The following is a 57,671-nucleotide window of genomic DNA, read 5'->3' on the forward strand; positions in this document are numbered from 1 at the left end:
TCATCACTGTGGTTCCCAGTTTTAAATGCTCACCTTCTATAATACCAAGTTCTACAAGACGGGCAGAGTCCACAGCCGAAATGGTTGCCACTTCATTTTCTTCTGAACCTGTGAAAGTTAATTCAATACCCAGGAAAGCAAATGTTTTGCGGATAAATTCACGAACGCGGGTAGTGACACCCGTAGCAATTACAAAATCTTCTGAAACTTCCTGCTGCAAAATCAGATACATTGCCTCCACGTAATCTTTTGCATGACCCCAGTCGCGCTGCGAATCAATGTTACCCATGTATAGACAATCCTGTAAACCCAGAATGATTTTGGCAGCAGCGCGTGTGATTTTACGGGTTACAAAAGTCTCACCTCGAAGTGGTGATTCATGGTTGAAAAGAATACCGTTTGAAGCAAACATACCATAAGCTTCACGATAATTCACCGTGATCCAGTATGCATACATTTTGGCAACGGCATAAGGAGAACGTGGGTAAAATGGCGTTGTTTCTGATTGAGGAACCTGCTGTACCAAACCGTACAATTCGGATGTAGAGGCCTGATAAATTTTGGTCTTTTTAGTCAATCCAAGTAAACGAACCGCTTCCAATATACGAAGTGTTCCAATTCCGTCCGCATTCGCTGTATATTCCGGCATTTCAAAACTTACCTGCACATGGCTCATGGCAGCCAGATTGTATATTTCGTCCGGTTGCACTTCCTGGATGATACGGGTAAGGTTCATCGAATCGGTAAGGTCACCATAGTGCAAAATGAATTTCGCATTATCTACGTGAGGATCCTGATACAAATGATCGATACGATCGGTATTGAATAAAGAGCTTCTGCGTTTCAGACCGTGTACGGTGTATCCTTTGCTTAAAAGAAGTTCGCTAAGATAGGCGCCATCTTGTCCTGTTACGCCGGTGATCAATGCTACTTTTGACATATTATTTAGATTTTGCTGTCGGCTTTCGGCGATCGGCTGTCGGCTTTTGGCGGGTTAAAATATATTTTAGACTAGACTGTGTAAATTTCCTGGTTTTTTAGAAAGTCCTGGTAGGCGAGGGCTACACCTTCCGGAAGTTCTATGGTGTGTTTCCAGCCTAAATTATGAAGTTTGGATACATCCATGAGTTTTCTTGGGGTTCCGTCTGGTTTGGTGGTATCCCATTTGATTTCGCCTTCGAAACCTGTTGTTTTGGCAACAAGTTCTGTCAGTTCTTTGATAGCCAGATCTACTCCGGTACCAATGTTGACTAGTTCGCGGCCATTGTAAGTTTCCATCAAAAAGAGACAGGCTTCGGCCAGATCATCTGCAAAAAGGAATTCTCTTTTGGGTGATCCCGTTCCCCAGGCTTCTACAAAAGGTTTGTTTTCTTCTTTTGCCTCATGAAACTTGCGGATTAACGCAGGTAATACATGAGAGTTATTCAGATCATAATTATCTCCGTATCCATACAAATTGGTCGGCATCACACTGATGAAATTGCTGCCATACTGGTCGTGATAGGCTTCACAAAGTTTGATACCTGCAATTTTTGCAATGGCATAAGGTTCATTGGTTTCTTCCAACAGGCCTGTAAGCAAATAATCCTCACGCAAAGGCTGCGGAGCCAGTTTTGGGTAAATACAGGAAGAGCCCAGAAACATCAGTTTCGTCACGCCATTAAGATGTGCCTGATGAATGATGTTGGATTCGATCATCAGGTTTTCATAAATGAAATCTGCACGATAAGTATTGTTGGCTACAATACCGCCCACCTTCGCGGCTGCAAGAAAAACATATTCCGGTTTTTCTTGCACAAAAAAGTCGGCAACAGCCTGCTGATTCCGAAGATCCAGCTCGGAAGAAGTCCGTGTAACAATATTTTCAAATCCTTTTTTCGCCAATCCTCTGGCAATAGCCGACCCCACCATCCCGCGGTGCCCGGCAATATATATTTTTGAGTCTTTTTGCATTTAAACTTCGGCTTTCGGCAATCGGCTTTCGGCTTTTTGCACGTAGTAAAATTTATAGATAATAAGGTGAATGATTTGGGATATGACTGACGATGTCATTTTACCAATTCAGGCAGCTCTCTTTCCAATCGCTCATAGATTTTTTTAACGTCCTGCGAATTACTCTTATCCAAGACAAGGATGGCATCCGGCGTTTCCACAAGCATCAGATTACTGACACCTAAAAATTCCACATGTTTTGTCGAGCCCACGACGCAGTTATTTTGTTTGAAATGGTGGACTTCACCCTGATTTTCCCAGTGTTCCCAGATGGATTCAAATGAACCCAGATCTGACCAGCCAAAGGTGGCTTCAACGACTTTTATTTTTTCAGAGCGTTCCATAACGGCGTAGTCAATACTGACCGATGGAATCAATATCGTTTCTGTTTCCGGTAGAAATGCGTTGGAACGGGCTTCCCAGGTTTTTAATGAAGTTTCATAAATCTCTGGTTCAAAGTTTTTTAGCTCATCCAGATAGATACCGGCCTGGAAGCAAAACATACCACTGTTCCAAAGGAAATTACCTTGTTCAAGAAATAATTCCGCGGTACTTTGATCCGGTTTTTCACGGAATGCAATTACTTCATTTCCCTGGTGTTCGATATAACCATAACCTGTTTCTGGTTTGGATGGTTTGATGCCAAAAGTAACCAGGTAACCCTGTTTTGCAAGTCGGATAGATTCGGCTATGGCATCAGCATATGCCTCTTCATTGGTAATGATGTGATCCGACGGTGTTACAAGAATGACATCATCACTTTTCAGATCAAAGGCTGCGAAAGCAATGGCCGCTGCAGTATTACGTGGCGCAGCTTCTATCACTTCTGTGTATTGATGCACACCCGCGCGGATTAGGTCTGCCTGTGAAAGAAGATAATTGTCTTTGTTTCCGACAACCAGCACATGGTCAGCTAAATGTGCATTTCTTTCTGCGGTCAGCTGAAACAGTGACTTATCCCCAAACATGGGAATATACTGTTTAGGCATTGATTTTCTGGAAACCGGCCATAACCGGCTGCCGACGCCACCAGATAGAATTACATGTACAACTGCCATAGGTTATTATTTAAATCCGTTGAGTATATGTCTTGTTCTATTTCATGCAAAGAAGTAAAGGCAAGGGTAAAGCACGCAAAGTTCTAAATGGCACCATTAACCTTTAAAAATTGACCATTAACAATTAATCTTCCGATGCTGTGGTATATGAATCCTTGTTCCTGCATGGTATTAGGTTCGTATAAATTACGACCGTCAAAAATTACTTTCTCTTTCATGAGTTTAGCCATTTTATCAAAATCCGGTGTGCGGAATTGTGGCCATTCAGTAAAGATCATCAGGGCATCAGCATCATCAAGGGCTGCATAGGCTGTGTGGCAATAGGTCAGATCAGGTAGCAGGCGTTTTACATTGTCCATCGCTTCCGGATCGTAAACGGTCACATTGGCACCTGCGGCCAATAAGGTTTTAATATTTTCCAGAGCCGGAGCTTCACGTATATCATCGGTATAAGGTTTGAATGCCAGTCCCCATACTGCAATGGTTTTTCCTGTTAAATCGCCATCGAAATGTTCGGTAACCAACGGAATAAGGCGTTTTTTCTGATCATCATTGACGGCCATAACGGATTTCAGTGTACGAAAGCCATAGCCATAATCATCAGAAGTTTTAGCCAGTGCCCGTACATCTTTTGGGAAACAGCTTCCACCATAACCGATACCGGCGAAAAGAAAACGTTTACCAATTCTGCTGTCTGTTCCGATACCTCTGCGAATATCATCCACATTGGCACCTACCTTCTCACACAGATTGGCTATCTCATTCATGAAGGTGATCTTCAGGGCAAGGAAAGAGTTGGCTGCATATTTGGTCATTTCAGCAGAACGCTCATCCATAAAAATGACCGGATTACCCTGACGTACCAGTGGCGCATAAAGTTTTTCCATGACCTTTTTTGCTCTTTCGGAAGTAGTTCCCACAACAACACGGTCCGGCTTCATGAAATCTTCAACCGCAACACCTTCCCGAAGAAATTCGGGATTGGATACAACGTCAAAATCTACTTTTGCATTCAACCCTATTGCGGCACTTACTTTTTCAGCAGTTCCAACCGGGACAGTACTTTTATCGATGATGACAGCGTAACTTTCAAGAATTGGCCCAAGGTCATTCGCAACACCTAAAATATATTTTAAGTCAGCCGACCCATCTTCACCCGGAGGCGTAGGGAGAGCCAGAAATATTACTTCTGCATCCCTGATACCTTCTTTCAAATCTGTTGTGAATGCCAGGCGACCTTCAGCGATATTTCTGTCAAACAGTACATCAAGACCAGGTTCGTAAATAGGAATCTCACCTTTTTGCAAACGTGCCACTTTGTTTACATCGATATCAACACAGGTAACCTGATTACCGGTTTCTGCAAAACAAGTACCTGTGACAAGGCCAACATAGCCTGTACCAACAACTGCGATTTTCATATCATTATCAGCTATTAAAATGAATAGAAAGGGAAGATTTTGATCTGTTATTTAAATCACTAAATAACAGATCAAAATGCCAACATTTACGTTGACTTAAAGAGGATTTTAAATTTTTCATATAACGTTGAGTAAAACCTGTTAAAGCATTCTGATAATCGGATTTAATCTTTAAATCAAGATCCGACTACTGAATTTAGTGCAAATTATTTTGAGTAACAAGCACCTTAATAAATTCAGGATTAAGTACAAAAAAACCTTGTTTCAATATATTTAGACTAATTTTTAGGTTGTTTCGTTCTTTTAAGCGCATTGGTTCAAATTTTATGTATATAAGTATTGTACCAATTCATAGGGCTGCTGATTTGCAAATGTTTATCCAAAGCATATTTATTGATGGAGAGTATTTCTGATACACATTGCTGAAATACTCTCCATTTTTTGTCTATGCTTTACCAACCAGTTTCTTTAAACGATATCCAATTCCCTGAACTTTATTTTCTTTATCGTCTCCGTAATAACCATATCCATATCCACCATAACCGTAACCATACCCATAACCCGCGCCATAATTAACCCCGTTAAATATCACGGAAAGATTAGAGAATCTTTTAGCCTTTTGTAGTTCACCAATTCTTCTTAAATGATCAACCAAAGTGTAATTGAACCGAACAAGATATAACGTGGCATCTACGTGTTCTCCGATAAGAGAGGAATCCGTAACCAAACCATAGGGCGGGGAATCAATCAGAATATAATCATATTCGTTACGAAGCTCCTTGATCAATAATGGTAAGCGGCCATTACTTAAAAGTTCTGATGGGTTGGGAGGGATAGGTCCACTCGTTAAAACATCAAATTTTGGATGCACGATGGTGGTCTGTATAAAATCAGAAGGTTTACCCTGACCGATCAGACAGTTGGAAGCACCGTATTGATTCGGAACCTGAAGTCTTTCGTGTAAGGTTGGTTTACGTAAATCAAGACCAATCAACAAAACACGCTTATCTGAATAAGCCAAACTGGCTGCTAGGTTTATACTTACAAAACTTTTTCCTTCACCACCTATGGAAGAAGTGAACATGAGTACCCGGCAACTTCCATCCCCTAAATACTGCAGGTTTGTTCGAAGTGCCCGAAATTGCTCAGCCACTGCGCTTCGGCTGGTCATCTTAATAATAGCATCTTCGCCTGGTTCACCTTTGGCCGTTTTCATTTGCCCAATTTCACCCAAAACAGAAGCATGGGTCGATTTCTCAATATCTTCACGGCTTTGAACTGTATTGTTTAAAAGGAAAATCAGATTAATGAGCAATAATGGAATGGCAATACCCGCAGCACCTGCACCAGCCCATATCAGTGACCTTTTAGGCTTGATAGGCATGTAAGTTGAAATAGGAGCATCAATTAACCGGCTATCTGTTACGGTCGATGCATACATCAAAGCAGTTTCTTCTCTTTTTTGAAGCAAGTATAGATATAACCCTTCCTTAATACTTTGTTGTCTTTTGATCCCAACAAATTCTCTTTCTTTTTGCGGAATGCTTCTCAGGCCTGCTGAAAAACGGGAGTTAATTCCTTGTAAATTTTGCTTGGTTACGTCCATCCCGCGGCGTAAGTTCTGCACGTTTTCCCGTATCGCCTGGCGTGTTCCATCAAGCTGGGTATTGATCGTTTGCAGCAGGGGGTTATTGGCAGTTGTGGTACGGGCGTAGCGCTCACGTTGTAATTCCAGTTCGTTGAACTTGGTCAGAAGCGATACCAGAACCGGGTCATTGATCATGTATGTTGCAGGGGCAACGGCTCCATCACCAGCATTTTTAATGTAGGAGTCTACACTTTCCAGAATACTGATCTGTGTATTGACTTCATTCAGTTTAGCATCATTTTCTTTGATATTTTCAAGGAAAAGCTGAGATTCCGCGCTGATGTCGGTGATGCCTTTGGTTGTTTTATAAGATTCAACATCTTTTTCAACATCGCCTAATTCTCCGGTGATAAGACCAAGACGGGTTTCTATGAACTTTAGTGTATTACTTGCTTCGCTATTTTTATCACTTAACGATGACTGAACATAAACATCCAAAAGGTTATTTAAGACATCTTTTCCTCTCTGAACAGAGACATCTTCATAGGTCAGCTCAATAACGGTACTTTTAATATTTGGTTGCTGAACCGTAAGTCTGCTGAGCATACCCTCAGCCATACCTTTAACATCGCCAAAAGATACTTTTACATCCTTGGCTTCTGAAGTTTTACCTTTTGTTATCACAAAGGCGCCCCAGGCATTGTTAAAACGCTGACCAAAAGTGTGAACCTTATCCTCGTCATTAAAGGTAAAATGATTATTATCTGTAATATGGATAATCATTGGCTCTTCCAGTCCCTGCTCGGTAATGACCTCCGGTTTTACAATCACAGGAGATATACTATAAAGATCAATGGTTTTCAACCCGTTTTTAGTGGAATAGGCAACGTCAAGATTTAAATTCTTGACAACTTGTTCCATAAGCGTTTGTGATTTAAGTATTTCCAACTCATTTTCGACAAGCTTGTTTCCGCCAAATTGGTTACTTAATTCAGATAGAATATCTCCCTGTGATCCCCCAAGACCTTTTTTCTCATCTTTTATAAGAATACTTGTTTTTGCACTGTAAACAGGCTGCGTAATCTGCAGATAAAAGAATGCAGCGGTTAAGGCCAATACAATAAAAATTGGGAATAAATACCAATAGCGCAAATAGCGACGGATGTAATCCTGAAGGCTAAAATCCTGCTCGTCGTTTTCTAAAAAATCTTGTGACATTCTATTTTGATTCAGTCGTTTAATATTTTGAGCCCATTGTAATTACCAGCATGTCAGTAACGCTATTTGGTAATATTGATGATTAAAATTCCCAGTGTACTGATACCTCCTACAATCGTAGCAATAAGAGGAACCGTTCTGATACGGCTGTCAGTGTCCAACATTTTTGATTTAACAGGTTCTACATAAATGACGTCGTTTTTATGCAGATAATAGTAAGGGGAATTAAAAATATCTCTTGCTGTTAGATCTATCTTGGCATATTCTCTCTTGCCATTTTCTTCTCTGATAATCATTACGTTACTTCTGTTACCATAAATTGTTAAATCCCCAGCCATGCTTAATACTTCGGGCAGCGTTATCTTCTCGTCAGGAATTACGTACACTGACGGAGTCTTTACTTCACCAAGAACTGATACCTTAAAATTTAGATTACGGACCATTACGGATGGTTCTTTAAGGAAATTAAGGAGGCGTAAGCGGATCGAATCGGCAGCAACAGAAGTAGTTAGACCTTTAATTTTTATCTTGCCAATCATTGGCATCTCAATATAACCTTCCAAGTTTACAAGATACCCTAATGGTTGCAATCTTGCTCCACTGCTAACAGAAGAATAATTTGTGCTTGCAGTCATAGCTGTATTTGCCGTATTAAACATTTCATTCGCTTCTGAGTTTAAACTTCCTACCACGATGGATAAAAGATCGTTACTTTGTATCGTAGGAATATAATTCTGTGTGACATCCTGAGAATGTAATCTCGAACTATCCCCTTGAAAATACACAATCGTCTTAGGTGAAACGCAAGATGTCGCTCCTCCCCATATCACAAGATATAATAAAGCGATAAAAGCACTGTAACCGGATATTTTGGAAAAGGTGTTCTTCATAAGTCGTTGAAAAATGTCGGTTTGAAAAAATTAAATTGTTGATGGTAAGTAGCTTAAACAGGTTTGTCAGAAAACAGGATTTGTGGTGTCTAATATTTTCTGTTTCAATTAAAATTATCAGCGTTTTTGACCAATTCTTAGCAAAGTTATATAAACTTCTTTTCAATACTACTAAAATTGTCATAAATTTCTATTTGAAATGTAGAATAAATTCTAGCATTTCAAATCAGGCACTCAATAATTTTTCGTTTTGAAAGTCGTACTTTGTAAGCCAGGATGCTTTGTCACCTTTGGAGATTAAATCCAAATGCTGCATCCGGTGTGCGTCAGTGCCCAAAAAGGTGATCAGTTTGTTACGTAAAAGCCAGTCTGCCATTTTATGGACATTCTCGCCGTAGTAACCGCCAAGGGATAATATGTTGACCTGCAACTCGCAGCCCTGGTCAGATAATTTTTTGAAAACAGAGGGGTCAGAATAGAAGTATGTGTAACGCTCCGGATGTGCCAAAACCGGTTGGAATCCTTTTTCAATGATTTTGAAAAGAGTCTCGGAGGTATTCATTAAAGGGGTGGAGTAGGGAAGTTCCACCAAAAGCCTGTTTCCCGGTAAAGTTAAAAGTCCTTGTCCGGTATTCAGGGTTTGTACAAAGTGTTCGTCGATAAAATATTCAGCGGCCGCGTTGATCTCAACGGTAAGCCCTGCGATCCGGCAGGCGCTGCGCACATCTTCCAGTCCGGATTGTATGGCTTCGGGGGTGTTGCGGTAGCAGTCCCACATCACATGGGGTGTGGTGTAGATTTTGGAAAAGCCAAGATCCTGCATTTTTTGAACCATTGCTACGGACTCTTCGACGGTTTCAACACCGTCGTCAATTCCGGGGATCAGATGAGAATGGATATCCATCCCAATCCTTTCAAGGTTCACTTCTTTTATCTTCTTATCGAATAACCAGTTGAGCATAATGTTTTTTTTGCCCTGATAAAGACCTTCTCCGGATATGCGCGGATGGGGCTGTTACTTATTTCAGGAATATCGTGTATTAAAGGGTACAGCAAATTTAATGTAAAAAACGGCACACTTCACAGAATATTGCTTGGAATATTTCAATTTTAATACAAAATTCACAATTGTTTGATTTGTTTATCAACATTCCTTTTTTTTAATGGACTATACTTTTTTCTATCCTAGCCCACAGATAAATTCTATCAGCCGGTAGAGAAAGTTTGATAAACCTTCGAGCCGGAATTTTGTGAAATTTAATTTTTACGGGTAACAAGGATGCTGCTTACAAAATAATGCAGTGAAAAACGGCTGATACGAAAGGATTTTCTGCAACAGCGCAGAGCGATATTACGTAAGGTTAAGTATAAACTTTTCAGGTTTTTGATCCTTTGCTGATGTTATGGGAAAAATTCTATTTTTGACCGGATTTATTTTCTGTTTGACGCTAAAACTGCAGGCGCAAAAAGTGGACTGCGGTAACATCGGTTTTGAACAGGGCACCGCCAGTGGCTGGATCCTTACAAACGGGACCGTCGAAAACGTTGGAAGCACAGTGGTTTACACCAACGAAACTGCCGGTATATACGCAAATGGTCATTTGGTGACAAAAACCTCTGACGGCAATGATCCAAAGATAACATCAGAAGCAATCCCGATGGTTGCACCGGGAAGCAATTATTCGCTCAGGATCGGAAATACGATGATGGGAAGCCGTTTTGACCGGGCGAAAACTACCTTTGTGGTCGGGCCTGATAACACGCTTTTTCAATACAAGTTTGCCATATTGTTAGAAAACCCCAGAAATGATCACCAGCCTTATCAAAAGCCTGGCTTTAATATCCGGATCTATGATGCGAGCGGAAATGATATTGCTTGCAGTAATTATGATATTCAGCTCGAGGCCTCAAACACGGTCGATGGTTTTAAAACCCAGGGCGATATTCAGTACCGCAACTGGACGACAGGCGCGATGGATCTGAGAGATCACATCGGTGAGACGATCACCGTGGAGGTGACAGCGCACGGCTGCACAAAAAAGAAACATTTTGGTTATGCCTATTTTGACGCGCAGTGCACCAAATCAGAAGTAAGACAAGCGGCAAACTGTCCGGATGAAAACGGCTATTTGACCCTGATGGCACCGGCCGGTTTTGGCAAGTACACATGGAGCAACGGGGCCACAAGCGAACAGATCAAAGTGAGGGCGAATCTAGGAGATCAATACTGGGTCAAACTGGTGCCGGTAGGAAGCCTGGATGAATCATGCGCGCTGCAAATGGATTACACCATTGCGTTCAAACAAATTGATTCAACGCTGGTCAGAACGATCTGTGAGGGGGAAAGTGTGGCAGTTGGTGATACCACTTACCGGACAAGCGGGAGTTTCAGTAGGCATGTGATCCAAAGCAGCGTATGTGACAGCACCGTTCATCTTGATCTCACAGTGAATCCTGCGGCCAGATATAGTCAAACGATTACGATATGTCAGGGAGACAGTCTGGCTGTTGGAGGTTCTGTTTACCGTACTTCCGGGACTTACGAGAATGTGCTGAGCACCAGCCTTGGCTGTGATAGTACGGTGATTACAGAATTGAAAGTAGATGAGCTGAATCTGGCTGCGATGCAGAATCTTTATATCACCCAGGGAGACAGTGTGCAGCTTCACGCGGTTGTTGAGCCTGCCGGCAGTTACAGCTACATCTGGCAGCCGCCAGCCTCGCTGAGCTGCCCAAGCTGCCCGGACACCTGGGCTCATCCGGGTTCAACGACAGAGTATAGTCTGGTGGTTTCGGATCTAAATAAGGTCTGTACCAGGGATACAAAACTAACAGTGCAGGTAAGACCCTGCGGCATATACCCGCCGACTGCTTTTTCTCCAAACCATGACGGGGACAATGATGTTTTTTTTGTTTATGGTAACAGCTGCGTAAGTATCGTCAAAAAAATGGTGATCTACAACCGGTGGGGACAGGTGGTTTATATGAAAGAAAATTTCGCAGCGTCTGAACCCTCAAACGGCTGGGATGGTAATTACAAAGGCCAGCCCACAGAACCCGGCGTTTATCCCTACAAGATCAAAGTGGAGTTTAAAAGTGGGGAGCTGGCAGATTACAAAGGGATTGTGACGCTCTTGAAGTAAGTATCAACCCGTCCTGAGGATAGCTCACTTCAATATCTGGTGTTTTTCATATGGTCTTAGATTCAGCCAACTGATTCGTGCTGGTCTTTTCCCATCAGATCAGAAAAGATCTGACTGTTTGCCCTTAGCTCAGCGTATGTTCCTTCATCAATCAGACGCCCGTCTTTTAGGATGTAGATATAATCAAACTTTGGCAGCAGATGTAGCCTGTGAAGCGCTGAGAGCACGGCCTTATCTTTAAATGCTTCAAACATATGATCATAGATCAAAGCTTCTGTTTTCGGATCGACGCTGCTGGTGGGCTCATCCAAAAGAATGATATCACTGGATTTGGCAGCCAGAACACCGCGGGCCAGCGCAAGCCGCTGTTTTTGTCCGCCTGAAAGGTTCACGCCTTTTTCCTGTATGTTCGACTGCAGGCCATTGGGAAGCTTTTCAAGCACGGAGCTGAACTGGGCTGTATCACAAACATGGCTGATCTCAGCGTCTGAGAAAGGAAGTCCGAGCGTAATATTGTATTCGATTGTATTTTCAAAGATCTCAGGGTCCTGCGGAAACAAGGTGACAGTACCAGCCAGCATTTCAAGCGGAACGACTTCTTTTTCATCCACCTGCACGGTTGCATCTTTTTCAGCATTGTATAGACCCCTCAAAAGCGCCAGAAGCGTACTTTTACCGCTACCACTTTCTCCAATGAAAGCAACGCGCCCTCCTTTTTGAATGCGGATATTCAGACTGTGTAGGCTATGCGCCTTTTTTTCCTGATGATAGATTGCAGCATGTGAAAAGTTAAGATTTTTGATCTGTATCTGCTTCCAGTTTTCTGGCAAAGAGCCCTGCTCGTCTGTATTATGGTGTGCCGCGTAAGCCTCACTGATACTGCGGGCTGTTTGCACTTCTGTATTATAGCGGATGATTTCAGTATACTGCCAGGCGACATCTTGAAAAACGCTGGTAAACTGATTGACGTAGCCTAGCAGCGTTACCAGTCCGCCGACAAGAAAAATGGTACCCGGAACATAGTTTTGATATACATAACCCACCGTGACCACCACGTAAATCAGCCCTATGAAAAGACTGGCGACAAACCATTTCCATTCATTGATAACGACTGTTTTTAAAAAAGAAGGAAAAACCTGGGCTACTTTGGTTTGAAGCGCTTCTTGCATGCGCTTTTCAAGCCGAAGGGTGATCACGGTGATAATATTGGAAAGACTGTCAAAAAGTGTCGAGGAAACAATGTGCTCTTTTTCGTTGGTCTCATCCAGTGCTTTGACCAGGGGCTTATCAAACCTGAATATGACAAGCACGTTGATGATCCCGATCAAAACGCCGATACTTCCATACAACGGAGAGAAGTAGACAATGGCGGCAAAAGAGAAAACAAATTTTGAAAAGGCATGAAGAAACATAAACCCGTTTTGAAAGAATTCTTTCAAGGCTTCATAAGCTTTTCTGATCCGGTTGATCGTTGCTCCACTGTGATGATCCTGATGCCAGCGGATGGGCAGATGCAGCGACTGATGATAAAGCTCATCAAGAAAATTGCGGCTCAGATCAAAGGCCAGCTTTCTTTCCATCACGCGCGCCGGCCCGTGAAAGGCCCATTCCAGAAGACTCAGGCCGATGTAGGCGCCGGCATACCACCAGACATTTTTGAGAACTTCGGTCCCTTTGGTTTGCAGCGACTGCACAAACCAGCCATACAGTATCGGTTGCATGGCAAGGACCAGATTGGCCATGATAAACATGCCATATATTAAAAGGTAGCGTTTTTTCTGCTGGCGGGCATAACGCCAGGAAATGGCAAGAAGGGCAATGTAAGGGTTACGCATTCAGATGGTTATTTCAATGGCAAAGATAAAGCGAATGTTTCTTCTGTTAAAATGCTTGTGGCAGTTTGGTAGTAAGAAATATTATTTCCTTCCGGCAGACAGTAGTTTATGATGAATTTTCTTCTTTTTATAAATGAAAGATAACATCAAATCCAAAACCTTGTTAAGACCAAAACTTATGAAGAAGACAATAAATTTATTTTCAGCGCTTTTAGCCCTTACGGTTTTAATCAGTGCGGTCTGTGCCCCTAAACAGGACGGGTGGATCTCGATCTTTGATGGCAAATCATTAAAAGGCTGGAAAGTGGGCAACAACGCAAACTCATTTTCAATTGAAGATGGCGCTATAAAAGTCAACGGCCCGGTGGGCCATTTGTTTTATGAAGGGCCTGTTAAAAATCACATGTTTAAAAACTTTGAATTCAAAGCCCAGGTGATGACTAAACCAGGCGCGAATTCCGGGATTTATATTCATACCACTTACCAGGAAACCGGCTGGCCATCCAAGGGATACGAGGTGCAGGTAAACAACTCGCACACAGACTGGAAACGTACAGGCAGTCTTTATAACATCCAGGACGTAAAGGAAACCTACGTAAAAGACAACGAGTGGTATACCGAATATATCAAAGTGGAAGGAAAACACATTACCATTAAAATAAATGACAAGACCGTTGTGGACTACGAGGAAAACGATACAGATAAAAGATCAGCCGGCGAAAAAGACAGAATCCTAAGCAGCGGCACCTTCGCTTTGCAAGCCCATGATCCAAACAGCACCGTTTACTTTAAAGATATCATGGTTAAACCATTAACCGAGTAGCAGATTTTAAACAACTAAAAACCAAAAAGGGAGTTTTGCATCAGAGATTAAAACCTGACCTGCAAAACTCCCGTTTTTTTTAGGATCAAAACTGCCGCGTTTAGCATCAACCGATAGCTTCTTGAATTTCTGCGGCGAGCTGCTCTATTGAATTTTGTTTTGTTAAAACCTTTTGAATCATAAGACCCACCTTGTCCTGTATCTCAAAGCTTGGCTTTGAGCCCGAAAGTATATAAATGGGAGTGTTATCAATGCCTGGGATTTTTCTGAGCGCCTGAATTGAATCAATCGCTTCCATATAAGGCATGTTCCAGTCCATAAATATGTAATCAGGAATGTTGATCACCTGTTTATTTAAAAAGTCAATGGCATCCGGGCAATTGAAAGCATAATCGCAGGTTGCATCAGGGTCTGCGATGCTTAAAGCGTCGGCAAAAATGATATGATCGTCCTGATCATCATCAATAAGAAGAAATGCGCGATTTTTCATATCCCGGAAGTGTTACTTGTAGTTTTTCTAAATAATGAAAATATCATTCCACAAAAAATAATTTTGTACTTTTGTGCATGGCTTTTATTAATGAAGAAGAAATTTTAATTATGGATAACAAGACTGTTCATCTGGCAGATGACGATGAGGACGACAGAATGTTATTTAAAGAAGCGCTGCAGGAGACTGATCCGGATGTCAATGTCATCGAAGCCCAGAATGGTAAAGAGCTTATCGAAAACTTAAAAAACGAAAATGATCTGGATGACACGGTCATTGTCGTCGATATGAACATGCCCAAAATGAACGGAATTGAAGCGATCAAAGCGATCAGAGACGATTTTAAGCTATCTGATGTGCCAGCGGTCATGCTTTCAACATCGAGTAGTCCGGAGCTAAAAAAGAAAGCGATCGAAGCAGGCGCCACAGAGTATTTTACCAAGCCAAACTCTTTTATCGCCTTGATTGCTATTGCCAAAAAAATATTTTTCAGGTTCTTCAAGTAACAAACTGCGATTATTATCCGCAATTTCGCCGGCAGTGTGGAAATCCGGTACTCAAAATTTTAGCTGATACTTCCCTGAAAACGCTGTGCCCGGAGTCTTTAAATCAAAAAATGATTCGCGCCCAGCGCGGCAGGCATCTGCCCAACACTGCATTTAAATTTTATTTTCCTGATAGCCGTTAGCAACATGACGGTACTGAGAAGGAGAAATCCCCTCTGATTTTTTAAACTGCCGTCCAAAATAATTAAGATCTGAAAATCCAAGCTGATAACAAACATCTGAAATGCTTGCTTTCGAATCACTGAGCAAAGACTTTGCTTTCTTGATCTTTTCCTTCAAAATAAATTCCACCGGACTAATGCTGAATTCCCTTTTAAAGGCGCGGTAAAACGATGCGCGGCTCATGCAGGCTTTTTCGCTAAGCTGCTCAACCTGAATCTTCTCACCAATATTGGCTTTAATATAATGCAGCACATAAGCCAGCGGACTGTCCTGCTGCGGATACTGGTCTTGCTGCGCTGAGTAAAGATGCTGGGTTTGTATGATATGAACGATCAGCTCCTGTAAAGTAAGATCTGCCAAAATATCTTTTCCAAGCGCATTGCCAGAGCAGATATGGATCAGTTTATTGATGCTTTGGGCCAGATCGATATTGTTAAGAAAATGATACTGGTTATGCTCAAGTTGCCAGTACTGATCCTTGCCACAGCGCGGATACTGCTCATTGAGCCGGTCAACGATCTGCTGTATTTTGGTCTGATCCAGCGCGAGCGCAATGCACTGGGTGGGGTTGCTCTCAGATGCTTCGGGGAAATCTATTTTCATCTTCACATGGGCAGGTACCAGCACAGTCTCACCAGGAAGATAATCAAAACCGGGTTGGTCAAACAAATGCATCACCTTTTTACCGCGCAGCATACTGGTCACGACAAAATCAGTAAAACTTAGCGGCACGAGTGCACAAGGCTTTTGTGTTTCAAACAAATTCAGCTCACAGTTTTCAAGGGTGAAAGCGCGCCTGTTTTCAACCAGGGTCTTCATTGATTTTTGAGAGGAAACAGCAATTTGGTTTAACTTGAATCCGGATGACATAACAGTGACAGGAATGAAGTATGAACTGGGTTACCGGCAATCAGTTTTAAGTGAATTACCAATAGGCTAACGCCAAAAAGCTACATAAAGGTACTGGATATTTTATTTTTTTTGAGAATATTATCCTATTATCTGAATCAATAGTGCCAGTATAAATACTGGCCCTGCGCTAAGTTTGTGATCATTAATCACAAGACAAAAACCTTTAAGTATATGGAAACGCTGGAAGCAGAAAATAAATCACAGCTAAGTGCAACCCTTGCCAAAAGACCTGAGTTTAAAGCTCAGTATGAAAACTTTATCGGTGGCAGATTTGTAGCGCCTGTTAAAGGGGAATATTTTGATAACATCTCGCCGGTCGATGGTAAGGTATTCACCAAAGCAGCCCGCTCAGGAAAAGAAGATATTGAGCTGGCTCTGGATGCAGCCCATGAAGCATTTAAAACCTGGAGTAAAACCTCTGCGACATACAGAAGTAATCTGATGCTTAAAATTGCGCAGGTGATCGAGGAAAATCTTGAATACCTGGCAGTCGTCGAAGCGATTGATAACGGAAAAGCAATTCGTGAGACCAGAGCAGCGGATCTGCCGCTTTGCATTGACCACTTCCGGTATTTTGCAGGTGTGATCCGCGCAGAAGAAGGCGGTATTTCAGAGCATGATGAAAATACGGTGTCCATTGTTTTGCATGAGCCGCTTGGCGTGGTGGCACAGATCATCCCGTGGAATTTTCCGCTTCTGATGGCAACCTGGAAAATTGCCCCTGCTTTGGCTTCGGGCTGCTGCGTGGTCGTAAAACCAGCCGAGCAGACGCCAACCTCTATTATGTGTCTGATGGAGCTGATCGGTGATATTCTGCCCGCCGGCGTTTTAAATATTGTAACAGGCTTTGGCACAGAAGCAGGAAAACCGCTTGCATCCTCACCAAGAGTAGCCAAGGTCTCATTTACAGGCGAGACGACCACCGGCCGGCTGATCATGCAGTATGCCTCTGAGAATCTGATTCCGGTAACCATGGAGCTGGGCGGTAAATCACCCAATATTTTCTTCTCTTCGGTGGCAGACCAGGATGATGCTTTTTTTGATAAGGCCATCGAAGGCGCTGTCATGTTTGCTTTAAATCAGGGAGAAGTTTGCACCTGCCCGTCCAGGATCCTGGTTCAGGAAGATATCTATGATAAATTTATGAGCCGCGTCATTGAGCGCACCAAAGCAATCCGGATGGGCCATCCGCTGGATAGCGGTACGATGATGGGCGCTCAGGCTTCAAATGATCAGTACGAAAAAATACTTTCGTATCTGAAAATCGGTAAAGAGGAAGGGGCCGAAGTATTGTGTGGGGGAGAGGCCCAGCGGTTTGAAAACGGGATTTCGGGCGGCTATTACATCCAGCCGACACTTTTTAAGGGCCATAACAAAATGCGCATTTTTCAGGAGGAAATCTTTGGACCTGTGGCGTGCGTGACCACTTTTAAAACAGTTGAAGAAGCTATCCAGATTGCCAATGATACCATGTATGGTCTGGGCGCCGGGGTCTGGACGCGCGATGCACACCAGATTTACCAGGTGCCGCGCGCAATTCAGGCCGGCCGTCTCTGGGTCAACAATTACCATGCTTACCCGGCGCATGCACCCTTTGGCGGTTATAAAAAATCCGGTTTTGGCCGTGAGAACCATAAAATGATGCTCGGCTACTACCGCCAGACAAAAAATATGCTCATTTCTTATGACCGCAACGCGCTAGGATTTTTCTGATCCTAAAAACAGGCTGCGGCTTGCGGATGGCAAAAAATAGTTTGCCGCGCGCACAAGCCGCAGCATTTTTTGCGTTCAAAAATTAGATCCATTTAAAACCTGTAAAGATGAAAACGCCCCGCGTGCTAATTACTGCCGAAGCCATAAAAGTTGTAGACCAGTTAAAAGAGCGGTTTGGTGAGCTGATGTTTCATCAAAGCGGCGGGTGCTGTGACGGCTCTCAGCCAATGTGCTTTGAGAAAGGAGAGTTTAAAACAGGTGAAAGTGATGTGCTGCTGGGTCAGATCGCAGGCTGCGATTTTTTTATGAGCCGCGATCAGTTTGAATACTGGCAGCATACCCAGCTTACGATCGGGGTGACGCCCGGAAGAGGATCGAGTTTTTCGCTGGAAATCCCGATGGGCATACGCTTTATTACCCATTCGCGCATGTATACAGCTCAGGAAGAAGAAAATCTGTCTGAAATAAAAAGCGGAGCACAGGCATCATCGTAAAAAGAGAATTTAAAGTGGTTTAGATCCGTGGTATCCCGCGCCTTTCGAAGCTAGCTAAGCTCTGAAAGGCGCTTTTTTTTCTACCGCTTTTTCTTGTTGACAAGAAGGTGCGAAAGTGAGGGATCATTTAAAATCTGGCTCATTTTATAATCATAGATGTTTTGCACATCCTCTTTGATATTGTGGTAATTTTGAAGAACAATTGAGGTGTCGATTTGGCGGACCTTGGGAAGCGGCACATACTGATCAGTTTCCTGTTTTAAAGCTTTATGATCGTTTTGAATCTGGCTGTGAAAGGCTTTAAGCTCAATTTTAGTAAGCGGGTCATCGGCTACCATGCCGACAAACTCGCCCGAACTGAGCGTTGAGATCTTTGAAGATGGAATCGCCAGTTCGAGCTGTTTGGATCTGCTCACCGAAGTATCGCTTCTGTTGATCGACAGGCTGGTGCGGTCCTGCATGATTTTACCAAAACGCTCAGAGAGCTGCTTGGCCGTATCACCCGACACCTGCCCGCTGATGATATTTCCCGCTAAGTTCATAATCACATCGGCCTGCTCTCTTCCGTAGTCTTTTTTTAGCTGGCTAAAATCCTGTACGGCAAGCGTTGTTGCCACAAGGCTGGAGCGCGCTGTGGCCATCAGCGTATCAATGTTGCTTAGATAGATCGTTGGAAACTCGTCAAAAACCAGGCTGCTTTTTAGTTTTCCTTTTTGATTTACTATTTTAATCAGCCGGTTTACATACAGTGAAAGTACTGCGCCGTAAGTCATTATCTTCTGAGGATTGTTGCCCATACAAATGATTTTGGGATCTTTGGGATTGTTCATATCCAGTTTGAAATCATTACCCGAAAGCACATAATAAAGGTTTGGAGAAGACAGTCTGGCAAGGGCAATCTTGGCAGACCCGATCTGACCCTCAAGCTGCTCCATTGCATCGTTTAAATAGGCGGTCATAAAAGGGTTGATCAGCACATCGATTTCTTTCTCTGTCATCAGAATCGAGAACAGACTATCATAATCCAGCTGCATCAGCTCGAGCACATGCGGAAGTGTACAGAAAGCACCATCCTGGAATTTTCTTAAAAACCAGATTACTGCCGTCATAAAGTTTATGGGAGATTCAACAAAAAAATCACCCTGCTTTTTAATCCACTCCCGGTTCAGACCCATCAGAATCGTGCGCGCTGATTCAGCCGCGTCAGTAATATCAAGCATCGCTTCGGGGTCCAGCGGGTTACAGCGGTGCGAGTAGCTCAGCTCATCAAAGTTGATATAATAAAACTTCGGCGCAGTACTGTAATTTGCTTTTTGTTTAAGCCAGTGGTTGTAGGCGATCAAAGTCAGATCAGGGTATTTGAAATCGTAAATAAAAAGTGTGAAATTCTTGGCAATATGCTGGCTGATCACGTGTCGGATGACAAAATAAGATTTTCCTGAGCCTGGTGATCCCAAGACCAAAAGGCCCCGGAACGGATTGATGATGTTAATCCATCCGGGGTAAAATTTTCTTTTAAGCTGAAACAGGGTAGGCAGATTGATTGAAAATTCGTTTTCGATCAGCTTCTGCTGCTGGGGAAATGTCTCGTTTTCGCTATTGAAAATATCATTGCTAAGCTTCTCTGAGATTACCCTTGAAATCAAAGTGCCCCCGCTCAGTGTAAGAATATAGCCACTGACAGTAACGCTGATATAAATCAGGGTAAGACCAATGACAGAGGCGCCCAGGTGCAGACTTAGGCGGCTGCCAAAAAACAAAACAAGCCCGGCAGCAATCAGCATCAGACCATTTTTTGTCCGCAGATTTTCGCTTTTTTTTCCTCTTACACCCAGAAGCGATATGAAAAGGAAAGCAAGTGCAAAAAACTTTGCTTTGTTAAATCCTGTAAAAAGCTCAGTTTTTACGATATTATCCAGAATCCTGTTGGTAAAAGGACTTGTCAGCTTCCACAGCTGAAAGGCCCCGTAGCACTGGTAGTAAAAATGAAGGCCTAAAAGAAGAATGCTGATGAGTCTGCTCATATCAAGTATTCTTCCCAGCGCCTGTTGGTTTTCAGAGCTTTGCATAAGGTTTTGGCTTTTGGGTTAACGGGCCGTGGATCTTTTTCTTCTTTTTTTCATAGCGTTTCTAAGCGCAAAGGGAACAGGGCTGTGATCAGTGGCCGCCAGAAGCAGATCGTGCAGCAGTACATCTATTTTAAAATCTTGATCAGCGCTTGCAAAAAGACCTTTATGGCCAAAGAGTTCCCAATCATTGTTTTCACGATCTGAAACAGCAGAATCAGATTGTCTTATAGCGGCGCCTGGCGTGGTCTTAGGCGCGCACCTTTTGGCAAGGCTATAAAGATCATAATCTGGCCCCAGACGGCTGGCATCAAAGGCGCATTTGGTGCGGTTGTCTACATAGGTTAAATGCATATTTTTTTGATCTGCCTGTGTTGTCAGATGCATTTTTATGCCCTGCTTTTCAAGTAATTCTGCCAGCTTGGCCAGCGGCAGCTCACCGCTGTTGACAATGGCCAGATCCACTGTATTTTTTAGCCTGGATATATAAAGTTTCTGCTGTGCAGCGTTTTGTTTAAATTGCAGATCAAGCGCTTTAAGTGTGGCCCGCGGGTCGAGTCTACTGGCTTTGATAGCCATAGAGTTGCCTGAACCTTTATGGTCAATGGTTTTGTAGAGCAGCCCCTGGTGCTTGAAAAGCCTCGAGTGCACACTGCCACTTAGGGCCTGCACATTAAACTGTCTTAAAACCGCGTTGTACTCTGAAAACGAGCTGAATTTGTAGCTGCTTAAAACTTGGTCTATGACAGATCTGAGTTTGGACCTGAGCCCCTGGGTCTGATCCTGAGCTGCCTTCTGCTGCGCTGTTAAATCTGGGTTGATAAAGACCGTAGATTTTAATCCGAAAAGTGCCTGGGTGTGCTTCTGGGCTTCTATTATCTTGCTTCGAGTTGTAACCGAATCCCTGATGCGGCTGCCGTCCGGGCGGATCAGCGTTGAGACAATATGTACATGCTGGCGCGCCGAATCGTGATGCTCGTAAAGAAGATAAGGCTGAGAGGCAAAACCTAATTTTTTTAGAAAACACAAGCTGATCTGTTTTAGCTGGCCGGCTGTCAGCTTTTTCGGCTCGTCAAAGCTTATTGAACAGCTCATCACATTTACCTTTGAGCGCATATTTAATGCGTTGCGGCTTTTAAGTCTTTCGAATTTTTCTTTAACAGAAAGAAGCTCGGGCTTTTGAAGGTAATAACCAGCATCAATGAAAGTGGCCGTTTTTTTCTGCACCTTTTTTTCATTATACATAACTGCGTATCTTAAATTTCTGGATCTATTGATTATGCCAATCATAAGCGCTGAATTTTTGCAGATAGTTACTGATGTTCTCTACATGTCTTAAAAGATTCCGGCGGTCAAGATCGTAACTGATCAGCCAATGCTCGATGTCCTTGACAGATGACAAATTCCTTAGTTTTTGCATTGCGCTATCAAAGTCATAGGCGGCCGTTTTAAGATGTTCTTTAAGCTCTGTAAGCTGCTCAGTGCATTCATCCAGTGAGGCGTTGCGGTATTTCAAGGTCAGTGTTTTGCCAAAGATCTTTCTTCGCAAGTATTCACTGCGGCTTCTGCTGGTAGACTTTTGTAGCTGGTTATGCAACGCTTCCCATTCTGCATCATCGAGTTCAACTCTGATCTCGCGTCTTTTAATCCGTGGTTTCATGATCTTGTGATTATTTGCCGGTAATTCATTTGGGTAAATGCCCTTGGAAGCTAGTCTGCTTCGGCCGAAAGGCCGTTTGTATTATTTTCTTGGGCCATCTGCCGGTATTTTGCTGCGCTTACATGCAGGGGCCTTTTCTTCTACGGTCTTTTTGCAACCTGTGCGCCTGGTTGGTATTTTCCTTATTTTGGATGTGAACATTTTTTTCAGACTGCTGCTGGCTAAGATGCTGCGGGCTCTGCTTGGCCAACTGGCGCAGCCTTTGATGATTACTATCGTAGATGATAATCGCCTTAAACTGCGGGTTGGCTTCAATAAATACCTTCTGGCCAGCTGCGGGGCCAGATAGCGTGACCTGAACAGCGTTGCCTTTTTTTAAAGAATCCAAGATCCTGACACGCTGGGCCTGCACTCTGATTTCATCGATGGGAAGCTTTTTTAAAGATTCGAAAAGATCATATCCGTAGTTTTTACCGTATTGCAGCATTTTGAAATTACCGTTAGGCAGCGTCTGCTTAAAGTCCAGCTGCAGCCAGGCCTGATAAAGATTACCCTGCCGGGTTGTCATATCCTTATGAACCGAGCGGCCCGAAAGCAGATTAAATGCTTCTTTTAAAGTGATGTTGGACCCCTGTTTTCCAATGTAGAAGACCTGTGAGGGCCCGCATTGATCAGCTTTATGAAGCGTGGCTTTGTAGCTGTTAAAAAAATAAAGCTCACTTTGCATGGACCTGGTAAATCGAAGTGATGCGGTCAGCTGGTCGTTTCCATAACGGGCCTGGTGAACCAGTACAAATTGATTTTTTTGGCTGGCCATATTTTCTTTAAGCTCATCAGCCAGGTTTTCGCCAAACCCGGTGTATTTGAGCTGGTTTTTAAGATATTCTAAATTTTGTTGGTCCATAGCGCTGGCAGTGTAGCTCAGAAAATTTCAGTAGGATTTGTTTTAAAGCCGGCAGGCTGGCCAAGTGGGTTTGGGCTTGTATCGGGAAAGCCCTTTAAAAAATCACCCCGCCGGTGCTGGCCGCTAAAAATCAGCACGCGCGCAAGGAAGCCTTCGCGAAGGCAGCTGCAGGGATTTTTAGCAGCAGGCAACAGCGGTGCAGTACGCTTTTTTTTGGTGCGGCAAGCCAGCGTCAGATACTGACCCCGTTCTTTTTTGATTTAACATAGTCAAGCTGCTGTTTGGGAGCCAGCTGCCGGATCTGTTCTTTGATGGATTTTTCGCCAACAGCTTCATTAATCGATATCTTTTTTGAATGCTCATCAAAAATGTTAACGGTCTTTAACTGAGGATTGGCTTCAATAAAAAGGTTTACAGCTGTATTGCCGCGCATAATCGTAAGGGGCTGTTTTTCACCTCTTTTAAGCGCTTCAAACAGATTTTGTTTGTTGTCAGGTGAGATATTCTGCTTTTGAAAAAGTTTTTCGACCGCTTTATCAAGATCATAACCGTAGTTATGTAGGAACGATTTGATCTTATGATTCCCAGATGGATCCTTGTCTGTAAAATCAAGCTGGATCCATTTGCTTTTAGAAGCCCCTGTCATATCAAAGCTTTCTTTCATCACTGCCCTTCCTGCCAAAAGATTCTGGGCCTGATCAGCACTGATCATGTCTTTGGCATCTGTTTTAAAAACCTGCGAGACGCTTTGAGCGGGACTTTTCGCATTTTGAAGCGATGCCCGGTAGGAATCAAAACGGTAAGTGCCATCCTGCTGTTTTTGAAAGGAAAGATTATAGCTGATCTTTTCACTTTCGTTTACATAGTGAGACATGCCAATAGTGAAATTTTTTTGCCCCTGACTGATCTTGGCCGCGAGTTTGTCTGCCGCAGGCTCAAAGCCGTGCTTTTTGACCAAATCGCTGATCTCTTTTAAATTAGTATCCTGTTTTTGGGTTGCCTTTTGCAGGATCTTTCTGTCCTCAAATGGCTGCATAATAAAATGATACAATTTTCGAAGCAAACTCGGATACAGCTGATCACGCAGCTCGGTGCGCTGGCGGGCCAGAATACGCAGGGTGATTTTTTCTTCATCATTTGCGCTTTTGCCATATTTGGCCTGCACATGATTGTAAAAGCTTAATTTCTCTTTTAAAAAGGCCGGGTCTTTCAAAATAGAAGCAGAGAATATTTTCTCAAAACGTTCTTCACGGGCTTTCCAGTCATTAAGCTCAATGGCAACTCTATTTATGTTCGGATCCATGACACTGCTGGTTTAAGATTTTTATTTATGCTCAGATGCGTTTTCCGGTCTTGTTTTTTCGCGCAGGCTCCTGGGTATGCTCGCTGGTTGCTTTCTGTTTTTGTTCGCCGTTCTGATTTTTTACTGACTGCTGATTTGACTCGGACTGATTTTGCGTTTGTTTCGGCCGGTCAAGGGTAAGTCGTCTGTGGCTCTGATCATAAACGATTATGGCCTTAAACTGCGGGTTTGCTTCCACAAATACCTTTTGCTCATTTCCCGCTCCTGATAATGTTACAGCTTGGCGGTTTCCTTTTTGCAGCGATTCGATCAGACGCTCTTTGCCTGTCTGATCCGCCAGCTCCTGAATCGGAAGCTTCGCCAGTGATTTTTCAAGATCAAAACCATACTTTTGAGAAAACTGCTTTAATTTGAAATTTCCATTCATAGCTGTTTCCTTAAAATTAATCTGCACCCAGGCATTATACAGATTTCCTTCTTTGTTGACCATATCTTTATTTACAGCCCTTCCATCCAGCAAATTGAAAGCTTCCTTTTGGGTGATGTTGCCAGCCCCTTTATTGATATAAAAGGTTTGTTTGACCGGTTGGGAATTATTTTCCTTATTAAGGGTGGCCGTATAGCTATTAAAAAAATACAGATCACTCTGGCTGGCTTTTTTAAAATGAAGCGATGAGCTCATTTGGTCTTTTCCGTACTGGGTCGTATGCTGCAAGCGGAATTCGGTCTGGGCCTTGGCAAGGTTTTCTTTTAACGCTGCTTCAAGGTCCTGACCAAAACCAGTAAACTTGATTTGGTCTTTTAGAAAATCAAAATTTTTCTCGTTCATGATCTGATTAATTAAGGTTTTAAAAATTAGGCAGCCGCTTTTACTGGAGCTGTTTTGCCCGGATGATGTTTTTATTTTGAACCAGCAGCCGAAGTTGACGGCCCCCGTTTTTTTCCATCAATTCAATATGCAACTGCTCAGCATCAGGTAAAGTGAATTTTGGAAGGGCAAAGACAATTTCACCAGTCCCGTTAGCCTGGATCAGGCCGGTATTTTCATGCGCATATAAAGGAATGATTTCGGCCTGCTGAGCGGCTGTTCTTTTCACCCGTTTTTTATCGCTTATAAAAAAGCGGATGCTCTCGATTTGGTAGGAAATATTAGAGCGGTTCTCAATTTTCAGCCGGAAGAAAATTACATCACTATTAACGTACAGTCCGCTGAGTGTCAGCCTGGTTTTATATGCGGTGTCTTTCACTTTACGCAGAACACTTCTATCAGAAAGTGCCCGTTGTGAGATTTCTTTCAAAAAAGCTTCATTTGGCTCTTTCTCAAGTAAGGCCTCCGCTGACCTGGATGCATTAGGGCTTTTAATCAGTTCGATATTGAGCTGGGACGGCTCCGCACTATAATCGACGACGAACGAATAAAGCTTGCCATCAGCGGTAATCACAGTCAGATTTGTCTGCTGAAAGCCAGCTTCTGCCGCCTTTACCTGCAAAATATTTTCAACGCCCTTTGCCTTTTGGGCCAGAATAGAACGGCTGCCTTTATCGACGCTTTTAATCTGGAAGGGAAAAATCAGATTAACGGTTTTATTGTAGGTAATTTCTAGTGGAAACGGCTCGATGATAAAAAGCTGCGCGTTTTGGGCAGATGCTTCTGTTATGATGGCAAAAAACAGGATTGCAATGATTCTTTTTAATTTTGTGTATTTCATAATGCTATTGTTTTGATTGTTTCCGATGATGTTTATATCAGATGGACTTCAGGTTCCCATCTTTCAAAAGGATCTGATAACCGGCCTTGACCGATACCTGCACAAGCCTGGCTTTTTTGCCTAGCAAAGTTTTAGCGGCCTGAATTCCGGCACTAGCAGCCTGGGCGCCGATTGAAGTATCGAGTGATCCCACAGATAGACCCTGTATGTCCTGACTTACTGACTGTTTGGCAACATTTCTTGATATAGCACCCGGGATGTAGATTCCTGTTTGTCCGTCCAGATCATAGACAGAAAGTTTGACAGGGAATAGTGAGCTGTTAAGCCGGATTGAAGAGATATCGACCAGTAGCCTGTCGCCGTTCACAGACACAGTTCCATAAATAAAATTATTCTTTGGGATCAGTGTTCCGGCCACATAAATATCTGCGGTAAGTCTGAGTTTGATGCTCGAGCCGGTGACAAGGGTCTGCTGCTCATGCACCACCGCTTTAATGGCATTATCATTAGCTGCGCTTACAGATTCATCAAGTGAAAAGAAGCCGTTGGATTGAAAACTGATCATTGAGACCGGGTTGTCTGCGGTTGAATCAGCGGTCGCTGTGCCAAAGCTGGCAATAGGCGTTTTTTGCGGGGAGCTGCTTACCGGGTAGGCAGCGTTTTGCTGATCATTATTTTGCGCGCGCCTTTTATCTGCAAGGCGTTCAGGATGCTGGATATCCAGGATTTTTTCAAGCATACTGTTAAGCTCAGCCAGCTCCGGATCCTGGTTGCCGGTGTTTTGACTGCTTTCAAGTCCATTCATGATGGATTCAAATTTCTGAATCTCAGCTGCTTTTAGGGAGCTTGCCGCTTCTTTTGGCTTTTGCTCTGTGATCGCACGCTTTTCAAATCCGGGCTCTGCGCTGCTGGCCAGCACAGAATCAAGTGTTTTAAGCTTGCGCATAATCAGCTTCTGCTGGCTGCCTGTGTAGGTTTTGCCTTTATAAAATACTGTTTTCTGCTTTTTTAGCCCGCCTGCCGGAGCGCCGAGTCCCTGCATGGCAAGCTGCGCCGGCGCTTTATCAGGATCTGACAATTCGCCGTTTCGGTATGGGTCTTTTTTTAGCTGCTCACGGTATTTAGCTGAATCTTCTGCGGATTTTTTGTAGTAGCTAAGCTTGCTGAATTCGGTTTCATCTTTCAGCTTGGGATCCGGCAAACGGGTGTTGAGTCCCTGCGGCTGCGTTTTTGAAGCGTGGTGCTTGTAGATCATTTTAATCCCAACGGCCCAGTAGATAAGGGTCAGAAACGGCAGAATCAGAACGGGCAGAAAGGTATATAACTTTCTGTTTTGCATAAATGCGGGCGAATGTGTTTTTGGCTGCATGATCAGTGTTGTTTAGGATTTATTTGTAGTAAGCTATCACGTGTAACGGCATGATCCAGACTGTCCAGATAGCGCTGAAAATCAGACACCTGCCGCAGGTTTTGTTTGCTGCCATAAGGGTCAAAAGGCCAAAGTCTGTCCATTGATAAAGGTGCTTTTGGTCCTTTCCCTGAGCTCAGTCCGTCCCAGATCAGATAAGCGCTGTACGTTCCGCTGCTGGCAAGCACTGTCAAACACAGCGCTTTAAGCCAGTTTTTTGAAAGCCTTTCGCTGTGAAACTGCATAAAGCCCGCCCAGCGGCGCTGTAAAGCGGTCAATTTTTGAAAAATCTGTCTGGCTAGCCCCTGGTCTTGTTTGGGCGCAGGTTTTCTGGCGCGGTGCGCATTAAAGTTGTAAAACATGACCGTTAAATTTTAGATTTATAAATGCTGTGGCGCGGCTCTTAGCGGTACTGCACGCCGATGTCTTTGTTTTCAAGGGTAATCCATTTTTCAATCAGAAAGCCGTGCGGGTTGTTGTCTGATCTTGAAACCGTGCGCAGAGAGCCTTCTGTGATCAGTCGCCGGCTGACAATACTGGTTGGTCTGATGATGCGCTGCACCGCGGTGCACTGAAAGCTGTAAGGGTAGGTGTGCGTATTTACTTTTATGCTGTCAATGATCAGCTGCTGGCTGATGTTTCCAGAGATGATCCCTGTGTAATAACCAGATTCACGAAGATCATCATACTGCTTTTTGGCTGAGCCATCAGCCAGATATAAGGCCTTGGCAAGACCCGAGGTGATGGCTTTGTCATCTGGATCAAGGGTGAAAAACAGCCGGTGAAAACTTGCGATATGATCCCTTGCTTCAACCGGTATGTTCTCGCTTCTGGCAGATGCATAGGCTTCAAGAATCTTTCCTGATTCAAGAATGTAGACCCTGGACTGTGCAGCCTCGATGCTTTGGTAGCTTTTATAGAGCGTAAAGCAGCAAAGAACCGATGCGCTGATGACAGTGATAAAAGTAAAAGTGCGGATGTGACCAAAGGCCGCATCAATATTTTTTGCTTTTTGAAACATGACTTTTATAATTAATAGACAAGAAGTCTGTTTGAATACCAAGTATTATTTCCCCTGTGATTTTTCAGCCGGACGCGGCAATCTTCCAAAGCCTCCGCCAGCGGGAAAAGCATAGTTGCCAACGCTCATAGCCGTATTGGCAAAAAGGGTGGTGACCTTTTGAAGCAGCGTGTTCTGCCCGCCTGCCTGTATGATATAACCAGCGACCGAAGGGACGGAAAAGTAGCCTACAATGCCGATGATCAGAAAAATCAGGTAGGCCATATCGTGCGCGTTAAAAAAAGTATCGCCGTTTTGCTCCACCTGCCGGATGTCGAGCGCGATCATTTTCTCCTGGATCTTGCCAATGATTGCCCCGAATATGTTAGCGACCGGAAGCCACAGATAAATATTGATATAGCGGGCAATCCAGGCAGTCAGCGTATGCTGAAAACCATCAAAGACTGCGATGCCAAAGGCGATCGGCCCGATTACGGCCAGCACAATCAGATGAAAGGTCCGGACCGTATTGATGCAAAGCGCTGCTGATTCAAATACAACCCGCAGCACTTCACTAAGAGCGGCCTTGATCGAGTTTCTGAAATTATAGCTCTGTTTGGCCATATAAAATTTAATATCGTTCGAGATCCCATCTGTGAAGCCTTCCGAGTAGCCATCGCCGTAGGTATATTTTAGCCACTTTTCCCGGCTTCCTTTCTGATCATCACCCACATACATCTCCCAGAACTTAGAGGATTTGACTGCATCTTCCTTCTTTTTTAAAAGAAGCGCGATCGCTTTATCCGAGTCGCGCACCATGCCCGCAGTGCCTTTGACGGTAGGGGAGAGCACCCCGTTAAGAAGCGAGATCACTGATGGGAAAATAAAGATGGCAAAGCCCAGAACAAAAGGGCGGAAAAGCGGATAAAAATCGATAGGCTCTGCATTGGCAAGATGCCGCCATACGCGTGAGGCGATATACCAGATCGCTGCAAAGCCTGCAATGCCGCGCCCGACACTGATTAGCTGGGCGCACATCGGAATCATCTCACTGTATAAGCTTTCAAGCACCCCGTTAAGCCCGCGCGTGGTCTGGGCAAAACCCTGCGCTTTGGAAAGATTTGGCAAAAGCGCTGCCAGCAGCACTGTCCGTGCGCTTTTTAGATAGCTACTTATTTTCATCTTACATCAGGGTTGGATTTGGTAGAGCTCTTCAAGCATTTTTGCATCAGAAATCTCGTTTTCTTTTTGGGCACCCAGCACCGAGGCGTTGCTGTTAAAATGCCTTACAAAAGATAGCTTTCCGCTCATATCTTCATAAATCTTATCGATCGTCCCAAGCCTTTCATCATCCGAGGCGCGCAGCTTCTTGGCAGTCAGAACCATGGTGAGTGCATCCAGGTTTTTAAGGCTCGAAGCGGCCATATTTTCATAAACCTTTTCTATATACGCAAGCTCTGTTGCATTGAAGTTTCCGGTATTTGAAAACCGCGCCCGCGCCTGGTTGATCTCTTTAATGATCGATAGCTGCATCCGAATGATATCATTGACCCGGGCGTAATTTTTAACGGCCGGGCTTACCTGTAATAGCCCGTCCAAAAAAGCCTCATGCAGCTTAAAGTTACCTTCGGACAACTCCTTGATGGTAGTGTAACCTTTAAAAAGGATCTGATAGCCTTCTTTGAGCTCATTAAGAATTTTACGAAGCTCATTGAGCTTTTCAATATTAAGAATCAGCTGGGTAACCTCTGCGGTCTGCGCGCTGGCTCTTGCCACAGGCATCAGGGTCACCATACAAAAAAGCATGATCTGTTTCATGTTATCTTCATTTTAAACCGTGAATGTTTTTTTGGGTATTAATCGTAGACTGCTCATTTTTAATTTGTGCAGCCAAAAGCCTTGTGTTTTGATCGAAATTTTTTACAAAGCTGTAATTGTCCTGCATCTGCTGAAAGCAAAGCTCAATCCTGTTGATTCGCTCATCATCTGTCATGGCTAGATTGCCACTGCGTATGACAAGAAACAAATTGCCCAGAACAGACTGGCAGTCATCGTAAACCAGTTTGAGCACGCTTCGGATATAAGCCATCTGCTCAGTGTCAAAGAATGGCGCAAGCTCAGCGGGCAGCACCTGGCAGCTCTGATTGATTTTTCCGTGAAGATCTGTGATCTGCTTGAGCCGGCCGGATGATCCGATTTTAGGGTTTACGATTCTAAGCGAATCAAAATGATTTTGATGCAGTCTGAACTCGCCCCGCTTGATTTCACTGATTGTACTCAGGCCCTCTTTGGCAATTTTATAGCCCTTTTCTGTCAGCTCTAAATATATTTTAAGCTGAGCGATCTGCTCGATCAAATACTCTTTTTGGGTTTTTTTCTGCCTGATCCATTCATTGAGCCGCTGGGCTTTACAAAGCGCCGAAAGCAGAAGCAGACACAGGATGATGCATGTTTTTTTCATAAATTTTTATGGCTACTGAATGCCGTAAAGCTCCTTGACCACTTTGGCATCAAACGCGCTGCTGGCCCGCGAAAGACTTAAAAGCTTGTTTTCATAATTAAAGCTTGAGAGCTCATCATAGACCTGATCAACATTTAAAGCTGTTTTGTCAATGATCTCCAGCCGTTTGACATCAGACATCTGCACAGAGAACGATTTTACCACAAGCGTGAGAAGGTCAACATTTTTTGCGGTCTGATCCAGCATGCCCTCATAGACCTTTTGCATGTAATAAAGCTCTGCGGCTGTGAAATGTTTATCCTTTTGAAACAGTGCCCACGCCTTTTGGTACTCCTCAACGATCAAGACCTGTTTTTGGGCGATCTCTTTGATTTTAAAGTAATAGGCGATCACCGCTTTTACCTTTTTTAGCTCATCATAGTACTCTTTGTAAAGGTCCCGCTGCTTTTTAACCCAGTCAGTGATCTCATCGAGCTTTAATTTGGCCATCGTATTTTCAAGTGCCTTCTGCGCATTTTGCAGTTTGATGACCGCATTTTGTCTTCTTTGGATCAAAAGATCAACGGCCTTGACAACCTTTTTGACCGCTTCTTTGATGATCTGCGCCCAGGGAATTGCCGCCTGGGCGCTTCCTGCCGGAGTGATCGTAGCGAGCGACACCAGCAGTATAAATACATATTTTTTTAGCATGATATTTCGCTTTAAGCTTTCTGTGACACGCTCATTTCATGGGCAAGCACCTGGATACCTTTTTTAATACTGCCGTATTTTTTCGCGTACTGACTTACTTTGAGCTTTTCGGTCTGCTCTGTGGTATAGGTCAGATACTCCTGCATGCTTACTTCTGTGCGGTAGACTTTTGAAAGCACCCCGCCTAAACTGATAAAAACTTCTTTGTAGCGTCGCATTGGATCATTGGCCTTGTTTACCGAAAGAACCAGGGCTTTCTCTTTTTCTGTCAATCCCAAAAGCTCCTGAATCTGATCAAACTTGTTTTGGTATTTGGACTGGTCTAAAAGGATCTTGCAGTCTGAATTGTTAATGATGGCCTGCTTGACAATGGGCGAAGAGATAATATCTTCCACCTCTTGGGTGACCACGATTGCTTCTCCAAAGTATTTTCTTACCGTTTTAAAAATGTATTTAATATACTCTGCCATGCCTTCCTTGGCAATCGCTTTCCAGGCTTCCTCGATCAAAAGGATTTTTCTGATCCCTTCCAGCTTTCTCATCTTACTGATAAAAAGCTCCATGATAATGATCGTCACGATCGGAAACAGAATCGCGTGCTCTTTAATATTATCAAGCTCAAAGACAATAAAGCGCTGATGCAAAAGATCCAGGTTCTTTCCAGCATTCAGAAGATAATCAAACTCGCCGCCACGGTAATATGGCATCAGCACGTAAAGAAAATTATGGATGTCAAAATCTTTCTCTTTGACTTGATCGGTCTGAATGATCAAAGAAAAGTCCGATCTTAAAAACTCGTAAAAGCTGTTAAAACAAGGAAAGATTTCAGGGTTTTTATCAAGATGCGAAAAGTAGAGCGTGACAGCATTGGATAGAGCCACATATTCACTTCTTTTAAAAGTCTCATCATCTTTTTTCCAAAGTGAAAATAAAAGCGTTTTGATGCTCTCTTTTTTTTCCGTGTCAAGACTTTCACCCTCAGGAATAAAAAAGGGATTAAACTCGATCGGACTTTTTTCATCGTAAGTGAAGTAGTAGCCCCCGACCATATCACATAACCCTTTGTAGCTGTGCCCGACATCGACCAGCACGATATGCGCGCCGGTCTCAAAGTAGCTCCGCACCATGTGGTTGGTAAAAAAGCTTTTGCCAGAGCCCGAAGGGCCCAAAATAAATTTGTTTCGGTTTGTACAGATGCCCATCCGGATGGGCTCATCTGAAATATCCACGTGCATGGGCCTGCCTGTCAGCCGGTCACCAAGCCGGATGCCCACAGGGCTTAGCGAGCTTCGGTAACTGGATTCCAGATTCAAAAAGCAGGCGGCCTGCTCAGTGAAAGTATCAAAGGTCTCGTTCATGGGAAAATCCGCCTCATTGCCCGGAATACCTGCCCAGTAGATCTGTGGGGCGCCTGTAATTTCCTGTCTTGCGGCAGCATCCATCTGGGCCAGCGCCGAAGTGGTCATGTTTTTGATTTCTTTCAGCTCAGAAAGATCATCGCTCCACACCAAAAGATTATAGTGCGCCTTGACCGGCATGCGCTGCTCTTTGATCGCCTCGTTTAAAAACTCGTTGGTCGCATCCAGGGCCAGGTGGTTTTCTCTTGCATGCAATGAAAGTGACTGCAGCCGTAGGCGCTTGCTTTCCAGGCGTTTTAAGGTTTTATCTGTATCCTCGATAAAAATCAGCTGGTTATAGATGTGGTTACACGAAAGAAGCTGGCCCAGACTGCTGGCAAAACCGGTGCTGAATTTGGTGCGGTCACTTGAATACTTCTCATAGGCAATAGCCGCGCTGCACGCGCCAGGCAGATCTGCCGCATCTGCCAGGCTGTACAGCTGCCCGTACTGATCGCCGATTTTAATGCCGCTTTCAAAGTGGATATCCTTGATGATTTTAGAAGATGGGTTCTCTGACAGATAAAGGTAGCGTTCAATAAGGCCCTGGCTGCCAGCGCTGCTAAGAAGGTCCCTGTCTTGGAGCGGGCGCATTTTTACAAATCCGGAATCTTCCATAATTCTTTTAAACTGGCCTGTGCTGCCTTTGAATTCTTGCAGCGCGTGATCATCCAGCGACTCTTTTGGAAAAAGGCTCGGTTTTAAAAGATTAGAAAAAATCGAGCTTGCAGGCTTTCTGCCCGGTGGCTTTTTGGTGATAAAAACATAACAGCTATGATCCAGAAAGGGCCGCTCGTTAAAGAAGCGCTCTGAGCTATGGGTCAGAAAGCTGGTGTCCTCTTTTGAGAAATCAGCCTTGTAGCGGCTTTTTAGAAAGTAATCCTGCTTGTGAAACACGCTTCCGACCGGCAGCATTTTAAGGGCCTTCACCCAGCTTTGATGAAAGGCTTCGTACTGCTGATCTGAAAGTGTAAATATTTCAGGCAGTTCCAGCTGAAAGCCCATGGTCACATCACCCTGCTTGGAAAGAAGACATCCAGCGGATACTTCCAGAATCGGTAATAAATCATCCAGCAACTTTTCCATTTTCACATTGATTTATAGTATTAACAAATCAGACTTTGTTCCTATCGGAATATTCTTCTTGAAAAGGATCTGATCATTTTTGGTATTTTTCTTTGCGCAAGTTTTTTAACCAGGCCATGCTCGCCGTAGTGCCCGTTCAGATGGTAAACCACGATGGTTATCAAAGCGCCCAGAGCGGCAGTGAGAACAAGGGTGATATAGGTATTGACTTTTAGTATATACAGCGCGGCATAAAAAAGAAGGTCTATCAAAAGGCCCAGACCCATGTAGCCAATGTACTGCGCTTTTAACCCTTTGAATACAAGACTTTTATTAATGCCCTTATTGACCATGTATTGTTTATTTGCCATGATATCTATCTTGTTTAAGGTTACCGGATTTTTGCCGGGTGCTGTGCCCTGAGCATCGACTGCCAGCGGTGATGGCCTCAGCTCAGATTCTTTGCTCATCTGCGTTTGCTTGCAGCTGACAGGCAAAGCAGCCGGCAGCACCTGAATTTTTCTAACCGCAGTTTTATTGGGTTTAAAGACTGTTTTTTTCTTATTTGTCGTCAGGTAATGTCTTACAAAGTTTGTAACCGCTAAATAGATCCTGTGCTGGTCTTTGGCTTTGCATTTGAAAAGTCCAAATAAAGGTTCGCAGGCGCTGACTATTTCGGTCACCCTTGTGCCAAGCGCATTTTTTTTGACCCATTTTAAAAATGTTTCCGGAAACTCGCTGGCAACCAAAGCGCAGACATAGCCAAAGCGTGAGGGCCTGAACTGTTCTGTAATCAGCTCTACGCTTTGATCGATGATCTCTTCAAAATCAAGCCCCTTGGCAATCATTGCTCTGATCATACGACAAGTGCGGCTGTGCTTTCTTTTAAACACGCGCGTTTTGGTAAACACATTTTGGTCATTTGAAAGGATCTCGACATTATCCAGATAAAAATCCGGACAGCTTTCAGCCATGATTGGTTCTAGCATGGTTTCTTTGATTAAAAACAGTAGTTGGAAAATCAGCGGATTGAAATGAAACGGCAGGGGGAGGCCCCTGACCGTTTCAAAACAGATTCTACTTTGGCGAGCGCTCGTAACCGTTGCTGGCTTTGATTGTTCTTTCAGACGCCAAAAAACGATTGCAACACCGTGGCGACCACCACCAGAAAGATGCAGCTGCCAAACCAGGCAGCGGCGACCTTGTTGGTATCCTGGTCACCTGCATTCCATTTCTGAAATACCTTAACAGCACCGACAAGGCCTAAAACTGCTCCGATGGCATACATCAGATTTGTTCCCGGCTCAAAGTAGGATCTTACCTGGGTGTCGGCCTCGGAAATTCCGGCCGCTCCGTCCTGGGCCTTCGAAATAATTGCTCCAAGCATCATGCTTGCAGTAAGCAGCCAGCGTCTGCTTTTAAACATACCCCTCATTCTCATCTCCTCTATCTGTTTAAGTTGAACATGCACTGCTCTTTAAGTAAGCCGCCAGAAGTCTTCCCGCAGCTGCGCGGGAAGTCCAACTGCGGAACTGCTCCATCAGTCTTCCTGATTCCAAATCCTCATCCTGTCTTCACTTTCCAGGTGGATGGAGCCGTATTTTGCCAGTTCCGCTTCAATCAACTGGTTTACTGAAAGCTGGAACGGTGTGCCATATATGGCCGGATATTCTCTTAATGTCATTTGTGCCAAAAGCACAAATTCCTCTTTGCTGTAATCTTTATCGTGCGCCTCTTCGATCGCATTCTTGATTTGAACCGAGAGCTCTTCGAGCTGTTGCATCATTGGTTCATTTTCCCAGGACTCTTCTTGCTGATCCTGATCTGCGTCAAGCTCAGCGTTTTGGATGCCAGGCTCCTGAAAAGATTCTAATTCAGCCGGGCGGGCTTTGGCATCCCGTGCAGCAGGTTTGCCCGGCGCGCTTTTGGATTTAAAGATGCTGGCTTTAAGTTCTTGCCGGTAGAAGATTAAACCCACCAGAAGGTAGTAGCCCGCAAGCAGCGGACCAACAATTGAAACATAGGCAACCCAAGGATTAGCTGTAAGCATAGGACATGTGGTTTACTTGATTGGATCCTGCGGTGGGGTGCAATGGATGTAGTTTTAAAAAAACATCCGGCTCACCAGCCGACCGCTTTATTGATGTCACAAAGTAAATCACGATTCAGGGTAGCAATAAAGTCCAACTTTTTTAGGACCCTTTTAAAGCTTTTGGGATTTATTTCAAATAATTGTGGCAATCAGCTGGCCAGACCGCCATTTTTCATGGGTATTTTCAGTAAAAACTTCTCATGGGTAGCAAAAAGGTACAACTCTTAAGGACCTTTCATGTGCATGCGTAATCCATTGATAATTAGCAGTATCGTTTTAACGCAAAGAAGCCCGGACGATTCACATCCGGGCTTCTTTGCTTCGTGCTGTTAAAACGGGCTTTCTAAAGATTTGCTCCTTTTACCTGATTTACGAAATCATCAGAAGGCTTAAAATGAGGGATTATATGGGAAGGGACCACAATGGTCGTATTCTTAGAAATATTCCTTGCGGTCTTTGCCGCCCTTTTTTTATTGGTAAAGCTGCCAAAACCACGGAAATAAATGTTTTCGCCGCTTGTCATTGTATCTTTTATCGTAAGAAAAAAAGATTCCAATGTTTTTTGCACATCTTCTTTTTGGATTCCGGTTTTTTCTGCGATTTTTTGAATTGTTTCCGCCTTTGTCATACTGTTTATACTAGGTTTATTGTCTGGCAAAGATAGCATAGCGACCTGTAAACAAAGATAATCTGCCCTAAAATTGTTTATCTGCGATCTGTTCAGATGCGATTTTTTGAAAATGTGCTTTGAACTTTGAAAGATCGGACTTGCAGATGGTCTCGAATGCTGCCTGGCTCATCACGGTTTGCAGCGGAAGCTTAGGGTTAATTGAACAGCTAAAATGAATAGTTACCGGCTGGTCACTTATCTCATAGCCAGGGTTCACCTGCTGATATCCTTCGATTTTAAAAATGTCAATTCCTGTTCTTTCAATAATCATCTTACGGATACCCGAAGTTTCAAAACTACTGTCGTTCATTTGGCTTAGCTATTATCAGAATGAGATTTTTCCTCTAACAAAATAAAAGATTTATTCTTGATAGTTGTAATGGGAATAAAGATTATTAGTGGAGCTTAAAATATTCGGGTGTTTATTTTACCAGTGTACCAGCCAATCCGGATACTGCTGCATACATTTTGAGCTAAGTTTGCTTATTTAGTCGGTTTGCTGATCTTCTCTGCGAAACGCTAACAATTGGCTTTTTTATCTTAAAACTTAGCATTTTTTTAGAATAACGTTCTTCAAATTTTGTGTTATGCTGGCATTTATTGATGAATAAACTTTAATTAAGCTTCTATTGCAGGTTTCAAGTGGGCATGACAATACTCGTTTTTGAAATAACGGGGTCTAATCAATATTGCGGTGTAATAAAAAGTGAAACAACAACGAAAGAAAAAAGACATTGTCAAATGATTTAATCGGCCCGTTTTATCGTATCCATCCGATAAAACTATTTTAATGGACCTGTATAGCTCGTAATTTTATTTCATTAAAAATGCGAAAGAAATGATTTGTGAACTGTATTATCAGTGGCAGGCGCCAGCAAATAGGCATTTTGTAAACGGAACGGCCATTACTTTTCCATTTAGAGCCAGTATAGAGCTCTTCGGATCTTCTGACACTTCATTTATCAAGAAACTCATCATTAATATGCTGGCTTTATCTTACAGCTGCCGGTAGTTTCTGTACCTGGGCCTAACGGATATGCGTTTTGACATACAATTTAGTGGTTTGGCCAGGAATGAATTGGATTTTGATTTATCAGGCGGTGATGTTTTCGTTTTTCTGGCCAAAAGGCTTAATCAAATCCTGCCCTAAGATCGGTCCGTCGCACGGTGAGATCGGGATGGGTTTGCCATGTATGTCAAAAACTGGAATAAGGTTCTTTCGAACGGCCAAAAGGTGAAGATACATCCACCACTAGCCAGCAGTCAACACTTCTTCTGCAAGGTGTAATGCTGGATTCGGCTTGCCTTAGAAAACGATATCAACGGGTGAAGAACTCCTAATTTCTATCGAAGATCTTTAAATATTCATTTAAAGGCGTCAGGCCGACAGACTTCCTGCGTTTATCAACATTGATTGAATCCTGGAGAGGAAGGGGTTTTGCTGTTTTGGTGGTGGGGTTGTAGCGAACCTGAGTACCAAAAATTTGCTTTTTATTTGTGCTGAGTAGAACCCGGTCCTGCAAATACGCGAAGTCTTTTCCAGACGCGTTATTCAATTTCACTTGTTTGCTCATAAGTAATAGGACCTGCTGCTGAAATTTAACGTCATTATCACAATGCTGAACAATCGTCCAAAATCTGTTACTCCCGCTTTCACCAACTAAATCATAGCCTGGAAATCCGTATTTCTTAATGATTGATTTTGCTTCGATCAAATTCAAGCTATCTGTTTTCCTCCAATTATAATCTATGGTGGCTTTATCATAGACGGAGGCTTTTCCGTTGTCGATATTTTCTGATTCTTTCCGCCATTTCTGATCTTCGGTAGCCATTAAAGTGATTTTTTTTTGAAGCTCAGTATTAATACTTGATTGAGAAAGGACAGGAAAACTTAGGAAGCTTAGGGCTAGAAAGATTTTAATCGATATCATGGTGTTGCTGTTTAGCGTTAGTAACTTATGAATATTTTCTTTTAAAACATGGAGCATACTTCCTTGTAAACTATAAATTTAGTTAATTAGTTGTTATGATTTCGATAATATTCAATTCTGCCAACTTATTGGGAATAGCCGACGGCAGAAGCCGGGTCGCCGGTGCGGCTGCAAAAGGTTGATTGCCAACTCTATTAACTGTTGGAAGCTGCTTCATCTTTAAGAAAATCTTGCATTATCTAAAAAGCCGGTCGGCCAAAAAGCCTTGTTAAAAACATATTGGCCACATCCACCCACAGTTGGGAACATATTACTTTTCATAAAAGGCAGATTTTAAAACCTTTAATCTCGATGAGATTTTCAAAGAGGGTACTCAGATTTTGAATACTGCTCATCAATACCCTGTCAATTTTGCTACGCGAAACTCCTGGTTGCTTTTTGCGGCGGCCGCTGCCGTACTAATTTTAGTATAATCCAGTATGGGATCGTCGGACGGATACGTTTTATCTGCTACGGTATCGTGTGCTACTGCTGCAAGTGATTTATTTCCATCCAAGCACTTTGCGCAGAAATTAAAGGATTAAATCTTAGAGCAAGTGCGTTTAAATGGGTATCATCAGATCGCGAAAACGAGCAGCAGAATCGGATTTTCTTGTTTAAAACATCTTCAAAAATGTCAGCAAATACGGATTTTAAAAAGTTGGCCTCAGCAGTTACCAACCAATAAAGACAAAGACTTAACCGTAAGGTAAAATTATATCCTAGCCTGCAACGACTAGATAATAACAATAGTAACTTGTATTAAAGCTAGCCATTATCTCAGACCGATTAGCCCATAATCTCGTGCCCTAAAAACAAGTGGAATAATCTTAATATAATGGCTGCCTTCAAGTCGAAACGTTCACCACAACTTCAAAAAAAATGAACCCAGCAAAAATTATCTATCTAGTTGATGATGACGAGGATGACGTCATGCTGATGCACACAGCGCTGAAGAGCTCGATCCATGATATTGATATAAAAGTTATTAAAGACGGAAAAGAGTTGATGGATTCAATAAGTTCTGTTCATCATAACAATCCGGCTCTTATTTTGATGGATATGAATATGCCCAAGATTAATGGATTGGAAGCACTTACCCTTTTAAAATCAAATGAGAAAACGCTCCATATACCTGTTATCATGACATCTACATCTTCAAATCCTGATCACATAAAAAAGGCCTATGCACTGGGTTTGAATGCTTACATGACAAAGCCAGTAATGATGCAAGATTATACCCGTTTGGCACAAGGCCTGAACTTTTGTTTTTTGAATAATTACGGATCCCCCGATGATTCATCCGTCTGGCAAACCTTTAAAGGTAAAAGTATCTTGATTGTTGAAGATAATGCTGATTACTGGGAATTGATGCGGTTGACATTAAAACGCAGTTTGCCTGAGGTAAAGGTAACCAGGCTTAAAGATAGAAAAAGTACACTTGATTTTATGACCGATCACTGGAACACATTAAAGCCTGCCCCTGAGCTGATCATCGTTGACCTTTATCTTCCAACCCGAAGGGAAGGTTTGAATCTGCTGGACTCTATCCGCTACTTTTATATCATTCATAGGCTGCCACCAGTCCCGGTGCTGGTATTAAGTTTTTCAAAACAAAGAGAAGATGTAGATGCAGTTTATCAGCATAGAGCAAACTCTTACATTGTTAAATCGCCAGAGCTGCTCGCTTCATATTCCTATCTTCGTGGTCTATGTAATTTTTGGTGGGATATCATCAAGTTACCAAAAACATAAATATAAACCCGGCATCTTACTTGCTAGGCTGCCATTCAACTGCTTGATCTGCTCGTTCCCTGACATGATATGCGGCATTAGGTTGTATAGAAAACTGCTTGGCAGAACAGTGGAATGCACAATAATTCAATAGCTGGCATGCGCTATATTGCTGGATTTGTAATTATTTAAAATACAGAAATGCCCTGTAAGGTAGCACTATAGGGTCTTTTTTCTACAACAGGTGGTGGAAATTTGCAAGCCAATAAGTCATGCAATACATTTGAACTTCTTGATGCCGGATATGCTTGTTTGCATGGCTTTCAAAATAATGTACTAGCGCACCTGTCATAATTTCTAAATAATTGCAAAGTTAGAAACACTCTAATTACATTATTGGTATGTCAAATAGCAATTACTTCAATGATTACTTTATCGCATTGGGGCGCGGCAAGATAATAACATATGCTATCAAAAAGGTGCGTAGTTTCTTTGCGAACGTATTAATTAGAAGTTCTGCAAGTGTTAATGCGCACATTATTGTTTTGAGTTTCAACTATAAAATTCTGAGGGTAATTACCGGTGTTTGCTATGCGATATACCCGTTATTTTTACTGCCAGAATTTACGGCATTATTTGTTTACCGGGCTCAATAAAAAATGACAATCAGAATATTTAGAAGATATCATCTTCGGGCTAGTATGATAACACCACACGAAATAATGTTATGAATAAACAGCGAAATATAAAGGTCAATTCCGGCGCCGAAATTCAGAGCGGTAAAGGCCAAAGAAGCATTCAGGACCCTGACAGAGCAGTGCTGGAGGCAGTTGTTGCCAACACAGGAGCGTTGTTGCGGCTATTTAGTACCGATGGAAGCAGTCAGTTTGTGAATAAATCATGGGTGGATTTCACAGGCTCACTTGCTGGGGGTAAACATACGCTAACAGAAAACATGCATCCAGACTGCATTACCGAATATCAGCAAATCTGGGAGCAGGCAGTTTCTAAACACAGGGAATTTGATATAACTTATTTACTGCTGCATAGAAGCGGCCAATACCGCTGGATACACGAGAATACTAGGCCTATTTATTATATAAATGGTGAATGTATCGGATATCTCAGCACAGGCAGTGAATGGCATGAACAAAAAACGCAGGAAGCACTATTTACCAGGAAATCACCGTCTTTATTAAATGCAGGTTTTCACGATCTTCGGGGTCACCTGGGCATTATTTCATCAGCGTCCAGTCTGTTAACAATAATGGGCAAAAATGAAGACTTCGATAATATGCTTGAAATGATCCAAAGAAATGTCAAAGAAATGCAAAGTGTTATGGATCAGTTACTAACACAGTTCGAATCGGAATGACGCTGAATTTATCTTGGTTTGGATAAGATATATACCTTAATTGTTGTGAAAGAGAAATAGATAAGAAAATTAGGTATGTACTAGGCTAATGTGCTGAAATTCAGTGCCATTTAGTTAAGGAGCCAATTCCGAAATGCATTGGAATATGACTAAGGATTATTATAAAATCCTGTTAACAATAGAATCGTCAGGTACAGACAGCAGCCTTTAAAGATCGGCGAAAGCTTAAACTGCCTAATATTCAGGTCGCAGCATTACCTTTAACAGCTGAATGTATGCGGATAGACAACGAAAATCTGCTTTCCAAATAATTCATTAGGACTCGATCGACAGTCCTCTAAAAGTAGCTAATCTTCAGAAGCGTCGCCGGAAATCACCGGATTTTTCTGCGCGAATACGAACGGGTTTAAGACATAATTTTATTGAATTTCAGGATTTTTTTAAATTATTCATGGCCGTTGGAAATTGGCAAAATATGAAGGTATAAAAAGTTAAATATGTAAAGAAAAATTTGAAACGGCCAATGGATTTTGCGTATTTCAAAACGCATGGTTTTAGGCGATAAACTGCATGGAATTTGCACAATGTCCGGTGTTTCTCATTTGATGGATAATCGCAAGGCCAACGCTTATGATATTGCTTACTTAAAAGATGTTATATCAAATCTTCTGACGCTGTTTTATTGGGAGATAAATGGTATATATAATGAACAACAATTAGATTTTTCATATCGGCAGTATCCAACTCGAACTGCTAGTAAGAAGCAGTCGACCCGTGACCGGTAGAAGAAATATAAAAAACAAACTCAGGTTTTGTAGACCAGAAATAAAATAGAAACGCTTTTCTCGTAATTATGTGATCTATTTTAAATCAGAAGAAATTATGCCGGGTATCGCATGCAATAAGTTTCGATTTGGCAGTTTACGCTGGACTTGCAATTCAGCCGGCAGGAAAGGTGTTCGGGTCAGCCCGTAGCTTACCATCAAGTTTAACAAATAGTTGAGTCGTCATCAAGCCCTATTGTTGGATACAGATCGAGCATTTTTTGAATGATCTCACCCAGCCGGGTATGCCAATTTTGGCGGCGCTTGATTGTAAATAATTGCTCGGCCCCAGTTGCCCGGAATTGGTTTTATTTACTTTCCGGATTTGGCCATGCATTCATTCAATTGTATTAATCGTATAGAGGACTTGGCTGATTTGAGCAGTATTCAAATAAGGTCGATAAAGTAGTTACTTATTCATCCAGAATTTTACTGCCGAAGACACTTCTTGTCCCAGCCGATTAGACTTAAAAGCTTAAATACATTCCAGAGACAATTTTTATTTATTGTATTTGCATAGCATTCAGGCCGGCACAATCAGCTATGAAATGGGTTTAGTTACCCGTAGTTGCCATATTCGTTTGGCACAATAATTTAAAGTATGTCTAATTACTTAATTCACAGGTTGGTAGGATTATTTCAGCAACTATATTTTTAGGAAACTATTTGCTATTATTACTGCCATGTAGGACATTAATTTGATGCCAATTTCTGGTATAGTTTCAGCCTGTATAAAAAAGACTTTATGGGAAACCCTTCCGACAATGATATGAATAAGCCTTTTCAGGGACTGGGCCTAATGCGCGCCATTTGCAGCGAGTACAACTGGTCAAATACCCTATTAGGATCCAGCAATCAGTGGCCTGAGGTTCTTCGTGCATCGGTTCAATTAATTTTGGCTTCCCCTTTTGCATCTGTCATTTTATGGGGAAAAGAACTTGTTCAGATTTATAATGATGGCTACAGGGATCTGATGGGTGATAAGCATCCATCCGGGCTTGGCCAGCCAACCCAGCATTGCTGGCCTGAGGTATGGCATATCAATGAACCTATTTACAGGCGGGTATGGCAAGGGGAGTCCTTTCGTTTTGATGACGCTCTTTATCCCATTAACCGTTTAGGTTATTTGCAAGATGCCCGGTTCACCCTGGCTTATAGCCCTGTATTTTTAGATTCAGGGGAGGTTGGCGGCATTTTGGTGACAGTACTGGAAACAACCCGCCAAGTGCAAGAGAAAAAGCTGGATAAACAAGCATTAACTGCTAGTGAGCAGCGGTTTGGCCATTTGGTTAAAGCCACTTCTGAAATCGTTTACGTGATGAGCCCTGACTGGCAGCAGATGGTTCAATTGGCAGAGAAGGATTACCTGACAAGTGCAGCTTCGCCCTACGGCAAATGGTTGGAAGAATATATCCCGCATACCGACCGGGACCGTGTCCAAGGAATTATTCAGCAGGCCATTGCAGAAAAGACGCCATTTGAAGCCGAACACCAGGTTTTTCGCAGGGACGGATCTGTGGGTTGGATTTTTTCCCGTGCTATCCCTATTTTCAATGAAAAAGGCGATATCCAGCAGTGGTTAGGGGCAGCCAGTGATGTTACCGAGCGAAGGCAGGCAGACCAACGGTACCGGATGTTATTTGACTCGATTGACGAAGGCTTCTGCCTGTTAGAGCGCGTTGACACTGAGCCAATTGATTTCCGGTATCTGGAAGCAAATCATGCATTTGCACAACATACAGGCCTCGGAGAAGTGACAGGAAAAACGATTAGGGAAGCTTTCCCAGAAGCCCCCGAGGAAGGTTACGAGATTTACGAGAATGTATGGCAAACTGGCCATCCGGTGCGCGCTGTTCTTGAGGTAGATAGTATTGACCGTGTTATTGAGCTTTTTGCATTTCTTGTTGAGCAGGGTACAAGTAAACAGTTAGCTGTGATCTTCAAAGATATTACCCAGGATAGACGTCGTCAAGCGCATCAGTCCCTTTTAGCGGACGTAGGCCAGGAGCTGGCCAGTTTGGATAATGTTGACCAAACCATCGAATGGCTCGGTAGTAAAATCGTTAACCATTTCAAAACTTCAAGAGTTGCCTTCAGTCAAATAGGGGATAAGGGCATAACCGTAGACTATGATTGGCATCAGCCAGACTTACTAAGTCTGAGGGGCACATACCCGGTTGAGCATTTTTTAACAAAAGATTTCCAGCAGGTATGTCTCGCAGGTATGAGCTCAATCGTTGACGATACTGCGAAGCATTCCGGCGCCAATCTGCAGTTCACCTCAGCGATCAATGTTGCATCATTTGTCAACATTCCATTGCCCAAACAGGGGCATTGTCAGTTTTGTATGACGGTAATGGATATAGAACCCCGGCACTGGCGTGAGGATGAAATTAATTTAATGCGTGAGCTTGCAGAACGCATCTGGGCACGGCTCGAACGCGTGCAGGATGAAAAAGCTTTAAGACAGGCCGAGAGACGTCTCAGGCTGGCCACCGAAGCTGCTGATATGGCGATCTGGGAATGGAAGTTGGATACCGACCAGATATTTTGGAACGAAGAGCATTTCAGGATATTTGGTCTTGAACCTGAAAACGGGCCTGTCACACCTGAGCTTTTCTTTGAGCACGTGCATCCGGATGACCGTCAGCGCGTAGGTGCCCAGCTGCAACAGGCGCTGGACGGTGATGAGTTATTTGATGCCGAGTTTTGTGCCGTTCTACAAGATGGTTCAACCCGGTGGATGAGTGGCTACGGGCGTGTAATGGAGAAATTAAATGACCAGCCTTTGATCATGAGTGGGGTTATGTTCGATATTACCGCGCGCCGTCAGGCTGAGCAGGATCTTAACGCGTCCGAAGAGCGTTTTCGTGCTTTTGTCACCTCGACCTCGGATGCTGTCTATCAGATGAGCCCTGATTGGCAGCAGATGCATCAGTTGGTAGGCAAGTCTTTTCTTTTTGATACAGCAACAAAGAATTCCAGCTGGTTGCAGCAGTACATTCCCTTAGAAGATCAGCCATTTGTGCAACAAGCAATTGATAACGCAGTTGCCGCGCGTGCCCCATTTGAGTTAGAGCACCGCATTATATTGCCTACAGGAGAGATAGGCTGGATATTCTCCCGAGCTATCCCGAAGTTTGACAAAAACGGTCAGATTGTGGGATGGTTTGGAACTGCCAGTGATATAACGGGCATCAAACATTCCCAGCAGGCCCAGCGCGAATCTGAACTGCAATACCAAATCCTGTTCGATTCCATCGACCAAGGTTTTTGTATTATCGAAGTATTCTTTGACCAGCATGGCAAGGCGACTGATTATCTTGTTTTGCAAGCGAACCCTGCACTTATCCGCCAGACCGGGCTTGTTGATGTGGTCGGTAAAACAATGCGTGAGCTGGCTCCAGCCCATGAAGAGTTCTGGTATGAAACCTACGGCCGTATTGCCAAAACTGGCGAGTCGGCACGTTTTGAGCATGAGGCGGCTGCACTGGGGTACTTCTATGATGTTTATGCTTTCTCAATTGGCCCGGCTGGCCAGAACCGGGTTGCGGTTTTGTTTAACGACATCATGGAAAGAAAGAGTGCTCAGCAAACCCTGTTGGCAAGCCAGACCCGTCTGTCTGCCATATTCCAAAGTTTGCCAGTTGCGGTTGGAGAATTCGACCATGATGGAAGGGTTGTTATTGCCAATGAGGCGATGGATCGCTATATGCCTACAGGACTTATGCCCTCAAGAGACGAAGCCCGTTATGATCGTTGGCTTGCGTATAATGCAGATGGTAGCCGGCTTCAAAGGAGCGATTACCCTGGTGCCCGCGCGCTGCGTGGAGAGCTGGTGCTTCCACCCATCGAAATGCACTACACCCTTGACGATGGTAATGCGATATGGACCCATGTAGCAGCAGTGCCATTGACAAATAGCGATGGTAAGGTTACCGGGCAAGTAACCATCATTACAGATATAGACCAGCTAAAATCAGCTGAACATGCCCTGCAGCAAGCTGACCGGCGCAAAGATGAATTTTTGGCCATGTTAGCCCACGAACTGAGAAACCCTATGGCTACCATTAGAAATGGGTTGTCGATACTTTCTCTAATGGGTTTGGAGCCAGATTCGCCTGTGGAGCAAACTGTGACATTGATGGAGCGTCAGGTAGATCATCTGGTGCGACTGGTGGATGATTTGCTTGATGTAAGCCGTATTACCCAAAATAAAATTGAGCTTAAAAAGGAGCATATTGAATTGGGGACGCTTATAGCTGACGTGGTCGCTGCAATCGGCGGCCAGTATGCTGCGGCAGGCAAGCAACTGTATTTTACAGCCTTGAGTGAGCGTCTTTACGTACAAGGTGATAGCACACGGTTAAGTCAGGTGGTCACCAATCTATTAACAAACGGCCTTCGCTACACAGGAGAAAAGGGACAGGTTTGGGTAAGTTTAAAACAGCAGGACGGCCATGCACTGATCCGGGTTGCCGACAATGGAATCGGACTTACAACAGAGCAACTGAGCTCAATTTTTGATCTTTTCGTGCAAGCAGACAATTCTTTGGCCCGCGCGCAAGGAGGGTTGGGCATCGGTCTTACACTGGTGCAGCGCCTGGTCAAGATGCATGGTGGATATGTTCAGGCCACAAGCAACGGACTAGGCCAGGGCAGCGAATTTTTGATCTACTTGCCAATAGCAGACAAACCTTCTAATGCAAAAGGTATGAGGGGGCTGAGCGTTGGTCAGCCGCCGCGCGGTCAGCGCGTTTTGGTTATTGATGATAACATCGATGCAACGATACTGGTTACCCTGCTTTTGCGATTAAAAGGATTTGAAGTGGAGAGTCGCAAAAGTGGCTTAGAAGGGATAGAAGCAGCCGAAACAATTAAGCCGGCGGTAATCTTGTGTGACATAGGCATGCCAGGAATGGATGGCTATCAAACAGCAAAAATGATCCGGCAACAGCCCTGGGGAAAAACGATTCCGCTGATTGCCCTGACAGGTTATGGTCAGCAGCAAGACAGGCAACTAGCCCAGAATGCAGGCTTTGATAGTCATCTTGTTAAACCAGTTGACGTGAAAGAACTGATTCTGATCATTAATGAACTAACAAGAACAGTAAGATAGGCATCTTGATTTATACAAGGCTCATTTTCAGAATATTTTTGCTTCGATGATGCAAGGCTGTTTCGTGTTTCTTCGCTTTCATTGAACCCTGCCTAGGAATCTACAATCAATCTCTTGGTAGATAGATCTTAAAGATGGATACTCCTGGATGATTTGATGATGCCACTGATCTGAGATAAAATCTTACTGGCTTTTGATAAATTTTTTTGTGCATTTATACACATGGCTTAATCAATCTTATTTTTTGTATAAAGAGATGAAATAAAAAAAACAAGAGTTAAAATACAATATGATCAGATAAAAATGATAAAAAAGTTAGGTGGCAAACACAAGTAATAAGCCGATGTGAATATGTTTTCAGGGGAAGATCTGATGGGAATCTGCCAAATCTAGGTGAAGTTAATCGATTTTCCGGTTTGAGTCGTATATGTCAATTTAGATAAAAGTGTATTGTTTGCCTGGCAGTATGCTGGTTTGATGGATAGCTATATTTAAATTATTGTGAAGAAGTATATCCAATAAAATGTAATCATTATTAAATATATAGTTAAGATTCGGTCAGGCAAGAATATGTTGCACTTTTCTTTAAATTATCATTCAGCGGTGGAATAGGGCTTTTTGTCATATTTTTTGAATAGTTTTTACGATGCGAACTATCTTCGGGTTAGCTAATTCATCCGTAGAAGCAGATTAAAAACGATGTTGACTATGCTCTTATATAAAAGAATATTCTTAATGCTTACAACTCAAAATATTACAACGCCTAACGAAAAGGTAATCCGTATACATCATAAAAAAAGTACAATTCATATCACTGCTGGTGAGATACTGTTCATGAGAGGATATGGAAATTATACCTATATTCATACGCTAGATGGCAAATGCTATCTTTTCTCAAATACGATAAAGCACGCGCTTACAATCCTAGGATGCTCCTTTCTTCGCATACACCGATCTTATAGTGTAAATCCTGATTACTTGGTTGAATTTATTGGTTCTGACCGCGTTATTTTGACTAACGGCGATCAACTTCCAGTCGCCAGAAGGCGTTTTAATCATTTATTAGAGATTTTGACCAGGCAAGAGGCGATTCCTGATTCGGTTCGTCTGAATTAGATAAAAGCCACGTCAGATTAGCAGCAAGCTAGTAATGGGTAAAAGCTCCTGAGTGCTATTTTTATTCTTCAACAGGAACGATTCTGCGCCTGTATCTAGAATCATTTTGGTTCCTTCGTTATCGCCGCTTGTTGACATAGTGATTATTTCTATAAAGGGGAATTTTCGGCTTATTGATTTGGGCCGTATCAAGGCGGTTTCTACACGGCATATGAATATCAAGGATGACAAGGTCTAAAAGTCTGATTGCTTGCCTGAGTCGATCGGTGCACACTATTCCGGCGATTGTCTGAAACATGATTCTGTAATTGACATTCTCCGGCAAACGGCTGACAAACGCGCGCACAAAACATTGTGGCGGGCAACAGGGATTCCACAGTAATTTTCTATAATGATTGTAGTAGTGGATTGGGTATTTAAAAAATGAACGGACATGTTTTCGTCAGCTATAAAAGTGTAATAAAGCTCGTAGACCATTTTTAAGATCTGGACAGGTGCTTGTCGTTAAAATTCTACAACTTATAGTTGTAAAGTGAGGAACGAAACCGCTGTTAAATATCGTTGGTTTTTATAAATGATACCGAATCATTATAGAATTTTGATCATATAAATGGGCATCTTGCGGCTGTTTCAAATCTTTGAATATTGCGATAAATGAGGAATATGTGTGACTCTTACAAAAGGAGAGATGCTTGAATTAACACATTCTAACAAGGTGTTTTGGGTTAATTCTGCTGAGATTAGATGCTTAACGTGATGGTGAGAGCTGCCGATTATGAATAAAATATTGATCGTCGATGATCATCGAATGACTTGTTTGGGGATACAGATTCAGGTAGAAAAAGTAATCAAAGCGCCTAGGGTGCATATTGCAGATTCTTTTACAGAAGCGATTAGGCAGCTGGAAGACAACTACATGGACCTGATCATTCTTGATCTGGGAATTCCGGGTGGTCTGGGCACAGCAATGATAGAAGCCCTTCGCAAGCAGCAGCCTGGTGCGCGTATTCTGGTTTGTACCGGCAGAGATGAGCTGCTTTTCGCTCCGCTTTATCTTGCGGCCGGAGTTAATGGATTTCTGCATAAAGCCAGCAGCGATCAACAAACCCAGAGCGCGATTCTTACTGTAATGGAAGATAGACAATATGTCAGCGGGCTGGTCCAACAAAAGATGTTTAAAGATATCCTCAATGGGAATCCTCAGAAAAATCCGTTGGAATCTCTATCAGTCCGTGAAAAGCAGGTTCTTGCACTTTTGCTTGCAGGTAAGTGGACCAAGGAAATTGCAGATGAGCTGAACCTGAAGTTTTCAACTGTTAGCACTCAAAAAACAAGAATCTTTCAGAAACTAGCTGTCGAAAACATTGTAGATCTAGTCAGAATAGTGGACCGTTACCAGCCTTGATGGGCATTAAGCCAGTCTGTCGTTGTGTTAATTCTAAAAAACGGAGCAGGTGTATTATCCGCTCCGCTTTTTAGAGTTAATGACTTTGCTACCCCTAGTTTAGGCTGAACTTCCTGCGTATCAGTTCTGGTCCAACACGGTATTGCAGAATGTAAATGCCTGGCGATGCTTTTGGATCAATATCAAACTGGTACCGGTCGGTAAGCCGGGTGGTTTTTACCTTCACGGTATTTCCGTTTATATCATAAACTTTTACGGATTCAACTGTGAAATAGTTGAAAATAAACACCGTATGTTTAATGCCGGGGTTAGGAAAGATTGTATGTTCATTCTCGCCGAAAGGCTGGTAAACATGCACTATTCTAGAGTAAGTTGAGCTTCCATCCAGATCAATCATTTTAAGACGGTAATAGTTGTGCCCCTTGCTAGCAATTGCATCCGTAAATTTGTACTGATTCAAACCACCTTTGACACTGCCAATGTTTGTAAAGACTGCGGCCATATCAAAAGATCTTTCAATGCTGAAGCTGTCAAAATCTTTTTCCTGAGCCGTTTCCCACAACAGCAAGTTTCCTTCAGGACTGGTCTTAGCAGTAAAGGAGATCAGTGTTACCGGTAAAGGCGTACAAGCTGTGGTTGCATTGTCGAGTGCTTTGCTATATGTATAAGTGCCGGCATAGACGCCAGCGGTAGCAGTTTCAAAACGGTCATCGAAGCCATTGCCATTCAGGTCCATGAAGGTAGTTATGGCAACCTGTGAAGATAGAGCGGCAGATTCACCACCGGCATTGTTTACGTTGCTATTTGCGAACTGAATACTGGCAAAGCTTGCCACCACAGCTGCTTCCTGGGAATCAGGGCATCCATCACCATCGCTGTCCAGATCAAGCCGGTTGACAATTCCGTCCTGATCGGTATCCAGATCCGCAGAAAGCGGGCAGCTTTTAAGGTTTACATCTTTCCAGATGGCTTCACTAGAGCCGCCGTGCGTTTGATCGGTTAAGTCTGTCAGTGTAAAGTAGGAAACGCCCTGTAACGGGGTAGGGAATGAAAGAATATAAGGAGTAGATACACTGGCCTGTGGGATAACTACATTATCGGCCTGATGCAGCAATTGGTTTGCAGTATTATAAAATTTGACCGATGCAATATTGGTCACCTGCCCATCAGTCAACACGCTTCCGCCGTTGGAAAAAAACTGAAATTCAGTTACTTGATCTAGTGTCGTATTGTACAAATAAGTAATCGTGCCGATCAGACTGGCCGTATTCTGTGGCGAACCGCCAAAAGTTGTCAGTTTATTGTCATAGGTATTGATAAGCTCTCTTCCTGCCGGAAAAGCATTAGCCGGAGAAATAATGCTGGCTGAGGCACTGTTGGGATACTGAAGACTGCAAGAAGGCGCTGCGGATTCTGCTGTGTCCAGTACGCCATCATTGTCGTCATCCAGATCGACCGTATCGGCTACACCATCTGCATCAGTATCAAGAACATTTATACAGGATGCGTCCGAATTATCTATGGCCTTCAGGTACGTATAGGTTCCTGCATACAAGCCAGCTGTGGTAGTCTCGAGTCTGTCATCAAATCCGTTGCTGTTCTTGTCCTGAAAAGTACCCAGGTTAATTTGTGATAATACCGCAGGCTGGGTTCCGCCCGTGTTGGTCACCGTAGTGCTCGCGTAAGGGATCCTTGGAAAACTTGACACCACCGCAGCTTCCTGTGAATCCGGGCAACCATCTGCGTCACTATCCAGATCAAGCCTGTTAACAATGCCATCATTGTCGGTATCAATATCAGCATCCGACATTACACACGTTTTAACATTTACCTCTTTCCAGATCGCTTCACTGGAACCGCCATGCGTCTGGTCCGATAAGTCAGTCAGGGTAAATGAGGCGACATCTTGTAATGGTGTTGGAAATGTAAGAACATATGGGGTTGAGACGCTGGCCTGTGGAATTACCACATTATCTGCCTGGTAAAGCAATTGATTTGCGCTGTTGTAAAATTTAACAGAAGCAATGTTTGTTACCTGTCCATCAGTCAGCACACTTCCTCCATTGGAAAAAAACTGAAATTCTGTAACCTGACTAAGCGGTGTATTGTACATATAGGTCACCGTCCCGAGCAGACTGGCCGTTGAGCTGCCGCCGAAGGTTGTCAGTTGGTTGTCATAGGTATTAACCAGCTCTCTTCCTGTGGGAAAAGCGGTGGGCGAGGCAGTTATATCAGTTGTAGCAGTGTTGGGATAATGAAGAGTGCAAACCAGAGCAGGTACCACCGATTCTTCACTATCAAGAATACCATCATTATCATCATCCAAATCCAGCGTATCTGTGATCCCGTCATGATCAAAATCAGTATCGGACTGTAAATTGAATGGGTAATGAACAGGCGTCAAAGGATGTGAACCCGGTGAGCCTACTTCCAGCCTCCAGTCACCACCCTGGCCTGTCATGTTGTCCGAGGCTGCAATACCAACTTTTAATGTCTTCTGTAAATAGGCAACTGCCGCCTGCCCTTCGGAACCTTTTCCGTACTCACATCCATAAATGTTTATGTGTCTGATCGCTGGGTCTTTTTTAATTTTCTCTCCGAGTAGCACTGCCAGTTTTGATGCATCGAGCCATTGGCCGTCAACAAGTAATTGTCCCGCTCTGCCATGTGAAATAAAATGCAGTGTTCCTGTTTGTGCATTTTTTAACGCCTCTAAAATATGCCTTTTGCCCTTGACCTGGTCATCGATGTGATGCAGGGCAAAGGTATGGCTCGACAGGATGGAGAAAAGTAAAGCCAGTCCTAGCAACAGACTATTTCTTTGGTGGAAATGTTTTTTCATATGTTTGAAATTAAAAAGTGGAAAGAATTAGTATATATCACCGCGGTCAAACCAGGGTTTGCCGTAGAATTATCTCAATAATGCCGGTCCAAAGGTTAAGAAGGCGTTGTATAAGTTGCGGACCTGGCGCATGCCTATATTCTAAGCATTGCTAGGTTGCTTTGATCCCTATCACTAACAAGCAAAATTGGAGACTGCCTCTATACCTTTTAATTGCTATGGATTTATCGTTTTTAACGGCCGTCGAAAGTGCTATGAATGTGCATAGAAATGATTAAGCCTTTTAATTTGGCTAGGTATTTGGATCAAAAAAGAGAATTTTGAAATAGAAGCGTACCTGAACCGCATCGCCGCTTGCCAGGGGCCTTTGTTGCAACGAAAAGCAATCGAAGAGGAATTGATCTGCTTTGTTGAACTGTATCAAAGCTTGTTTCATAGTGTCGTTGAGTAGTGTAAACATAACAGGGCAATTTTTTACTTTCAACAAATTCAAGTGTCCGTTAAATAAACCGTCAGATTTTGACTAAAAACGGAATAAATTCCTGGCCCGCTGTAACACCAGCCGGTAAGGAATTGCAGCTTAAAATAAATCTCCTGACAATCTTCAAAGTCAGGATAAAGCCTGTTTCTATTGAATCCCTTCTGACAAACTTAGTGATTGGTCTAATCTTAGAGAATAGTCATATGACTACAATAAGCATAGAAATGTTTAAGGTGGCGTTTGAAGCAAAAAATGCTAATCTTTGAGAGTTTGTTTTCATAATATGGAAGGCGCCAGGATGCTGACGGTAACGTGGATACGTCTAAATAATACTTGAGATTATTTTGTTTTTTCTGGGCCAGATCCAAGAGAAGGATAGGTTGTTAATTGGCACGATTCCAGGTTTGAGCACAGCCTTTACAAATATGACATTGTCGATTTTGTATAAAACGGCAACTCAATCATCTATAGTTAGACAACCGAATTCTTCGGCTCATTGAAAATTAACCGAGCGGCTGCCACACCAGATTTGAGCTCAATTAAAAAATCGATATCAAGCAAAGCACAAATGTTTCTGACCAAGATAAGGCCGATGCCCTGGTTTTCATTAGGGTCTGGTTTTTTCTGCCAATATTGTAAGTTGGCACTGTTTTCTAAATTGTTAAAAATGGTCTCAGGAATCGTATTGACACTATTTTCAATGAACAGAACAAGTTTGGCGCCTGTCGTTTCCATTTTTATTGAAATAGTTCCATCTTCTGTATACCTGGTAGCGTTGTCAAGAAGGTTATGAAGGATTACCGCAAAGAGATTATAGTTGGTGTAGATGATCAAATCGTTGTCAATGTCGACAAAAAGCTGGTTATTTTTCTGACTGATTATCCCATCAAACAACCTGACTTTTTCACTGATCAGTGTCTGCAGCTTAACCTTTGTTATCTGGATGGATTCGTTTCTGACCTGGGTTTTGGTGAATTCAAGGAGATTATTCATAAATGCGGACATGCTGATCAATGTTTTGTGAAGCTCCCGACTGTACTGACCTGCTTCACTGGACCGCCCCGTTTCTAAAAATTGATTTATTTTATTGGCGACTATAATAACATATTTTAAAGGGGAACTTACATCGTGGGTCACAGAAGCTACCAAACGGGAAAGCATATATACTTGATTATCGAGTTTACTTTCAGATTCTCTCAGTGCGGAAAGTGTATTTTCAAGTGTCTTGGTACGCTCGCTGACTATTGATTCAAGTAACCTGTTTTGCTCCTGTGAGACTTTTATTCGGTGTCTTTCAGCATCAAGTTCTGCTTTGTGCAATTGCCGTTCGTTTTCAAATAGAAAAGCGATAGGGACGATAATCAGGCCCATCAATAGTCCACGGAGCGAAAGACGCAGCGTTGCAAAAGCCAGTGGGTACAACCGCATGGGGGTTAGCGGATAATCCTCAAAGAAGGGATTGGATGAGTAGTAAAATAAGTTTGACAGTACAGCACATAAGACAAGAGAAAGCGCAATCTTTTGCCATTTGCGGAGTTTAAGCTGCAATTGTATGAAGTAAGTGGCGCACCAGCAAGTAAAGCACATGAGCCAGATCACAAGTTCGGATCCGGTTAAATTGTAAAGATCCTTTCCCTGGCCTTCTGAAAGCCTGACTGGTAAAAGAGCAGTAGTCAACAAAGTGGCAATGAGCAAGCCAAGGCTTGGGTTGTATTTGTTCATAATCGGTTCGGGCGGCATTCATTGCAAAGGTAAACATTCAGACTAGACTGCAACAACACCCGATCTGTCTGGATAAAGACCAGCTTATACAATGGGTAATCCAGTCATTGGCCGAACCGCTCTCCTACTACTCTGCCATCATTATTTTAAAAACCCAAGTTCATATTTAACTTTTTCAACCAGATCACAGATCTTACCAGCAGGCTCAACACATGCGCTGACAGACATGTTCTCAATGGAATGTATAATTGAATTTTTCAGCATTTGCCCGTCAGCATAAATTTCAGGGCCAAGTTCTGCAATTTATCTTGTCCTGTGCATCCATTCATAGCCTAAGGTTTCCAGAAAAATACTTTCGCGTAATGAGTTTAAAGTAGTCCAATTGTTGTTCAGGCGCTGCTTTGCACTGGTGCACACTCGGAATTTAGTTGCTTTTGAAATTTAAGTTTTGCTTCTGACAATTACCTGGTAATAAACATATGGACAGAATGCCACCTCATATGATCAAAAAATGAGAGATTTTTATTTCCGGTATGCTTTATTAATTTGCGATCTCAAATTAAACTTGGTCATAAGTGTCTCTATCATTTGAATGCCTTTACCTGTTCGAAAATACCGAAATTTATATCTTGGAAATAAAACGAACGGATCTGCCGCCTGAAGCGACAAAATCTGATATCTATAAGTGGCTGTTATTCGAAAATGATAAGTTGAGCATTACTGAGCTGACATTTTTAGCATTGGATTCCAGTAACTTTAAAGAAGTCCGGTTTTTTCAGCAGGGTTATCTTTCCTTTGATTCTGACCAAGCCATCTACATTCGCGAGTCAAGCTCGGTGCAAAATATACTTCATACAAAGGATTGTAATCAACTGCCTTCGGAGCTCGTCTCGGCTGTGCAACATGCGCTTTCAGATATGTGATTTTGTGACTAATTTTTTTATTATGAGTATCTTAGAAGTGAATCAATCACTGTGCCTTTGATTTATCACCGCTTGGAACTGTTTCGATAGGCGGAAATAAGGCATTTGTGAATTAAAATTCTGGTGTTATCTAAGTTCTGAACTTTACTAAACCACCTCCAAAAGCGCTTATGTTTTGGATAAATCTTTAAAAATCATGCCGCAAAAAATAGCTTTTCTTGGCCTTGGTAATCTGGGGACATCCATTGCCGAAAGTCTGATCAATTCCGGATTTGAACTTACAGTCTGGAACAGGACCGCCGCAAAGGCCAAACCACTGGTTGACCTGGGCGCCAAGTCCGTAACTGATCCGATTGACGCGGTTACAGCCGGAGGAATCGTGATTTCTGTATTGGCTGATGATGCCGCAGTGGAAGAAATCTTCTCGATCGAACTGATCGAGAAATTAGGTGAAAATGGTGTGCACATTTCTATGAGTACTATTTCGCCTGAAACTTCACGGCGATTAAGCAAAATACATGAAAACAGTGGAGCAAGCTACGTTGCAGCTCCTATTTTTGCACGCCCGGAAGCAGTTAAAGCTGGGATAGGTAATATCAGTATTTCAGGTAATCAAGTTGCCAAGGATCTGGTCAAACCTATTCTTCAGACTTTCGTCAAAGGTATCTATGATTTTGGAGATGATCCTGGAGCTGCCAATGTTGTAAAACTGGCAGGAAATTTTATGATCGCAGCGAGCATCGAAATGATGGCAGAGGCTTTTACGATGGCAGAAAAGAATGGAATTTCGCGTCAGAGTATTTATGATATGCTTACTCAGACCTTATTTGCTGCCCCAGTTTTCCGAAATTATGGTCTGACTGTGGCACACCACACTTATGAACCCGTGGCATTCGGGCTGCCTCTTGGCTTAAAAGACATTAATCTGACCCTGAAAACAGCATCAGATTCAGGTGTATCCATGCCTATTGCAGATTTAGTGAAAAATCGCTTTGTGTCTGCAATTGCAAAAGGAAGAGATGATCTTGATTGGGGCGCGTTGGCACTTGGGGCATCAGATGATGCGGGTTTGAAAGGGGAATACAGACATTAAACGAAAAGTGCATATATGTCAACCGGATTAATTCCAGGGAGGATCTAAATCTAGCTTAAACTCGATTAAGGTACTTGGCATGAAAGGGGTTGAACAGTAGTCCTTAAAAAGACCGTTGATAAACTTTGTGGGCCGGTTAGTTGCTTGACGGTTTAACATTTATAGCAGCAGTCTTTTATTGGGTAAATCGCTATCGAACTGATTTGATTGGGCAGTCTTGTGATGGCCATAACTTTCCACTTTTGGCACGGGAATTGTATCCGGGGCGGGCACCGTCCAGCAGATCATGCCATGAAGAGAATATTAATAGTAGAAGATGATGAAGACATGATAGAGC

48 protein-coding genes (2 of these 48 only partly in view) are annotated in these 57,671 nt (G+C 43.0%); 14 read left to right on the top strand and 34 right to left on the bottom strand.

Features of this window, described 5'->3' with window-relative positions; genetic code table 11:
- The 7 genes from gmd to LXL81_RS05305 all read right to left on the bottom strand — a co-directional run.
- Nucleotides 1-940 carry the 5' portion of a GDP-mannose 4,6-dehydratase gene (gene gmd / locus LXL81_RS05275; RefSeq protein WP_234645664.1) on the bottom strand. It extends 203 nt beyond the left edge of the window, so only the first 940 of its 1,143 coding nucleotides appear in the window; it begins with the start codon at nucleotides 938-940; the stop codon falls past the left edge of the window.
- A 71-nt stretch (nucleotides 941-1,011) separates the two neighbouring features.
- Complete coding sequence (locus tag LXL81_RS05280) at nucleotides 1,012-1,953, bottom strand: GDP-L-fucose synthase (RefSeq protein ID WP_234645665.1); 942 nt, start codon at nucleotides 1,951-1,953, stop codon at nucleotides 1,012-1,014.
- 95 nt (nucleotides 1,954-2,048) lie between these two features.
- Entirely contained in the window at nucleotides 2,049-3,050 is a 1,002-nt protein-coding gene (locus tag LXL81_RS05285) for a mannose-1-phosphate guanylyltransferase (RefSeq protein WP_234645666.1), read from the bottom strand.
- An 83-nt stretch (nucleotides 3,051-3,133) separates the two neighbouring features.
- Nucleotides 3,134-4,471 carry a UDP-glucose/GDP-mannose dehydrogenase family protein gene (locus tag LXL81_RS05290; RefSeq protein ID WP_234645667.1) on the bottom strand — a complete coding sequence of 446 codons (1,338 nt, stop codon included), beginning with the start codon at nucleotides 4,469-4,471 and terminating at the stop codon, nucleotides 3,134-3,136.
- Nucleotides 4,472-4,916: 445 nt separating this feature from the next.
- Nucleotides 4,917-7,277 carry a tyrosine-protein kinase gene (locus LXL81_RS05295; protein ID WP_234645668.1) on the bottom strand — a complete coding sequence of 787 codons (2,361 nt, stop codon included), beginning with the start codon at nucleotides 7,275-7,277 and terminating at the stop codon, nucleotides 4,917-4,919.
- Nucleotides 7,278-7,339: 62 nt separating this feature from the next.
- Nucleotides 7,340-8,167 carry a polysaccharide biosynthesis/export family protein gene (locus LXL81_RS05300; RefSeq protein WP_234645669.1) on the bottom strand — a complete coding sequence of 276 codons (828 nt, stop codon included), beginning with the start codon at nucleotides 8,165-8,167 and terminating at the stop codon, nucleotides 7,340-7,342.
- A 226-nt stretch (nucleotides 8,168-8,393) separates the two neighbouring features.
- Nucleotides 8,394-9,128, bottom strand: a complete 735-nt coding sequence (locus tag LXL81_RS05305; RefSeq protein ID WP_234645670.1) for a tyrosine-protein phosphatase — start codon at nucleotides 9,126-9,128, stop codon at nucleotides 8,394-8,396.
- A 442-nt stretch (nucleotides 9,129-9,570) separates the two neighbouring features.
- Between LXL81_RS05305 and LXL81_RS05310 the strand changes: the two genes are divergently transcribed.
- Entirely contained in the window at nucleotides 9,571-11,310 is a 1,740-nt protein-coding gene (locus LXL81_RS05310; RefSeq protein ID WP_234645671.1) for a gliding motility-associated C-terminal domain-containing protein, read from the top strand.
- Between the two features lie 62 nt (nucleotides 11,311-11,372).
- On the opposite strand, the gene LXL81_RS05315 is transcribed toward LXL81_RS05310, so the two are convergent.
- Nucleotides 11,373-13,145: an ABC transporter ATP-binding protein gene (locus LXL81_RS05315; protein ID WP_234645672.1), complete on the bottom strand. Its 1,773-nt coding sequence runs from the start codon at nucleotides 13,143-13,145 to the stop codon at nucleotides 11,373-11,375.
- A gap of 178 nt (nucleotides 13,146-13,323) precedes the next feature.
- Between LXL81_RS05315 and LXL81_RS05320 the strand changes: the two genes are divergently transcribed.
- The gene (locus LXL81_RS05320; RefSeq protein ID WP_234645673.1) at nucleotides 13,324-13,968 is read left to right on the top strand and encodes a DUF1080 domain-containing protein; all 645 of its coding nucleotides are present in this window, start codon (nucleotides 13,324-13,326) and stop codon (nucleotides 13,966-13,968) included.
- A 106-nt stretch (nucleotides 13,969-14,074) separates the two neighbouring features.
- On the opposite strand, the gene LXL81_RS05325 is transcribed toward LXL81_RS05320, so the two are convergent.
- A complete protein-coding gene (locus tag LXL81_RS05325; RefSeq protein ID WP_234645674.1) occupies nucleotides 14,075-14,458 on the bottom strand; it encodes a response regulator in 384 nt (127 codons plus the stop codon).
- 110 nt (nucleotides 14,459-14,568) lie between these two features.
- On the opposite strand from LXL81_RS05325, the gene LXL81_RS05330 reads away from it, so the two are divergent.
- The gene (locus LXL81_RS05330) at nucleotides 14,569-14,964 is read left to right on the top strand and encodes a response regulator (RefSeq protein ID WP_234645675.1); all 396 of its coding nucleotides are present in this window, start codon (nucleotides 14,569-14,571) and stop codon (nucleotides 14,962-14,964) included.
- A 153-nt stretch (nucleotides 14,965-15,117) separates the two neighbouring features.
- Here the strand turns inward: LXL81_RS05330 and LXL81_RS05335 are convergent, their stop codons facing one another.
- On the bottom strand, nucleotides 15,118-16,005 hold the full coding sequence (locus tag LXL81_RS05335; protein ID WP_234645676.1) for an AraC family transcriptional regulator: 888 nt from the start codon (nucleotides 16,003-16,005) through the stop codon (nucleotides 15,118-15,120).
- Nucleotides 16,006-16,269: 264 nt separating this feature from the next.
- Between LXL81_RS05335 and LXL81_RS05340 the strand changes: the two genes are divergently transcribed.
- Entirely contained in the window at nucleotides 16,270-17,811 is a 1,542-nt protein-coding gene (locus LXL81_RS05340; protein ID WP_234645677.1) for an aldehyde dehydrogenase family protein, read from the top strand.
- A 107-nt stretch (nucleotides 17,812-17,918) separates the two neighbouring features.
- Nucleotides 17,919-18,305, top strand: coding sequence for a DUF779 domain-containing protein (locus LXL81_RS05345; RefSeq protein WP_234645678.1), 387 nt, complete (start codon nucleotides 17,919-17,921; stop codon nucleotides 18,303-18,305).
- 80 nt (nucleotides 18,306-18,385) lie between these two features.
- Here the strand turns inward: LXL81_RS05345 and mobC are convergent, their stop codons facing one another.
- The 22 genes from mobC to LXL81_RS05455 form a co-directional block, all read right to left on the bottom strand.
- Nucleotides 18,386-20,374 carry a conjugal transfer protein MobC gene (gene mobC / locus LXL81_RS05350; protein ID WP_234645679.1) on the bottom strand — a complete coding sequence of 663 codons (1,989 nt, stop codon included), beginning with the start codon at nucleotides 20,372-20,374 and terminating at the stop codon, nucleotides 18,386-18,388.
- Nucleotides 20,375-20,392: 18 nt separating this feature from the next.
- Nucleotides 20,393-21,616, bottom strand: coding sequence for a relaxase/mobilization nuclease domain-containing protein (locus LXL81_RS05355; protein ID WP_234645680.1), 1,224 nt, complete (start codon nucleotides 21,614-21,616; stop codon nucleotides 20,393-20,395).
- A 25-nt stretch (nucleotides 21,617-21,641) separates the two neighbouring features.
- The gene (locus LXL81_RS05360; protein ID WP_234645681.1) at nucleotides 21,642-22,031 is read right to left on the bottom strand and encodes a hypothetical protein; all 390 of its coding nucleotides are present in this window, start codon (nucleotides 22,029-22,031) and stop codon (nucleotides 21,642-21,644) included.
- A 118-nt stretch (nucleotides 22,032-22,149) separates the two neighbouring features.
- Nucleotides 22,150-22,935, bottom strand: coding sequence for a hypothetical protein (locus tag LXL81_RS05365; RefSeq protein ID WP_234645682.1), 786 nt, complete (start codon nucleotides 22,933-22,935; stop codon nucleotides 22,150-22,152).
- Nucleotides 22,936-23,167: 232 nt separating this feature from the next.
- On the bottom strand, nucleotides 23,168-24,238 hold the full coding sequence (locus tag LXL81_RS05370) for a hypothetical protein (RefSeq protein WP_234645683.1): 1,071 nt from the start codon (nucleotides 24,236-24,238) through the stop codon (nucleotides 23,168-23,170).
- Nucleotides 24,239-24,269: 31 nt separating this feature from the next.
- Nucleotides 24,270-25,067 (bottom strand): hypothetical protein, encoded by a 798-nt coding sequence (locus LXL81_RS05375; RefSeq protein ID WP_234645684.1) that lies wholly within the window; start codon nucleotides 25,065-25,067, stop codon nucleotides 24,270-24,272.
- 40 nt (nucleotides 25,068-25,107) lie between these two features.
- On the bottom strand, nucleotides 25,108-25,947 hold the full coding sequence (gene traN / locus LXL81_RS05380; protein ID WP_234645685.1) for a conjugative transposon protein TraN: 840 nt from the start codon (nucleotides 25,945-25,947) through the stop codon (nucleotides 25,108-25,110).
- A gap of 37 nt (nucleotides 25,948-25,984) precedes the next feature.
- Nucleotides 25,985-27,316 (bottom strand): conjugative transposon protein TraM, encoded by a 1,332-nt coding sequence (gene traM / locus LXL81_RS05385; protein ID WP_234645686.1) that lies wholly within the window; start codon nucleotides 27,314-27,316, stop codon nucleotides 25,985-25,987.
- Between the two features lie 2 nt (nucleotides 27,317-27,318).
- The gene (locus LXL81_RS05390; protein ID WP_234645687.1) at nucleotides 27,319-27,717 is read right to left on the bottom strand and encodes a hypothetical protein; all 399 of its coding nucleotides are present in this window, start codon (nucleotides 27,715-27,717) and stop codon (nucleotides 27,319-27,321) included.
- A 41-nt stretch (nucleotides 27,718-27,758) separates the two neighbouring features.
- Nucleotides 27,759-28,376, bottom strand: coding sequence for a conjugative transposon protein TraK (gene traK / locus LXL81_RS05395; protein WP_234645688.1), 618 nt, complete (start codon nucleotides 28,374-28,376; stop codon nucleotides 27,759-27,761).
- Between the two features lie 45 nt (nucleotides 28,377-28,421).
- Entirely contained in the window at nucleotides 28,422-29,537 is a 1,116-nt protein-coding gene (gene traJ / locus LXL81_RS05400; RefSeq protein ID WP_234645689.1) for a conjugative transposon protein TraJ, read from the bottom strand.
- 6 nt (nucleotides 29,538-29,543) lie between these two features.
- Nucleotides 29,544-30,173 (bottom strand): TerB family tellurite resistance protein, encoded by a 630-nt coding sequence (locus LXL81_RS05405; protein ID WP_234645690.1) that lies wholly within the window; start codon nucleotides 30,171-30,173, stop codon nucleotides 29,544-29,546.
- Between the two features lie 7 nt (nucleotides 30,174-30,180).
- A complete protein-coding gene (locus LXL81_RS05410) occupies nucleotides 30,181-30,816 on the bottom strand; it encodes a hypothetical protein (protein ID WP_234645691.1) in 636 nt (211 codons plus the stop codon).
- 12 nt (nucleotides 30,817-30,828) lie between these two features.
- Nucleotides 30,829-31,506 carry a conjugal transfer protein TraI gene (locus tag LXL81_RS05415; RefSeq protein ID WP_234645692.1) on the bottom strand — a complete coding sequence of 226 codons (678 nt, stop codon included), beginning with the start codon at nucleotides 31,504-31,506 and terminating at the stop codon, nucleotides 30,829-30,831.
- Nucleotides 31,507-31,517: 11 nt separating this feature from the next.
- On the bottom strand, nucleotides 31,518-33,989 hold the full coding sequence (locus LXL81_RS05420; RefSeq protein ID WP_234645693.1) for a TraG family conjugative transposon ATPase: 2,472 nt from the start codon (nucleotides 33,987-33,989) through the stop codon (nucleotides 31,518-31,520).
- Nucleotides 33,990-34,030: 41 nt separating this feature from the next.
- On the bottom strand, nucleotides 34,031-34,957 hold the full coding sequence (locus tag LXL81_RS05425) for a DUF4133 domain-containing protein (protein WP_234645694.1): 927 nt from the start codon (nucleotides 34,955-34,957) through the stop codon (nucleotides 34,031-34,033).
- Nucleotides 34,958-35,091: 134 nt separating this feature from the next.
- A complete protein-coding gene (locus LXL81_RS05430) occupies nucleotides 35,092-35,394 on the bottom strand; it encodes a DUF4134 domain-containing protein (RefSeq protein WP_234645695.1) in 303 nt (100 codons plus the stop codon).
- Between the two features lie 114 nt (nucleotides 35,395-35,508).
- Entirely contained in the window at nucleotides 35,509-36,018 is a 510-nt protein-coding gene (locus tag LXL81_RS05435) for a hypothetical protein (protein ID WP_234645696.1), read from the bottom strand.
- Between the two features lie 385 nt (nucleotides 36,019-36,403).
- Nucleotides 36,404-36,688: an HU family DNA-binding protein gene (locus LXL81_RS05440; protein ID WP_234645697.1), complete on the bottom strand. Its 285-nt coding sequence runs from the start codon at nucleotides 36,686-36,688 to the stop codon at nucleotides 36,404-36,406.
- Between the two features lie 67 nt (nucleotides 36,689-36,755).
- On the bottom strand, nucleotides 36,756-37,040 hold the full coding sequence (locus LXL81_RS05445) for a hypothetical protein (RefSeq protein WP_234645698.1): 285 nt from the start codon (nucleotides 37,038-37,040) through the stop codon (nucleotides 36,756-36,758).
- Nucleotides 37,041-38,067: 1,027 nt separating this feature from the next.
- Nucleotides 38,068-38,661, bottom strand: coding sequence for a DUF6624 domain-containing protein (locus LXL81_RS05450; protein WP_234645699.1), 594 nt, complete (start codon nucleotides 38,659-38,661; stop codon nucleotides 38,068-38,070).
- A gap of 394 nt (nucleotides 38,662-39,055) precedes the next feature.
- On the bottom strand, nucleotides 39,056-39,217 hold the full coding sequence (locus LXL81_RS05455; RefSeq protein ID WP_234645700.1) for a hypothetical protein: 162 nt from the start codon (nucleotides 39,215-39,217) through the stop codon (nucleotides 39,056-39,058).
- A gap of 365 nt (nucleotides 39,218-39,582) precedes the next feature.
- Here LXL81_RS05455 and LXL81_RS05460 point away from each other — a divergent pair, with 365 nt between their 5' ends.
- The 6 genes from LXL81_RS05460 (at nucleotide 39,583) to LXL81_RS05475 (ending at nucleotide 50,273) form a co-directional block, all read left to right on the top strand.
- Nucleotides 39,583-40,455: a response regulator gene (locus tag LXL81_RS05460; protein WP_234645701.1), complete on the top strand. Its 873-nt coding sequence runs from the start codon at nucleotides 39,583-39,585 to the stop codon at nucleotides 40,453-40,455.
- 706 nt (nucleotides 40,456-41,161) lie between these two features.
- Nucleotides 41,162-41,809, top strand: a complete 648-nt coding sequence (locus LXL81_RS05465) for a PAS domain-containing protein (protein WP_234645702.1) — start codon at nucleotides 41,162-41,164, stop codon at nucleotides 41,807-41,809.
- Between the two features lie 1,569 nt (nucleotides 41,810-43,378).
- On the top strand, nucleotides 43,379-47,752 hold the full coding sequence (locus LXL81_RS05470) for a PAS domain-containing protein (RefSeq protein ID WP_234645703.1): 4,374 nt from the start codon (nucleotides 43,379-43,381) through the stop codon (nucleotides 47,750-47,752).
- Nucleotides 47,753-48,487: 735 nt separating this feature from the next.
- Nucleotides 48,488-48,868, top strand: a complete 381-nt coding sequence (locus LXL81_RS29250) for a LytR/AlgR family response regulator transcription factor (protein WP_409013851.1) — start codon at nucleotides 48,488-48,490, stop codon at nucleotides 48,866-48,868.
- Nucleotides 48,869-49,118: 250 nt separating this feature from the next.
- Complete coding sequence (locus LXL81_RS29025; protein ID WP_255713630.1) at nucleotides 49,119-49,250, top strand: hypothetical protein; 132 nt, start codon at nucleotides 49,119-49,121, stop codon at nucleotides 49,248-49,250.
- Between the two features lie 393 nt (nucleotides 49,251-49,643).
- Nucleotides 49,644-50,273 (top strand): response regulator transcription factor, encoded by a 630-nt coding sequence (locus tag LXL81_RS05475; protein ID WP_234645704.1) that lies wholly within the window; start codon nucleotides 49,644-49,646, stop codon nucleotides 50,271-50,273.
- 94 nt (nucleotides 50,274-50,367) lie between these two features.
- On the opposite strand, the gene LXL81_RS05480 is transcribed toward LXL81_RS05475, so the two are convergent.
- Nucleotides 50,368-53,115, bottom strand: coding sequence for a DUF4347 domain-containing protein (locus LXL81_RS05480; protein ID WP_234645705.1), 2,748 nt, complete (start codon nucleotides 53,113-53,115; stop codon nucleotides 50,368-50,370).
- A 952-nt stretch (nucleotides 53,116-54,067) separates the two neighbouring features.
- Nucleotides 54,068-55,318 (bottom strand): HAMP domain-containing sensor histidine kinase, encoded by a 1,251-nt coding sequence (locus LXL81_RS05485; RefSeq protein ID WP_234645706.1) that lies wholly within the window; start codon nucleotides 55,316-55,318, stop codon nucleotides 54,068-54,070.
- 629 nt (nucleotides 55,319-55,947) lie between these two features.
- Here LXL81_RS05485 and LXL81_RS05490 point away from each other — a divergent pair.
- The 3 genes from LXL81_RS05490 to LXL81_RS05500 form a co-directional block, all read left to right on the top strand.
- Nucleotides 55,948-56,241: a hypothetical protein gene (locus LXL81_RS05490; protein ID WP_234645707.1), complete on the top strand. Its 294-nt coding sequence runs from the start codon at nucleotides 55,948-55,950 to the stop codon at nucleotides 56,239-56,241.
- Nucleotides 56,242-56,437: 196 nt separating this feature from the next.
- Complete coding sequence (locus tag LXL81_RS05495) at nucleotides 56,438-57,334, top strand: NAD(P)-dependent oxidoreductase (RefSeq protein ID WP_234645708.1); 897 nt, start codon at nucleotides 56,438-56,440, stop codon at nucleotides 57,332-57,334.
- A 291-nt stretch (nucleotides 57,335-57,625) separates the two neighbouring features.
- Nucleotides 57,626-57,671, top strand: the beginning of a protein-coding gene (locus tag LXL81_RS05500; RefSeq protein ID WP_234645709.1) for a response regulator transcription factor. Its footprint extends 314 nt past the window's final position; 46 of the gene's 360 nt are visible here — the first part of the coding sequence; the start codon lies at nucleotides 57,626-57,628; its stop codon lies off the right edge, out of view.

The sequence above is a fragment of the Dyadobacter sp. CY356 genome (genome assembly GCF_021440195.1).
Taxonomy (GTDB): domain Bacteria; phylum Bacteroidota; class Bacteroidia; order Cytophagales; family Spirosomataceae; genus Dyadobacter.

Excerpts from the sequence above, each read along its gene's own strand:
- LXL81_RS05280 (WP_234645665.1), bottom strand. The coding sequence starts at position 1,953 with ATGCAAAAAGACTCAAAAATATATATTGCCGGGCACCGCGGGATGGTG.
- LXL81_RS05285 (WP_234645666.1), bottom strand. The coding sequence starts at position 3,050 with ATGGCAGTTGTACATGTAATTCTATCTGGTGGCGTCGGCAGCCGGTTA.
- LXL81_RS05290 (WP_234645667.1), bottom strand. The coding sequence starts at position 4,471 with ATGAAAATCGCAGTTGTTGGTACAGGCTATGTTGGCCTTGTCACAGGT.
- LXL81_RS05295 (WP_234645668.1), bottom strand. The coding sequence starts at position 7,277 with ATGTCACAAGATTTTTTAGAAAACGACGAGCAGGATTTTAGCCTTCAG.
- LXL81_RS05300 (WP_234645669.1), bottom strand. The coding sequence starts at position 8,167 with ATGAAGAACACCTTTTCCAAAATATCCGGTTACAGTGCTTTTATCGCT.
- LXL81_RS05305 (WP_234645670.1), bottom strand. The coding sequence starts at position 9,128 with ATGCTCAACTGGTTATTCGATAAGAAGATAAAAGAAGTGAACCTTGAA.
- LXL81_RS05310 (WP_234645671.1), top strand. The coding sequence starts at position 9,571 with ATGGGAAAAATTCTATTTTTGACCGGATTTATTTTCTGTTTGACGCTA.
- LXL81_RS05315 (WP_234645672.1), bottom strand. The coding sequence starts at position 13,145 with ATGCGTAACCCTTACATTGCCCTTCTTGCCATTTCCTGGCGTTATGCC.
- LXL81_RS05320 (WP_234645673.1), top strand. The coding sequence starts at position 13,324 with ATGAAGAAGACAATAAATTTATTTTCAGCGCTTTTAGCCCTTACGGTT.
- LXL81_RS05325 (WP_234645674.1), bottom strand. The coding sequence starts at position 14,458 with ATGAAAAATCGCGCATTTCTTCTTATTGATGATGATCAGGACGATCAT.
- LXL81_RS05330 (WP_234645675.1), top strand. The coding sequence starts at position 14,569 with ATGGATAACAAGACTGTTCATCTGGCAGATGACGATGAGGACGACAGA.
- LXL81_RS05335 (WP_234645676.1), bottom strand. The coding sequence starts at position 16,005 with ATGAAGACCCTGGTTGAAAACAGGCGCGCTTTCACCCTTGAAAACTGT.
- LXL81_RS05340 (WP_234645677.1), top strand. The coding sequence starts at position 16,270 with ATGGAAACGCTGGAAGCAGAAAATAAATCACAGCTAAGTGCAACCCTT.
- LXL81_RS05345 (WP_234645678.1), top strand. The coding sequence starts at position 17,919 with ATGAAAACGCCCCGCGTGCTAATTACTGCCGAAGCCATAAAAGTTGTA.
- mobC (WP_234645679.1), bottom strand. The coding sequence starts at position 20,374 with ATGCAAAGCTCTGAAAACCAACAGGCGCTGGGAAGAATACTTGATATG.
- LXL81_RS05355 (WP_234645680.1), bottom strand. The coding sequence starts at position 21,616 with ATGTATAATGAAAAAAAGGTGCAGAAAAAAACGGCCACTTTCATTGAT.
- LXL81_RS05360 (WP_234645681.1), bottom strand. The coding sequence starts at position 22,031 with ATGAAACCACGGATTAAAAGACGCGAGATCAGAGTTGAACTCGATGAT.
- LXL81_RS05365 (WP_234645682.1), bottom strand. The coding sequence starts at position 22,935 with ATGGACCAACAAAATTTAGAATATCTTAAAAACCAGCTCAAATACACC.
- LXL81_RS05370 (WP_234645683.1), bottom strand. The coding sequence starts at position 24,238 with ATGGATCCGAACATAAATAGAGTTGCCATTGAGCTTAATGACTGGAAA.
- LXL81_RS05375 (WP_234645684.1), bottom strand. The coding sequence starts at position 25,067 with ATGAACGAGAAAAATTTTGATTTTCTAAAAGACCAAATCAAGTTTACT.
- traN (WP_234645685.1), bottom strand. The coding sequence starts at position 25,947 with ATGAAATACACAAAATTAAAAAGAATCATTGCAATCCTGTTTTTTGCC.
- traM (WP_234645686.1), bottom strand. The coding sequence starts at position 27,316 with ATGCAGCCAAAAACACATTCGCCCGCATTTATGCAAAACAGAAAGTTA.
- LXL81_RS05390 (WP_234645687.1), bottom strand. The coding sequence starts at position 27,717 with ATGTTTTACAACTTTAATGCGCACCGCGCCAGAAAACCTGCGCCCAAA.
- traK (WP_234645688.1), bottom strand. The coding sequence starts at position 28,376 with ATGTTTCAAAAAGCAAAAAATATTGATGCGGCCTTTGGTCACATCCGC.
- traJ (WP_234645689.1), bottom strand. The coding sequence starts at position 29,537 with ATGAAAATAAGTAGCTATCTAAAAAGCGCACGGACAGTGCTGCTGGCA.
- LXL81_RS05405 (WP_234645690.1), bottom strand. The coding sequence starts at position 30,173 with ATGAAACAGATCATGCTTTTTTGTATGGTGACCCTGATGCCTGTGGCA.
- LXL81_RS05410 (WP_234645691.1), bottom strand. The coding sequence starts at position 30,816 with ATGAAAAAAACATGCATCATCCTGTGTCTGCTTCTGCTTTCGGCGCTT.
- LXL81_RS05415 (WP_234645692.1), bottom strand. The coding sequence starts at position 31,506 with ATGCTAAAAAAATATGTATTTATACTGCTGGTGTCGCTCGCTACGATC.
- LXL81_RS05420 (WP_234645693.1), bottom strand. The coding sequence starts at position 33,989 with ATGGAAAAGTTGCTGGATGATTTATTACCGATTCTGGAAGTATCCGCT.
- LXL81_RS05425 (WP_234645694.1), bottom strand. The coding sequence starts at position 34,957 with ATGCTAGAACCAATCATGGCTGAAAGCTGTCCGGATTTTTATCTGGAT.
- LXL81_RS05430 (WP_234645695.1), bottom strand. The coding sequence starts at position 35,394 with ATGTTTAAAAGCAGACGCTGGCTGCTTACTGCAAGCATGATGCTTGGA.
- LXL81_RS05435 (WP_234645696.1), bottom strand. The coding sequence starts at position 36,018 with ATGCTTACAGCTAATCCTTGGGTTGCCTATGTTTCAATTGTTGGTCCG.
- LXL81_RS05440 (WP_234645697.1), bottom strand. The coding sequence starts at position 36,688 with ATGACAAAGGCGGAAACAATTCAAAAAATCGCAGAAAAAACCGGAATC.
- LXL81_RS05445 (WP_234645698.1), bottom strand. The coding sequence starts at position 37,040 with ATGAACGACAGTAGTTTTGAAACTTCGGGTATCCGTAAGATGATTATT.
- LXL81_RS05450 (WP_234645699.1), bottom strand. The coding sequence starts at position 38,661 with ATGATATCGATTAAAATCTTTCTAGCCCTAAGCTTCCTAAGTTTTCCT.
- LXL81_RS05460 (WP_234645701.1), top strand. The coding sequence starts at position 39,583 with ATGAACCCAGCAAAAATTATCTATCTAGTTGATGATGACGAGGATGAC.
- LXL81_RS05465 (WP_234645702.1), top strand. The coding sequence starts at position 41,162 with ATGAATAAACAGCGAAATATAAAGGTCAATTCCGGCGCCGAAATTCAG.
- LXL81_RS05470 (WP_234645703.1), top strand. The coding sequence starts at position 43,379 with ATGGGAAACCCTTCCGACAATGATATGAATAAGCCTTTTCAGGGACTG.
- LXL81_RS29250 (WP_409013851.1), top strand. The coding sequence starts at position 48,488 with ATGCTTACAACTCAAAATATTACAACGCCTAACGAAAAGGTAATCCGT.
- LXL81_RS05475 (WP_234645704.1), top strand. The coding sequence starts at position 49,644 with ATGAATAAAATATTGATCGTCGATGATCATCGAATGACTTGTTTGGGG.
- LXL81_RS05480 (WP_234645705.1), bottom strand. The coding sequence starts at position 53,115 with ATGAAAAAACATTTCCACCAAAGAAATAGTCTGTTGCTAGGACTGGCT.
- LXL81_RS05485 (WP_234645706.1), bottom strand. The coding sequence starts at position 55,318 with ATGAACAAATACAACCCAAGCCTTGGCTTGCTCATTGCCACTTTGTTG.
- LXL81_RS05495 (WP_234645708.1), top strand. The coding sequence starts at position 56,438 with ATGCCGCAAAAAATAGCTTTTCTTGGCCTTGGTAATCTGGGGACATCC.